At 71.7% G+C, this 57,671-nt stretch carries 45 protein-coding genes and 2 pseudogenes (1 of these 47 only partly in view); 12 read left to right on the top strand and 35 right to left on the bottom strand.

Translation table 11 applies throughout. The annotated features are described in order from the left end of the window. Window positions 1–174 (top strand): annotated as a pseudogene (locus tag LE548_RS25765) (ATP-binding protein); the annotation flags it as partial. Window positions 175–417: 243 nt separating this feature from the next. On the opposite strand, the gene LE548_RS25770 reads toward LE548_RS25765, so the two are convergent. The 3 genes from LE548_RS25770 to LE548_RS25780 all read right to left on the bottom strand — a co-directional run bounded on the left by LE548_RS25770 (window position 418) and on the right by LE548_RS25780 (window position 4,740). Continuing rightward, window positions 418–609, bottom strand: coding sequence for an acyl-CoA carboxylase subunit epsilon (locus LE548_RS25770; RefSeq protein ID WP_225099324.1), 192 nt, complete (start codon window positions 607–609; stop codon window positions 418–420). A gap of 56 nt (window positions 610–665) precedes the next feature. Further along, window positions 666–2,261 carry an acyl-CoA carboxylase subunit beta gene (locus LE548_RS25775; protein WP_225099325.1) on the bottom strand — a complete coding sequence of 532 codons (1,596 nt, stop codon included), beginning with the start codon at window positions 2,259–2,261 and terminating at the stop codon, window positions 666–668. Between the two features lie 154 nt (window positions 2,262–2,415). Beyond that, on the bottom strand, window positions 2,416–4,740 hold the full coding sequence (locus LE548_RS25780; RefSeq protein WP_225099326.1) for a polysaccharide lyase 8 family protein: 2,325 nt from the start codon (window positions 4,738–4,740) through the stop codon (window positions 2,416–2,418). 169 nt (window positions 4,741–4,909) lie between these two features. Here LE548_RS25780 and LE548_RS25785 point away from each other — a divergent pair, with 169 nt between their 5' ends. After that, the gene (locus LE548_RS25785; protein ID WP_225099327.1) at window positions 4,910–5,512 is read left to right on the top strand and encodes a YceI family protein; all 603 of its coding nucleotides are present in this window, start codon (window positions 4,910–4,912) and stop codon (window positions 5,510–5,512) included. A gap of 276 nt (window positions 5,513–5,788) precedes the next feature. Here the strand turns inward: LE548_RS25785 and LE548_RS25790 are convergent, their stop codons facing one another. The 3 genes from LE548_RS25790 to LE548_RS25800 form a co-directional block, all read right to left on the bottom strand. After that, complete coding sequence (locus LE548_RS25790; protein WP_225099328.1) at window positions 5,789–6,739, bottom strand: helix-turn-helix transcriptional regulator; 951 nt, start codon at window positions 6,737–6,739, stop codon at window positions 5,789–5,791. A gap of 101 nt (window positions 6,740–6,840) precedes the next feature. Continuing rightward, window positions 6,841–7,290, bottom strand: coding sequence for a hypothetical protein (locus tag LE548_RS25795; protein WP_225099329.1), 450 nt, complete (start codon window positions 7,288–7,290; stop codon window positions 6,841–6,843). A 178-nt stretch (window positions 7,291–7,468) separates the two neighbouring features. Further along, window positions 7,469–8,866: a hypothetical protein gene (locus LE548_RS25800; RefSeq protein WP_225099330.1), complete on the bottom strand. Its 1,398-nt coding sequence runs from the start codon at window positions 8,864–8,866 to the stop codon at window positions 7,469–7,471. 87 nt (window positions 8,867–8,953) lie between these two features. Between LE548_RS25800 and LE548_RS25805 the strand changes: the two genes are divergently transcribed. Next, a complete protein-coding gene (locus LE548_RS25805) occupies window positions 8,954–9,550 on the top strand; it encodes a GPP34 family phosphoprotein (RefSeq protein WP_225099331.1) in 597 nt (198 codons plus the stop codon). 261 nt (window positions 9,551–9,811) lie between these two features. Here LE548_RS25805 and cimA read toward each other — a convergent pair whose 3' ends face one another. From cimA to ureA, 7 genes are all read right to left on the bottom strand, one after another. Next, window positions 9,812–11,422, bottom strand: coding sequence for a citramalate synthase (cimA, locus tag LE548_RS25810; RefSeq protein ID WP_225099332.1), 1,611 nt, complete (start codon window positions 11,420–11,422; stop codon window positions 9,812–9,814). A gap of 287 nt (window positions 11,423–11,709) precedes the next feature. Continuing rightward, window positions 11,710–13,011: an MFS transporter gene (locus LE548_RS25815; protein WP_225099333.1), complete on the bottom strand. Its 1,302-nt coding sequence runs from the start codon at window positions 13,009–13,011 to the stop codon at window positions 11,710–11,712. 38 nt (window positions 13,012–13,049) lie between these two features. Further along, complete coding sequence (locus LE548_RS25820; protein WP_225099334.1) at window positions 13,050–14,165, bottom strand: hypothetical protein; 1,116 nt, start codon at window positions 14,163–14,165, stop codon at window positions 13,050–13,052. A gap of 114 nt (window positions 14,166–14,279) precedes the next feature. Next, the gene (locus tag LE548_RS25825) at window positions 14,280–14,891 is read right to left on the bottom strand and encodes a TetR/AcrR family transcriptional regulator (protein ID WP_225099335.1); all 612 of its coding nucleotides are present in this window, start codon (window positions 14,889–14,891) and stop codon (window positions 14,280–14,282) included. Window positions 14,892–14,910: 19 nt separating this feature from the next. Continuing rightward, complete coding sequence (locus LE548_RS25830) at window positions 14,911–15,948, bottom strand: agmatine/peptidylarginine deiminase (RefSeq protein ID WP_225099336.1); 1,038 nt, start codon at window positions 15,946–15,948, stop codon at window positions 14,911–14,913. Between the two features lie 17 nt (window positions 15,949–15,965). Then, on the bottom strand, window positions 15,966–17,690 hold the full coding sequence (locus LE548_RS25835) for an urease subunit alpha (RefSeq protein ID WP_225099337.1): 1,725 nt from the start codon (window positions 17,688–17,690) through the stop codon (window positions 15,966–15,968). Further along, window positions 17,687–18,388, bottom strand: coding sequence for an urease subunit gamma (gene ureA / locus LE548_RS25840; RefSeq protein WP_225099338.1), 702 nt, complete (start codon window positions 18,386–18,388; stop codon window positions 17,687–17,689). Before ureA ends, LE548_RS25835 begins: the two co-directional genes overlap by 4 nt. A gap of 144 nt (window positions 18,389–18,532) precedes the next feature. Between ureA and LE548_RS25845 the strand changes: the two genes are divergently transcribed. Beyond that, entirely contained in the window at window positions 18,533–19,966 is a 1,434-nt protein-coding gene (locus tag LE548_RS25845) for a cytosine permease (protein WP_225099339.1), read from the top strand. Between the two features lie 118 nt (window positions 19,967–20,084). Here the strand turns inward: LE548_RS25845 and LE548_RS25850 are convergent, their stop codons facing one another. The 4 genes from LE548_RS25850 to LE548_RS25860 all read right to left on the bottom strand — a co-directional run bounded on the left by LE548_RS25850 (window position 20,085) and on the right by LE548_RS25860 (window position 23,827). Then, entirely contained in the window at window positions 20,085–21,191 is a 1,107-nt protein-coding gene (locus tag LE548_RS25850; protein WP_225099340.1) for a branched-chain amino acid aminotransferase, read from the bottom strand. 247 nt (window positions 21,192–21,438) lie between these two features. Next, window positions 21,439–22,482: a 3-isopropylmalate dehydrogenase gene (locus tag LE548_RS25855; protein ID WP_225099341.1), complete on the bottom strand. Its 1,044-nt coding sequence runs from the start codon at window positions 22,480–22,482 to the stop codon at window positions 21,439–21,441. A gap of 80 nt (window positions 22,483–22,562) precedes the next feature. Then, a complete protein-coding gene (locus LE548_RS45565; RefSeq protein ID WP_263636571.1) occupies window positions 22,563–22,694 on the bottom strand; it encodes a hypothetical protein in 132 nt (43 codons plus the stop codon). Window positions 22,695–22,918: 224 nt separating this feature from the next. Next, window positions 22,919–23,827, bottom strand: coding sequence for a LysR family transcriptional regulator (locus LE548_RS25860; RefSeq protein ID WP_225099342.1), 909 nt, complete (start codon window positions 23,825–23,827; stop codon window positions 22,919–22,921). 104 nt (window positions 23,828–23,931) lie between these two features. Here LE548_RS25860 and LE548_RS25865 point away from each other — a divergent pair, with 104 nt between their 5' ends. The 3 genes from LE548_RS25865 to LE548_RS25875 all read left to right on the top strand — a co-directional run bounded on the left by LE548_RS25865 (window position 23,932) and on the right by LE548_RS25875 (window position 26,488). Further along, window positions 23,932–24,930 (top strand): NADP-dependent oxidoreductase, encoded by a 999-nt coding sequence (locus tag LE548_RS25865; RefSeq protein ID WP_225099343.1) that lies wholly within the window; start codon window positions 23,932–23,934, stop codon window positions 24,928–24,930. A 56-nt stretch (window positions 24,931–24,986) separates the two neighbouring features. Further along, the gene (locus LE548_RS25870; RefSeq protein ID WP_225099446.1) at window positions 24,987–25,862 is read left to right on the top strand and encodes an alpha/beta fold hydrolase; all 876 of its coding nucleotides are present in this window, start codon (window positions 24,987–24,989) and stop codon (window positions 25,860–25,862) included. 215 nt (window positions 25,863–26,077) lie between these two features. Further along, on the top strand, window positions 26,078–26,488 hold the full coding sequence (locus LE548_RS25875) for a hypothetical protein (RefSeq protein WP_225099344.1): 411 nt from the start codon (window positions 26,078–26,080) through the stop codon (window positions 26,486–26,488). Between the two features lie 67 nt (window positions 26,489–26,555). Here the strand turns inward: LE548_RS25875 and pruA are convergent, their stop codons facing one another. Both pruA and LE548_RS25885 read right to left on the bottom strand, forming a co-directional pair. Further along, complete coding sequence (pruA, locus tag LE548_RS25880; protein WP_225099345.1) at window positions 26,556–28,187, bottom strand: L-glutamate gamma-semialdehyde dehydrogenase; 1,632 nt, start codon at window positions 28,185–28,187, stop codon at window positions 26,556–26,558. Between the two features lie 49 nt (window positions 28,188–28,236). Further along, entirely contained in the window at window positions 28,237–29,163 is a 927-nt protein-coding gene (locus LE548_RS25885) for a proline dehydrogenase family protein (protein WP_225099346.1), read from the bottom strand. Between the two features lie 164 nt (window positions 29,164–29,327). On the opposite strand from LE548_RS25885, the gene LE548_RS25890 reads away from it, so the two are divergent. Beyond that, entirely contained in the window at window positions 29,328–30,803 is a 1,476-nt protein-coding gene (locus tag LE548_RS25890; RefSeq protein ID WP_225099347.1) for a CdaR family transcriptional regulator, read from the top strand. A 71-nt stretch (window positions 30,804–30,874) separates the two neighbouring features. Here LE548_RS25890 and LE548_RS25895 read toward each other — a convergent pair whose 3' ends face one another. Continuing rightward, window positions 30,875–32,278 carry a PLP-dependent aminotransferase family protein gene (locus tag LE548_RS25895; RefSeq protein WP_225099348.1) on the bottom strand — a complete coding sequence of 468 codons (1,404 nt, stop codon included), beginning with the start codon at window positions 32,276–32,278 and terminating at the stop codon, window positions 30,875–30,877. A gap of 47 nt (window positions 32,279–32,325) precedes the next feature. Between LE548_RS25895 and LE548_RS25900 the strand changes: the two genes are divergently transcribed. Beyond that, window positions 32,326–33,534, top strand: coding sequence for an MFS transporter (locus LE548_RS25900; protein ID WP_225099349.1), 1,209 nt, complete (start codon window positions 32,326–32,328; stop codon window positions 33,532–33,534). Here LE548_RS25900 and LE548_RS25905 read toward each other — a convergent pair. Further along, on the bottom strand, window positions 33,499–34,077 hold the full coding sequence (locus LE548_RS25905) for a TetR/AcrR family transcriptional regulator (protein WP_225099350.1): 579 nt from the start codon (window positions 34,075–34,077) through the stop codon (window positions 33,499–33,501). The two genes, LE548_RS25900 and LE548_RS25905, sit on opposite strands and share 36 nt — an antisense overlap. A 96-nt stretch (window positions 34,078–34,173) precedes the next feature. On the opposite strand from LE548_RS25905, the gene LE548_RS25910 reads away from it, so the two are divergent. Next, window positions 34,174–35,700 (top strand): MFS transporter, encoded by a 1,527-nt coding sequence (locus LE548_RS25910; protein WP_225099351.1) that lies wholly within the window; start codon window positions 34,174–34,176, stop codon window positions 35,698–35,700. An 83-nt stretch (window positions 35,701–35,783) separates the two neighbouring features. Here the strand turns inward: LE548_RS25910 and serA are convergent, their stop codons facing one another. From serA to LE548_RS25940, 6 genes and pseudogenes are all read right to left on the bottom strand, one after another. Further along, entirely contained in the window at window positions 35,784–37,373 is a 1,590-nt protein-coding gene (serA, locus tag LE548_RS25915) for a phosphoglycerate dehydrogenase (RefSeq protein WP_225099352.1), read from the bottom strand. Between the two features lie 245 nt (window positions 37,374–37,618). After that, window positions 37,619–38,617 carry a ketol-acid reductoisomerase gene (gene ilvC / locus LE548_RS25920; protein WP_225099353.1) on the bottom strand — a complete coding sequence of 333 codons (999 nt, stop codon included), beginning with the start codon at window positions 38,615–38,617 and terminating at the stop codon, window positions 37,619–37,621. A gap of 131 nt (window positions 38,618–38,748) precedes the next feature. Next, the gene (gene ilvN, locus LE548_RS25925; RefSeq protein WP_055708145.1) at window positions 38,749–39,273 is read right to left on the bottom strand and encodes an acetolactate synthase small subunit; all 525 of its coding nucleotides are present in this window, start codon (window positions 39,271–39,273) and stop codon (window positions 38,749–38,751) included. A 22-nt stretch (window positions 39,274–39,295) separates the two neighbouring features. Continuing rightward, window positions 39,296–41,143 carry an acetolactate synthase large subunit gene (locus tag LE548_RS25930; protein ID WP_225099354.1) on the bottom strand — a complete coding sequence of 616 codons (1,848 nt, stop codon included), beginning with the start codon at window positions 41,141–41,143 and terminating at the stop codon, window positions 39,296–39,298. Between the two features lie 243 nt (window positions 41,144–41,386). Next, a pseudogene (locus LE548_RS25935) lies at window positions 41,387–44,490 on the bottom strand (putative bifunctional diguanylate cyclase/phosphodiesterase). A gap of 385 nt (window positions 44,491–44,875) precedes the next feature. Beyond that, the gene (locus LE548_RS25940) at window positions 44,876–45,853 is read right to left on the bottom strand and encodes a 2-hydroxyacid dehydrogenase (protein WP_225099356.1); all 978 of its coding nucleotides are present in this window, start codon (window positions 45,851–45,853) and stop codon (window positions 44,876–44,878) included. Between the two features lie 159 nt (window positions 45,854–46,012). Here LE548_RS25940 and LE548_RS25945 point away from each other — a divergent pair, with 159 nt between their 5' ends. Next, complete coding sequence (locus LE548_RS25945) at window positions 46,013–47,011, top strand: aldo/keto reductase (RefSeq protein WP_225099357.1); 999 nt, start codon at window positions 46,013–46,015, stop codon at window positions 47,009–47,011. A gap of 151 nt (window positions 47,012–47,162) precedes the next feature. Next, on the top strand, window positions 47,163–48,305 hold the full coding sequence (locus LE548_RS25950; protein WP_225099358.1) for a sorbosone dehydrogenase family protein: 1,143 nt from the start codon (window positions 47,163–47,165) through the stop codon (window positions 48,303–48,305). Window positions 48,306–48,336: 31 nt separating this feature from the next. On the opposite strand, the gene LE548_RS25955 is transcribed toward LE548_RS25950, so the two are convergent. The 8 genes from LE548_RS25955 to gatB all read right to left on the bottom strand — a co-directional run. Then, window positions 48,337–48,534: a DUF6191 domain-containing protein gene (locus LE548_RS25955; protein ID WP_225099359.1), complete on the bottom strand. Its 198-nt coding sequence runs from the start codon at window positions 48,532–48,534 to the stop codon at window positions 48,337–48,339. 36 nt (window positions 48,535–48,570) lie between these two features. Then, window positions 48,571–51,618: a helix-turn-helix transcriptional regulator gene (locus LE548_RS25960; RefSeq protein WP_225099447.1), complete on the bottom strand. Its 3,048-nt coding sequence runs from the start codon at window positions 51,616–51,618 to the stop codon at window positions 48,571–48,573. 491 nt (window positions 51,619–52,109) lie between these two features. After that, window positions 52,110–52,301, bottom strand: a complete 192-nt coding sequence (locus tag LE548_RS25965) for a hypothetical protein (RefSeq protein WP_225099360.1) — start codon at window positions 52,299–52,301, stop codon at window positions 52,110–52,112. Between the two features lie 196 nt (window positions 52,302–52,497). After that, the gene (locus LE548_RS25970) at window positions 52,498–53,100 is read right to left on the bottom strand and encodes a hypothetical protein (protein WP_225099361.1); all 603 of its coding nucleotides are present in this window, start codon (window positions 53,098–53,100) and stop codon (window positions 52,498–52,500) included. A 35-nt stretch (window positions 53,101–53,135) separates the two neighbouring features. After that, the gene (locus LE548_RS25975; protein WP_225099448.1) at window positions 53,136–53,711 is read right to left on the bottom strand and encodes a GNAT family N-acetyltransferase; all 576 of its coding nucleotides are present in this window, start codon (window positions 53,709–53,711) and stop codon (window positions 53,136–53,138) included. Next, window positions 53,689–55,920 (bottom strand): MMPL family transporter, encoded by a 2,232-nt coding sequence (locus LE548_RS25980; RefSeq protein ID WP_225099362.1) that lies wholly within the window; start codon window positions 55,918–55,920, stop codon window positions 53,689–53,691. Before LE548_RS25980 ends, LE548_RS25975 begins: the two co-directional genes overlap by 23 nt. Before the next feature lie 204 nt (window positions 55,921–56,124). Then, entirely contained in the window at window positions 56,125–56,481 is a 357-nt protein-coding gene (locus tag LE548_RS25985) for a hypothetical protein (RefSeq protein ID WP_225099363.1), read from the bottom strand. A gap of 83 nt (window positions 56,482–56,564) precedes the next feature. Next, window positions 56,565–57,671, bottom strand: the 3' portion of a protein-coding gene (gatB, locus tag LE548_RS25990; RefSeq protein WP_225099364.1) for an Asp-tRNA(Asn)/Glu-tRNA(Gln) amidotransferase subunit GatB. It continues 408 nt past the right edge of the window; the window shows 1,107 of its 1,515 coding nt (coding positions 409–1,515); its start codon lies off the right edge, out of view; it ends in the stop codon at window positions 56,565–56,567.

Below are 57,671 nucleotides of genomic sequence, written 5' to 3' on the forward strand. Positions count from 1 at the left end.
ATCGCCCTCAACGGCTTCGACGGCAACCAGCCGTACAACCCCGAAGAGGTCCGCGAGGCCCTCCAGATCGGGCCCGACACCCCGATCATCACCACGGACGCCCGCCACCGCGCGGACGCCAAGTCGACGCTGATCACGCTGGTGGAGCATGCGCTGATGGCGCGGCTTCGGTAATCCACCGAGGATGTTGTACATCTGAGGGGCGGCACCTTTGAGGGTGCCGCCCCTCAGTGCTGGGGTGCCTGTACGGAAAGGGTAATTCGGGATCTCGCGTGCGGAGGCCGTGGCTGGCCCCCAAGCCCCCGCCGGCCGCCGGTTCCGGATTCTGGACCGTGCCGGACCCGTACACGGCGAGAGCCGCCGACTCCGGTCCACGGAGTCGGCGGCTCTCGCCGTTGTGCACAGGGTCCCAGGCGCTCAGTGCCAGCTGTGCGGCGCCCGGAAGCCGCCCTCGCGCTCAAGGCGGCGCCAGCCGGCCTTGGGGCGGGCGCGGCGGGTCGGGGTGATGGAGGTGCGGGCGGCCGCGCGGGCCAGGAGGACGGCCGTGATGGCGGCAACTTCCTCGGGCTCGGCGTGGCCCTTCTCGACGCGGATGTCGGGAGTGCTCATGAGTTCAGTCTCCGTGGGAAAGGGGTCCGCGGGGTTGCCGCGGCGGGTCCGCTCGGTTACTGCGGCGGGTTGCCGTGCTTGCGGGAGGGCAGGTCGGCGTGCTTGGACTGGAGCATCGCCAGCGACTTGACCAGGACCTCGCGGGTCTCGGCGGGGTCGATCACGTCGTCGACCAGGCCGCGCTCCGCCGCGTAGTACGGGTGCATCAGCTCGGACTTGTACTCCTTGACCATCCGCGCGCGCATCGCCTCGGGGTCCTCGGCCTCGGCGATCTGCCGGCGGAAGATGACGTTGGCCGCGCCTTCCGCGCCCATCACCGCGATCTCGTTGGTGGGCCAGGCATAGGTCAGGTCGGCACCGATCGACTGGGAGTCCATGACGATGTAGGCACCTCCGTACGCCTTGCGCAGGATGAGCGAAATCCTCGGCACGGTCGCGTTGCAGTAGGCGTACAGCAGCTTCGCGCCGTGACGGATGATTCCGCCGTGCTCCTGGTCCACACCGGGGAGGAACCCCGGCACGTCCAGGAAGGTGACGATCGGGACATTGAAAGCGTCACACATCTGGACAAAGCGCGCAGCTTTTTCCGACGCCTCGATGTCCAGGACACCCGCCAGCACCTGCGGCTGGTTGGCGATGATGCCGACCACCTGGCCGTCGAGGCGGGCCAGCGCGCAGATGATGTTGCGGGCCCAGCGCTCGTGGACCTCCAGAAACTCGCCGTCGTCGACGATCTCCTCGATGACCTTGGTCATGTCGTACGGCCGGTTGCCGTCCGCCGGGACCAGGTCCAGCAGCACGTCGCTGCGCCGGTCGACCGGGTCCGAGCTCTGCACCCGCGGGGGGTTCTCCCGGTTGTTCTGCGGGAGCAGCGAGATGAGGTAGCGGACCTCGGCGAGGCAGGTCTCCTCGTCGTCGTACGCGAAGTGGCAGACACCGGACGTCTCGGCGTGCACGTCGGCGCCGCCGAGCCCGTTCTGGGTGATCTCCTCGCCCGTGACCGCCTTGACCACGTCCGGGCCGGTGATGAACATCTGCGAGGTCTCACGGACCATGAAGACGAAGTCCGTCAGGGCCGGCGAGTAGGCCGCGCCGCCCGCGCAGGGGCCGAGCATCACGCTGATCTGCGGGATGACACCGCTCGCCCTGGTGTTGCGCTGGAAGATGCCGCCGTACCCGGCGAGGGCCGAGACGCCCTCCTGGATACGGGCGCCCGCACCGTCGTTCAGGGAGACCAGGGGCGCGCCGGCCGCGATGGCCATGTCCATGATCTTGTGGATCTTGGTGGCGTGGGCCTCGCCCAGCGCGCCGCCGAAGATCCGGAAGTCGTGCGCGTAGACGAAGACCGTACGGCCCTCGACCGTGCCCCAGCCGGTGATCACACCGTCGGTGTACGGCTTCTTCGCCTCCAGGCCGAAGCCGCTCGCCCGGTGCCGACGCAGCTGCTCGACCTCCTGGAAGGACCCCGGGTCCAGGAGCAGCTCGATCCGCTCCCGGGCCGTCAGCTTGCCCTTGGCGTGCTGCGCCGCCGTCGCCTTCTCACTCGGGCCGGCGACGGCCCTGGCACGGATCTCGTGCAGTTCGGCGACCCGTCCGCGCGCGTCCGCCGGCTCGCCGGTCGGTTCACCCGTCGTCTCATCCAAAACGGTCATGTAGCGACCTTACGAAGGACACCAAGAAAAGCGAGCCGTTGACTCCGTACAGTCTCCGGCCCGTTTTCCTGGTACGAGTGAACAGAACCGTGGACGCGTGCAGCCGTTCCGACTGCTCAGAGGGCACCGGGGTTGTGGAGAGGCCACAAAGCTGTCACCTGAGAGCCACCTCACATACGTGGTCCGCACATGCCATCCCCGGGGTGACGCGGAGACTCAGACGGCTGTCCGCCGACCGGACCTGCACCCCCTCACCGGCGCGGATCACCTCGCGCACCGGGCGGTCCCAGACGATCTCCAGCGGTACGCCCGTGCGCGGCGGCTCGCTGATGTGGAGGGTGGCCGTGCCGCCCCGGCGGACGACGAGGACGCTCGCCCCGGCCGAGACGGTGAGGTCCCCCACCGTACCGGCCCGCCAGAAGTTCGCCGCCCGCAGCCCCAGCCGGGGGACGGCGACGGCCTGCCGGAAGGTGTCGTTGGCGAGGACGCACAACCATGGGCGGTCGGCGGCCCGGGCGAGGGTCTCGGTGCGGGACGCGCCCGGCAGCAGGACGTAGACGTAACCGGCGTCCACGGGATCGGTGCCGTGGTCGAGCCACAGGGTCTGCCAGCGCCGGGTGCGCCGCTCGCCCGTGCTTCCCGTGTTGATGTCGGACCAGGCGCCGGTGCGGTCCTCGCGCAGGCTGCGCAGCTCGCCCCCGTGCGGCAGGAGCCAGCCGCCGTGCCCTTCGAGATGGGCCCAGTGCCGACCATGGACGACGTCCTGGGTGAAGGCCTGGGTGCCGCCCTCCCCCAGGTTGCGGTTGTCCACGACGGTCTCGACCGGGACGCCGTCGGCGCAGCTGATCCCGGCGCCGAGGCAGACCACCGCGTCGTCGAGGAAGAACCAGGACTTGCGGGCCTGAAGGGTGGAGCCGAGGCCCTTGAGGTGCTGGCCGACGGCCGCGTACGTGCCGTCCGTCGTCCCGCCGACCCAGCGCACGTCCGGCCGGGGCGCGCCCCACTCGCCGCCGGCGCGGTCGGCGAGGCGCTTGGTGGAAACGGTGGTGCCGGGCAGCCGGTACCAGTCGACGGTCGGCCAGAACCAGTCCGTGTACTGGTCCGAGCTGCCCTTCGGCCACCAGTAGAGCATTCCCGAACCGGTGTGCCAGCCGCGCGGGTTCTCGCCGTTGCCGCACTCGTAGTGGGCGATGCGGTCGCTGGCCATGGAGAGGGCGGCGGTGAACCGGGGGCCGCGGTGCACGGCGCGGTCCATGGCCGGGAAGAGGCGGTGGCCGAGGGGTTCGGCGAGCGGCGGGGCGGGCAAGGCGGCGACCGCGTGCAGCCGTGCGAGATCGGCGACATCCAACTGATCCGACGTCAGGACAGGCGTGACGGTGTCCCGTTGGATCCATCCCTTCACCAGGCCGTACCACCGCTCCCGTCGCTCCTCCCCCGCCCCGCCCGCGAGCAGTGCGACGGCGGCGATGAGCGCCTGTCCGTGGAAGTGGTCGCTGCGCATCAGGTGCAGGTCGTCGCCGGAGAGGTAACCCCGGCTGATGGCACGGCCGTTGACGCCGTCCATGACCAGCCCGTCGTGGATCAGGGGAGCGAAGGCGTGCTCCACGGCGTCCAGGACGTTCTGCCGGGCCGGGTCGGCGACCTCCCAGGGCGACCCGGCCAGCAGCGCGAACAGCCGCCCGAGGCCGTCGAGCAGGACCTGGCCGTACGTCCCCGAGTAGGCGACCCAGGTGTGCTGCACGAAGGAGCCGTCGGCATGGAGCCCGTCGCCCCGGGTGACGTACGGGAAGACGGGCGAGAGGGCGTCCCGGGCGAGGGAGATCTTCGCGTCGTCCCGGCCGAGGATGCCGCGCAGGAGGACGGAGCGGGCGAGGTCGACGCGGTTGGCGCCGGTGGAGGTGCCGGAGTAGTCGGTGAGCATCGCGTCCGGGATGAAGTGCTCCACGGCCGCACAGGCCGAGGCGACACGGACCGCGCCGAGGTGGTCGTACAGGGCGGCGGTGATGTCCATGAGCAGCCGGGGGCTGCCGATCTGCCATTCCCACCAGTTGCCGTAGCGGCTGGTCGAAGGGTTGTAGACGCGGGCGGAGAGATGGTCGAGGCCGCGCAGGACGGCGTCGAGGAGCGCGGGATCGCCGGTGCGGCCGGTGCCGGGCCGGCGGTGGGCCTGGGCCATGGTCCACAGCCGGCTGTAGCTGTAGGTGATGCCGGACGGCGGGTCGAAGGGGTGGCCGGGCCACAGGGAGTCCGGGGCGGGCGCCATGGTGCGGCTGAAGTCGGCTGCCAGGGAACCGAGTCGGGCGAGCCGGGAGGCGTACGGCTCGGCGTCCGGGTCGTAACCCGTACCGAGGGCGATGTCGAGCCAGCGGCGGCGCAGGGTGTCGTAGGTATCGCCGTCCGCGAAGGCAGGGGAGGCCAGGGCGGGGGTGAGGGCGGCGGCCAGCAGGAGAGCACGTCGGGTCGGTCCGGTCCTGCGCATGCCGGGGATGGTGCCCGAGTTCCACGCGGGCCGCCAGAGGGCACGCCCCATCACTGCGTGCGACGATGAAGACACGCTGCGCGTTATGTTGAAAACCGAACTGAATGGGTCTACCGTCGGAGACACCGAGTTCGTTTAACGTTCAACAGACATCTTCCTGGAGCAGGACATGGGCATCTTCGGCCGCAAGAGCAGCACCCCCGAGACCACCGCCGCCGACACGGGCGCCGACCTGACCGCGCTGACCGGTGAGTACACGATCGACCCGGCGCACACCACGATCGGTTTCACCGCCCGGCACGCCATGGTCACCAACGTCAAGGGAGCCTTCAACGACTTCACCGGCAGCCTGCACCTGGACGGCGCGGACCCCGGCAAGTCCACGGCCAGCCTCGACATTCAGATGGCGAGCGTGGACACCGGCAGCGCCGACCGTGACGGGCACCTGAAGTCGTCCGACTTTTTCAAGATCGACGAATTCCCGGTCATGACCTTCCGCTCCACCAAGGCGGAGGCCCTGGGCGGCGACGACTACCGCATCACCGGTGACCTCTCCATCCTCGGCACGACCAAGCCGATCACCATCGACCTGGAGTTCAACGGCGCCGCGAAGGACCCCTTCGGCAACGAGCGCGTCGGCTTCGAGGGCAAGGCCGAGATCCTGCGCTCGGAGTGGGGCCTGACCTGGAACGCGGCTCTGGAGACCGGCGGCGTCCTCGTCTCCGACAAGATCAAGCTGAACTTCGACATCTCGGCGATCAAGAAGGCGTGAGCCTCCGGCGGTTCGCCGACGCCCCGTGCGCACGCCCGCTCCCCGGAAAAGGGAGGGCGGGCGTTCGCGTGTCCTGCCAGGGAGGCAAGGGGAAGACATGCGCCACCCTCTCCCCAATCCCCCTTCCCTGTCCTTCGACTTCGCTACGGCCCCGTAGCCCACACCTTCCGATCCCTGCCTGGCGGGGCCGGTGGGACGAGCGTCGCTTCCCCACAGGTCAGTGCGGCGCGGCGGGGCAGCGCTGTGCGGAGGGGTGTTCCTGGCCCACGCCGTTGGTCAGGAGTGTGCCGTGAGCTCGTGTCGGACCGCGCGGCCGTTGCGCACCGTGCCGATCAGTCCCGCCTGGCGGAGCGCGGCGGTGTGCATGGAGGCCGCGCCGGGGCTGATGCCCAGCCGGCCGGCCAGCTCGCTGGTGCTCAGTGGCTCGGACAGCAGGCGCAGCGTGTGCGCTCGGGTACTGCCGAGGACCAGGGCGAGCGCGTCTTCGCCCGCGGCGCCGGGCACGATCGGTACGCCCCCACCAGCGGGGTAGACCACCAGGACCGGCTCCCCCTCGTTCTCGGTCTCGGCGTTCTCGGCGATCAAGGGGGCCATGGTCCAGTGGAAGGTGGGCAGCAGCACCAGGCCACGGCCGGCCGGCATCACGTGCCGCTGGTAGGGCGCGTCGAGCTCCCAGCAGCTGTCGACCAGCCGGGAGCCCGGGCACAGCATGGTCAGCGCGCCGACGACCCCGTGCTCGGCCGCGTTGAGGGCGTAACGAGCGAACTCGGCCTTGTGCTGGGCCGTTACGCGGGGCCAGGTCGCCCCGAGCACCGCGCGACAGGCGTCGTGAAGGCCTTGGCACAGCTGCTCCCGGGACGTGGCGTCACCTTGGGTCACATCGCTCAGCCATCCGGGCAGCGGGCCCGGCCGCCCTGCCCGGACCCGTTCGACGCCGTCCCGCACCAGGGTGACGGGGGCCGACCGGACCGCGTCCAGTCCGGTCGGCAGATCCACGCTCAGCGGATCCAGGAACGCCGGGCCGCGGGAGGACGAGAGCAGGTCCCACAGCGCCCGGGTGGTGACGGGCAGGCGTTGCCGTAACCCGCGCCGCCACCGTCCGAACGTCTGCTCCGAGTCCGGGCGCCGCAGCATCATCAGTGAGAGCTTGAGTTCGACGAGCGGTGCCGGCTGCGGTGCGAACTGGATCCGCGCAAGTTCCTGTGCCGACAACTCGATACGCAGCACGCCCGACTCCCCCGACGGCAGGCCGTTTGCTGAGAACCGAAAGCATGACCGAGGGCCTGTGGGCGCACCAGGCTGAGTTCACGCCATTCGACCCGGTGGCATCACGGGCAGCGGCCGATGGCGCCGCTCTGCCATTCGTTGTGCCAGTACCAGTAGTTGTCGACGTAGGCGCCGTAGACGAAGGCCTGGCCCAGGTATTCGTCCCAGCTGGAGGAGTACAAGTTGCCGTAGCTGGGGGAGTACGCGCCCTGCACCCGGTACCAGACGTCACCCTGACCGTTGATGTCGTCGCCCGTGGTCCAGCACTCGATCAGGATCTCGTCCTGGGAGCCCGAGACCGACGACAGATTGCCGGCGGGCTTCCAGCTGTTGGCGTGCGGCTGCGAGTAGACCCCCACCCCGTGGCCGCTCGCGTGGTAGGGGAAGCTGTACCAGTAGGCGTCAGCCGACGCGCTGCCCGCCGACAGACCGACTCCGCCGGCCGCCAGCGCCACCGCCGCCGCCGCAGTGGCGGCGCGTCGCCCGATCTTGCCGAGGATCCCCTTGGCCATGCCGATTCTCCCGTTCTGTCGAGCCGTTGCTCGCCTGCGCGGCGGTTGCCGCAGGGAGATGGTGACCGTCGGGATCAGTGGTGTGCGAGCTGTTCAGCCTGAACCAAATAGCTTGCGAAACCGCCCCAAAGCCGCACGGACCCCGCGTCCGGGTCGAGGGGATGGCCCGCGGCCCGTCTCAGAACCCCCCGCCGAAGTCCCCGCCGTTGTCTCCCCCTCCCCCGCCGAAGTCCCCGCCGTCGCCGAACCCGCCCCCGAAGTCCCCGGCGTCGAAGTCCGTGCCGGAGACATCACCGCCCTGGGAGCCGTCGTCGTAGCCGTAACCGGAACCGGGGCCGAAGTCTCCGTACCCGGTGCCGTAGTCGGCCGCGTAGGACGGGGTGGCCATCATGCTGCCGAGGAGGGTGCCGACGAGCAGGCCGGGCAGGATGCCGCCGCCGAAGTAGCCGCCCGCCCAGGGGCCGTAGGCGGGGCCCGCGTCCCAGTAGGGGCGGCGGCCGTAGTCGGTGTCGACCTCACGGATCACCGGGTCGCGGCCGTCCGCGAGCCGGGTGGCGTCGGCCGCGCACACCGGGACCTGGCGCGGGGCGCCGCCGGGCGGGGTCCAGTCGGAGTCGGTGACCGAGGGGCCGTGGCGCGGGTCGAAGAAGCAGGGCGGCCGGCGCTCGGGCAGCGGGCGGCCCTCGCGGCGGGCGGCGAGCTGCGAGAGGGAGAAACGGCCGTCCTCCAAAGCCTCCGTCACCGTGCGGACGTCCTCCGGGCGACGCGCCTCGGCCATGCGCTGCTTGGCGGTCTCGTAGGCGTCGAGCGCGCGCTCGTAGTCCGCGCGCATCGCGTCGTCGGCGCCGGTCTCCGCGGGATGGAAGTCGAGGCGGTCCAGCTCCTCGCCGAAGGCGGTGATGTCCTCGTCCACGACCACCCTCAGCCGGTCGAGAGCGGCCCGCTGCTCCTCCTCGCGGCGCCGTCGGCTGCGCCGGACCAGGGCGTACGCGCCCGCGCCGCCGGCCACGAGTACGGCACCCGTGACGAGCACCGCCGTACCGGACACCCCGCCGCCCGAGCCGGACGAACCGCCCCAGCTCCTCGGGGCATGCCCGCCGACCGTGGCCACCGCGCGGTCGGCGAAGTCGGTGAGCTGGGTCTTCACCGGCTCGCCCTGGACGCTGTTCACCAGGTTCTGCCGGGCCGTCGTGGACATGACGGAGGAGTCGGCGCGGGCGTCGAAGCGGTCGCCGAGGCGGATGCCGTACAGGCCGGTGATGCCGGTGGCCGCGCGCAGGTTCGAGAAGAGCCCGCTGGTCGGATAGCCGGCCGGGAGCACTGCGATGAACACCGGCTTGTTCGCGTCCCTGATCTGTTTCGCGAGCGCGTCGGCGTCCGCCTTCGACAGCTGGGACGCGGCCGCCGGGTCGACGTAGACGGGGCTCGCGCGCAGGCCACGGGCGATCACCGAGATGCTCGTGTCCGCGCTCGCCCGGGGTGCGAACGGGGTCGTCAGGACGAGGGCGAGGGCAGCCAGCAGCAGGGCCGCCGGCAGCGAGGCGAGCAGACTGCGGGTCCGCGGGACGGCCTTCATACTTCGAAGCTACCCGAATCGCCCTGAAATCTGACATATCGGAGAGTGGTGAGCGGGACCGTCGCTGCCATGGGGGACGATGACGGTATGACGACACCGCAGGATCTGTTCCTCGTCAGCCTGGACGTACCCGGTGAGCACCCCGTCGAGCAGGGCGATCTGTCGCTGGCGCTCGCGGGCGCCGAACTGGTCGACCTGCTCGGCACGCGGGCGCTCACCCTGGAGGGTGAGCGCATCGTGCCCGGTCCCGCGCTCACCACGGGCGACCGGATGCTGGACGAGGCCGGGGCGGCGCTGAAGCGGCAAGAGCCGCACGAGACCGTCGAGGACTGGCTGTGGCGCCGGGGGCAGGGGCTGGCCGCCGCCTACCGTGACGCGCTGGATCGCGCCGGACAGCTCACCGGGAAACGGCAGGGGCTGTTCCGGCGGGCCGGGCGGGATGCGGCTGCCGACACCCCGGCCCGGCAGCACGCCGCCGACCGGTGGTGGTCCCGTGAGCCGGTCCTCGCCGGCCTCGCCGCCACGCTGCGCATCGAGGCCGACCGGCCGGCGGAGCCTCCCGCCGACGAGGCCGTCGTCACCGTCCTGGCGGCGGTCGGCGACGCGGTGACCGAGCTCAACGCGGTCCGCGAACGCAGGCGCATCGAGAACGCGGCCTTCGACAACATCTGGCGTGCGCCGTAGCGACTGGAGGCGCTGCTCGCCGGGAGGTGCCTCCCCCACGCTCGGCTTCTCCCCCACGCTCGGCTTCTCCCCCACGCTCGGCTTCGCTCGCGCGGGAGGTGCCCCCATCGCGGGAGGGACCCCCATCGCGGGAGGGACCCCCATCGCGGGAGGGGCCCCATCGCGGGGGGACCCCTATCGCCCGCCCTCCCCCAGTCTCGGCTTCGCTCGACCGGGGGCACCCCCATCACCCCAGCGGCACGACTGCCCGCAGCTGCGCGGCTACTGCGCCGGCTCCACGCCCGCCCGCAGCAGCCCGTACGTGTACGCGTCCTCCAAGGCCTGCCAGGACGCGGCGATGACGTTGTCCGCCACGCCCACCGTGGACCACTCGCCGCCGCCGTCGGTCGTGGAGATCAGGACGCGGGTCGTCGACGAGGTGCCGTGCTTGCCCTCCAGGATGCGGACCTTGTAGTCGACCAGCTCCAGCGCGGCGAGCTGCGGGTAGATCTTCTCCAGGGCCACGCGCAGGGCGCGGTCGAGGGCGTTGACCGGGCCGTTGCCCTCGGCGGTGGCGACGATCCGCTCCTTCTTGGCCCACAGCTTCACCGTGGCCTCGTTGGCGTGCGTGCCGTCGGGGCGGTCCTCGACGATGGCCCGCCAGGACTCGACGTCGAAGTACTTCAGGGGCCGGCCCTCGACCTCGGCCCGCAGCAGGAGTTCGAAGCTCGCGTCCGCCGCCTCGTACGTGTAGCCCTTGAGCTCGCGCTCCTTGACCCGCTCGACCACCCGGCCGACCAGGGCGCGGTCGCCGCCGAGGTCGATGCCGAGCTCCTTGCCCTTCAGCTCGATGGAGGCGCGGCCCGCCATGTCGGAGACCAGCATGCGCATGGTGTTGCCGACCAGCTCGGGGTCGATGTGCTGGTACAGGTCCGGGTCGACCTTGATCGCGGAGGCGTGCAGGCCGGCCTTGTGGGCGAAGGCCGATACGCCGACGTACGGCTGGTGGGTGGAGGGGGTGAGGTTCACGACCTCGGCGATGGCGTGGGAGATCCGCGTCGTCTCGCGGAGCTTGCCCTCGGGCAGCACCTTCTTGCCGTACTTCAGCTCCAGGGCCGCGACGACCGGGAAGAGGTTGGCGTTGCCGACGCGCTCGCCGTAGCCGTTGGCCGTGCACTGCACGTGGGTCGCGCCGGCGTCGACGGCGGCGAGGGTGTTGGCGACCGCGCAGCCGGTGTCGTCCTGGGCATGGATGCCGAGCCGGGCACCGGTGTCGGCGAGGACCGTGGCGACGACGGCGTGGATCTGGGCGGGCAGCATGCCGCCGTTGGTGTCGCAGAGGATCACGACATCGGCGCCGGCCTCCGAGGCCGTACGGACGACCGCCTTCGCGTACTCGGGGTTGGCGCGGTAGCCGTCGAAGAAGTGCTCGCAGTCGACGAAGACGCGGCGGCCCTGTTCGCGCAGGTGCGAGACGGTGTCGCGGACCATCTCCAGGTTCTCGTCCAGGGTGGTGCGCAGGGCCAGTTCCACATGCCGGTCGTGTGACTTGGCGACCAGCGTGATCACCGGGGCGCCGGAGTCGAGCAGGGCCTTGACCTGGGGGTCCTCGGCGGCCTTGGCGCCGGCGCGGCGGGTGGCGCCGAAGGCGACCAGCTGGGCGTGCCGGAAGTCGATCTCGGCCTGGGCGCGGGCGAAGAACTCGGTGTCCCGGGGGTTCGCCCCCGGCCAGCCGCCCTCGATGAAGCCGACGCCGAAGTCGTCCAGGTGCCGTGCGATGGCGAGCTTGTCCGCGACGGTGAGGTTGATGCCCTCGCGCTGCGCGCCGTCGCGCAGCGTGGTGTCGAAGACGTGGAACGAGTCGTCGAGCTCGCTGGTTGCCGTCTCGGTCATGGTGTCAAGGCTCCTGTTGTGGATCTTCGGTCTTACCGGAATGACCGGCTCCACCGTCCCCCCAATGGTCCCTCGCGCTGACGTCCCCCGGCTGAAGGTGGGCCGGAAAACGAAAAAACCCCTCGCGGGTGCGAGAGGTCTGCGCGCGGGTCGAGGACGACGGTGGCCACCCGCACCTGGTCGTACGAGGTGGTCACTGCGGACCGGCGCGCCTGCTGCCAATAATCATGGCGAACGAGAGCACGGAGGCAGTCTGGCACAGCCCTGCCCCCGGCTCATCGTCCGTCTCAGGATGCGGTCGTCAGACTGGAATCCGTACGGTCCCTCACCCGGGCGAGGTCCAGGTCCTTGGTCTCACGCATGGTGACGTAGACCACCAGCGACACGGCGGCGCAGCCGGCCACGTACCAGAAGAAACCGGACTCGATCCCGGCGTTCTTGAACCACAGCGCGACGTACTCCGCCGTACCGCCGAAGAGGGCGTTGGCGATCGCGTAGGGCAGGGCCACGCCGAGGGCGCGGATGCCGGTCGGGAAGAGCTCGGCCTTCACACAGGCGTTGATCGAGGTGTAGCCGGTGACGACGATCAGCGCGAGCAGGGCGAGGCCGAGGGCGGACCAGTAGCCGTTGGCGTGCTTGAGGAGGGTCATGATCGGCACGGTGAGGAAGGTGGAGCCGACCGCGAAGGTGATCAGCAGCGGGCGCCGGCCGATCCGGTCGGACAGCCGGCCCGCGAGCGGCTGGAGGCAGGCGAAGACGATCAGCGCGGTGAAGGAGACGAGCGTCGCCGTCTGCTTGGACAGGCCGGCCGAGTTGGACAGGTACTTGGTCAGGTAGGTGGTGTACGTGTAGTACGCCACGGTGCCGCCCATGGTGAGGGCGACGACCAGGAACGCCTCCCGCTTGTGCTGCCACAGCGCGCGCAGCGTGCCGCGCTCCTCGGCGTGCGAGGTGTCCTCCTCGTACACCTCGGTCTCCAGCATGCTGCGGCGCAGATAGAAGATGATCGCCGCGCCGAGCGCGCCCACGACGAACGGGATGCGCCAGCCGTAGCTGTGCAGCGCGGAGTCGGACATGGTGTGTTGCAGGACGATCTGGATCCCCAGGCCGACGATCTGGCCGGCGGTCATGGACACGTACTGGAAGCTGGAGGCGAAGCCGCGGCTGCGCGGGTCCGAGGCCTCCGTCAGATAGGTGGCGCTGGCCGCGTACTCGCCGCCCACCGACAGTCCTTGCAGCAGGCGGGCGACGAGCAGGACGAGCGCGCCGCCGTAGCCGGCGACCGCGTAGGTCGGGGCGACGGCGATGAGGACCGCCGACGCCGACATCAGAGTGACGGTCAGCGTGAGCGCCGCCTTACGGCCCTTGCGGTCGCCGACCCGGCCGAGCAGCCAGCCGCCCACGGGGCGCATGAAGAAGCCGACGGCGAAGATGCCTGCGGTGTTCATGAGTTGGGCGGTGGGATTGCCGCTCGGGAAGAACGCGCCGGCGAAGTAGGTGGCGAAGCTCGCGTACACGAACCAGTCGAACCACTCGACCATGTTGCCCGCCGAGCCGACCCAGATCTTCTTCCAGTGTTGTCGTTCCATGGGCCGTTACTTGCCCGGCGCCGGAGCAAACGATTCCTTTACCCGATCCTGCGTGCGAAGACGTCCGATACGCCGTTCGTGTCGCCCGGGACCAGGGCGGCGGCGGAGGCGAAGACGACGGTACGGCCGGAGCGGGTGAGGGCGCCGGGTCCGGCGGTGGCGGCCGAGCTCGCGGCGGCCACCGTGTGCTGCCGTCCGGTGCGGGGGTCCAGCAGGCGGAGGGCGCCGGTGGGGTCCTTCAGCAGGGTGTACCGGCCGGTGGGGTCGAGGGCGAGGGCCGTGGCTCCCTCGGGTCCGACGGGTTCGGCGCGGCCGGTGCGGGTGTCGGCGAGGTAGGTCCGGGTGGTCGTCCCCGGGTAGGAGGCGGCGAACTGGAACAGGACGTGGCGTCCGTCGGCCGAGATGTCGATGACCGAGGAGCCGCCGCCGGCGGGGATGTGGATGCTCCGGGTCCTGCCGGTCCTGCGCTCCTTGACGTAGAGGGCGGCGGCGTCGCTGTCCAGCGCGCTGTAGGCGACGTACCGGCCGTCGGCGCTGAGCCGGCCGCCGACGAGGTGACTGAGGTGGCCGGGCTGATCCACCACCTCGTCGGTGCCGGTGGTCAGGTCCCGGACCATGAGGTGGGCGGTGAAGGCGTTGCCGTCGCGGTTGCCGATGGTGTAGGCGGCGTAGCGGCCGTCGGCACTCAGGCCTGTGAGGTCGGAGCGCTCGTACCAGTTGTCCTTCGGCGGGTCGGCGGGCCACAGGGTCTGGAGTGTGCCGGTGCGGCGGTCGTAGACCTTGGCGCGGAAGAAGTGGTAAGTGCCGCTGGTGTAGCCGACTTTGGAGCCGTCGCCGCTGATCATCGGGTCGTACGCCTCGACGCCGGTGCCCGGGACCTTGACGGTCCTGCCGGTGCGCAGGTCCTTGACGAGCACGCACCACCCGTATGCGGTCGGGCAGCCTTCGCCGCCGGGGCCATCGGTGCCGTAGACGGCGTAGCGGCCGTCGGCGCTGATGGTGCCTCCGGCCGAGGCGGTGGCGGACTGGGCACCGGCCACCGTGGTGCTGATGCGCGTGGTGCCGTGCCGCGGCGCCGCGACGGCCTGCGGCGCGACCGCCAGGCCGAGCACCGCGGCCACCGCCACCAGCCCCGCTCTGCTGCTCTTCCCCATGCTGTACCCCCCGGGACGCGTATCCCCCGGCCCGGCGCCGAGGGCCCATGGCGATGCAATCCCAGGGGTCGAGCCGGGTCAATCGGACAGAACGCGTACAACCCGGGCGGGGGTTCAGAGGTCGGGGACGAGCAGCGCGTCCTCGATGAACTCCCGTACATGTGCCAGCACTTGGTCCCGGTCGGTCCCCCGCAACCCGATGGCCACATGGATGGAGAACCCGTCCAGCAGTGCCCGCAGTCTCGCTGCGAAGCGGTCCGCGTCCACCCTGCGGAACTCGCCCCGGGACACCCCCTCGGCGATCAGCGCGACCAGGTCGCGATGCCACGCGCCCTCGATCGCGGCCTGGCGGGCGCGCGCGTCCTCGTCGGCGTTCTGCGAGCGGTTCCAGACCTCCAGCCACAGGGTCCAGTGGGGGTCGCGGTGGCCGTCGGGGACGTACAGGTCGACGTAGGCGGACAGGCGCTCGCGGGCCGTACCGGGACGGGTGAGCAGGCGGCCGCGCTCCGCGCCGAGGCGGCCCTCGCTCCACTCCAGGGCCTGGAGCAGCAGCTCGTCCTTGGAGTGGAAGTAGTAGAGGAGATGGCCGCTGCTCATCCCGACCTCACGGCCGAGCGCCGCCATGGTGAGCTTCTCCAGACCGCGCTCGGCGATCATGCCCATGGCGGCGGCGAGTACCTCCTCGCGCGGCGGCGCGTTCTTCCGCGTCCGTGCCGCACCGGCCATCTGCGACTCTCCTACATGATCAGACCTTCGGCTGCTGCTGGGTGATGCAGTGGATGCCGCCGCCACCCGCAAAGATCGTACGCGCGTCCACGAGAGTCACCGTCCGCTCCGGGAAGAGGCGGCGGAAGATCCCGGCGGCGAGCTCGTCGCGCGGGTCGTCGAAGCCGCACAGCACGACGCCGCCGTTGCAGAGGTAGTGGTTGATGTAGGAGTAGTCGGCCCAGTGTCCGTCGGCCTCCAGGACGGTCGGCGCGGGCACCTCCACGACCTCCAGGGCGCGGCCCCGGGCGTCCGTCTGGGAGCGCAGGATGCCGATGACCTCCTTGGTGACCTCGTGGTCGGGGTGGGCCGGGTCCGGCTGGGAGTGCGCCACCACGACGCCCGGCCGGGCGAAGGCGGCCACGATGTCCACGTGCCCGAGGGTGCCGAAGCCGTAGGGCGGGTAGTCGCCGGTGAGGCCGCGCGGCAGCCAGATCGCCTTGCTGGTGCCGAGCTGGGCGTGGATCTCGGCCTCCACCTGCTCCTTCGTCCAGTGCGGGTTGCGCTCGGGGCCCAGCTGCACCGTCTCCGTCAGCAGGACCGTGCCCTCGCCGTCGACGTGGATCGCGCCGCCCTCGTTGACCAGCTTCGAGGCGTACGTCTTCGCGCCCGCGAGGTCGCAGACATACGCGGCGATCTTGGAGTCGTGCTCCCAGCGGGCCCAGCCCTGGGCGCCCCAGCCGTTGAACGTCCAGTCCACGGCGGCCAGTTCGCCCTTGCCGTTGGTGAGGAAGGTCGGGCCGATGTCCCGCATCCAGGCGTCGTCCAGCTCACGCTCGACGGTGTCGACGCCGGGGCCGAGCAGCGCCCGCGCCTCGGCGGACTGGCCGGGGCCGCAGACCACGGTCACGGGCTCGAAGCGCCGGATCGTCCGGGCCACGGACGCCCAGGCGGCGCGGGAGGCGGCGAGGTCGTCCGGGGCGTCGAAGGTGGGGTTGGGGCCCGGCCACGCCATCCAGGTGCGCTCGTGCGGGGTCCACTCGGCAGGCATGCGGAAGCCGTCGGCGGCAGCAGACATCGTGATCCTTAGAGGAATTAGAGGAAGTAGAGGCGGTTGAGGGAGACCGAGTCGGCGGGTTCCGAGCTGAGCGGGGTGCCGTCGAGGGTGACCAGTCCGGTGCGCTGGTCGACGTCGACCGCTCCGACCCGGGCGTTCAGCCGCAGGTCGGCCGGGCCGATGCCGCGCGTGCCGCGCACGGCGACCCTGCGGCGGCGGGTGGGCATCGCGTCGTTGCCCTGGTCGAGGGCCGCCTGGGCGACGAACGCCACGGAGATGTCGGCGGCCGTGGCGCCGTACGCGCCGAACTGCGGCCCCAGCACGAGGGGTTCGCAGGTGTCGGTGGCGGCGTTCGGGTCGCCGACGACGCCGTACGCCGGGAAGCCGGACTTGAGGACGAGCTGCGGCTTGGCGCCGAAGTACTCCGGGCGCCACAGCACGAGGTCGGCGAGCTTGCCGACCTCGATCGAGCCGACCTCGTGGGAAAGGCCGTGTGCGATGGCCGGGTTGATGGTCAGCTTGGCCATGTAGCGCAGGACGCGGGCGTTGTCGTCGCCCTCGCCGTCGCCCTCCAGGGGGCCGAGCTCGGCCTTCATCTTGCCGGCCATGGCGAACGTACGGCGCACGGTCTCACCGGCCCGGCCCATGCCCTGGGCGTCGGAGGAGGTGATGCCGATCGCGCCCAGGTCGTGCAGCACGTCCTCGGCGCCCATCGTGCCGGCCCGGATCCGGTCGCGGGCCATGGCAGCGTCGCCGGGCAGGTCGGGCTTGAGGTCGTGGACGGAGACGATCATGCCGTAGTGCTCGGCGACCGCGTCCCGGCCGAAGGGCAGGGTGGGGTTGGTGGAGGAGCCGATGACGTTCGGGACACCGGCCATCTTCAGCACGTTGGGCACGTGTCCGCCGCCGCAGCCCTCGATGTGGAAGGCGTGGATCGTGCGGCCTTCGAGGACGCGAAGGGTGTCCTCGACGGACAGGCATTCGTTCAACCCGTCGCTGTGCAGCGCAACTTGGACGTCATGCTCCTCGGCGACGCGCAGGGCGGTGTCCAACGCCCGCGTGTGGGCGCCCATGTCCTCGTGCACCTTGAAGCCGGACGCCCCGCCTTCCGCCAGCGCCTCGACCAGAGGGGCGCTGTGGGAGGACGAACCCCGGCCCAGGAAACCGATGTTGACCGGCCAGGCGTCGAAGGCGTTGAAGGCGTGCCGGAGCGCCCAGGGGGAGTTGACGCCGACGCCCCACACCGGGCCGAACTCCTGCCCGATGATCGTGGTGACGCCGGAGGCGAGGGAGGCCTCCATGATGCGCGGCGACAGCAGATGGACGTGCGTGTCGACGGCGCCGGCGGTGGCGATGAGCCCCTCACCGGAGACGATGGACGTACCGGTGCCGACGACGACGTCCACGCCGTCGAGGGTGTCCGGGTTGCCCGCCCGCCCGATGGCGCAGATCCGGCCTTCCCGGATGCCGATGGACACCTTGCGGATGCCCTGAACGGCGTCGATCACGACCACGTTGCTGATGACGACGTCGCAGGTCTCGCGGACCGCGGCGGCCTTCAGGTGCAGTCCGTCGCGGGCGGTCTTGCCGAAGCCGGCCAGGAACTCGTCGCCGTAGCGCTGGGAGTCGGACTCCACGCGGACGGTGAGCCCGGAGTCGCCGAGGCGGATGCGGTCGCCGGCCCGGGGGCCGTGGGTGGCGGCGTAGGCGTACGGGTCGATGTGGACCGACCGGCTCACCTCGCGTCCCTTCGAGCGGCTCATCGCTCCTCGTCTCCTTCCGTGTCGGCACCCAGGTATCCGCAGGCGGCGGCCCGGCGCAGGGCCTCTTCCTTCGCGCCGGGCGCGTCCAGCGGCCCGTCGACCAGTCCGGCGAAGCCGATCGCGATCCGCTCTCCGCCGATCGGCACCAGTCCCACCTCGGCACTCTCACCGGGGCCGAAGCGCACCGAGGAGCCCGCGGGGACGGCGAGGCGCATCCCGTAGGTCTTCTCCCGTACGAAGTCCAGCCGCGGGTTGGCCTCGAAGAAGTGGAAGTGGGAGGTGACCGAGACCGGCACGGTCGCCGTGTTGGTGACCGCCAGCCGTACGACCGCCTCCGGGTCGGCATGCTCGGGCCCCGGGAGCAGTGCGCCCGGACCCCGGTCCCCCAGCCCGCCGCCCCCGATGGGGTCCGGGACCACCGCGAGACGTGAGCCGTCGTCGAAGACGGCCTCGACCATCACCTCGGTGACGACGTCCGCGACGCCCGGCAGCACGTCCTCAGGGCCGAGGACGGACCGGGCCGCCTCGATGGCCTCGGCGAGCCGCCTTCCGTCGCGGGCCGCCTCGCAGACCGTGTCCGCGATCAGCGCGGTCGCCTCCGGCACGTTCAGCCTGAGGCCGCGCGCCCGGCGGGCCCGGGCCAGCTCGGCGGCGCCGAAGAGCAGCAGCCGGTCACGCTCCGTAGGGGTCAGTCTCACGTCCCGACGCCTCCTTGCCTTCCTACGCTTAGAACGTCACTCTAAACCTTAAATTCAGGGATGGGAATCATTGACATCAACAAACGCGTCACCCACATTGAACGTCGCTCTAACTCTCTAGGTGGCCGTCGAAGGAGACCAGCCATGCCGATAGAACAGCGCGGAGTCGACACCATCCCGGACGAGGAGCGGACCAGTGGTCCGCGCGATCTCGTCTCGATACTGCTCGGCTCCAACCTCTGCCTCGGAGTGATCATCTTCGGCTGGCTGCCGCCGTCCTTCGGGCTCGGCTGGTGGCCGTCGGTGAGCGCGATCGCGGCGGGCACGGTCGTCGGTACGGCCGTGACGGCCCCGCTGGCCCTGATCTCCCTGCGCACCGCGACCAACCTGTCCACCTCCTCAGGCGCCCAGTTCGGCGTACGGGGCCGGCTGGTCGGCTCGGTGGTCGGCCTGCTGCTGGCCCTCGGCTACACCGCGCTGACCGTGTGGATCGGCGGGGACGTGATGATCGGCGTGCTCGGCCGGATGTTCGGGCTGCCGGCGGACGGGGTGTCGTACGCCGTGGTCTACGCGGTGCTCGCGGCGGCGACCGTGGCGGGCGCGGTCTACGGCTACCGGGTGCTGCTGAGCATGTCCAAGGTGCTGTCCATCGGCATGACGGCCCTGCTGGCCCTCGGGATCTTCGCCTACGCCCCGCATTTCACCACCGGGGCGCTGCCGGGTGCGGGCGGTTATCTGCTGGGCTCGTTCTGGCCGACCTGGTTCCTGGCGGCCGTGGCGGCCGGCCTGTCCGGCCCCATCGCCTTCATCACGCTCCTCGGCGACTACACCCGCTACATCTCGCCGTCCCGCCACTCCAACCGCCGTGTGCTGCACGCCACCTGGCTGGGGCTGATCCTGGGTCTGCTGGTGCCGCAGCTGTTCGGCACCTTCACGGCCTACGCGGCGAAGGCGGCCACCGACTACGCGGGCCCCCTCGTCGCGGCCTCCCCCACCTGGTACCTGATCCCGCTGCTGCTGTCCGCCTCCGCGGGCTCGGTCGGCAACGCGGGCCTGATGCTGTACTCGATGGGCCTGGACCTGGACGCGATCCTGCCCAGGGCGTCCCGGGCGCGGGCCACTCACACGGTCGCCGTCGTCGCCACGGCCTGCGTGTTCATCGGCCACTACGCCTGGAACGCGCAGTCCGCGATGACGTCCTTCGTGCTGCTGCTCACCGCGATCGGCACCCCGTGGGCCGTCATCACCCTCATCGGCTTCGCCCGCTGCCGCGGGGTGTACGACGCCGACGCCCTGCAGGTCTTCAACCGCCGCTCGCGGGGCGGGATCTACTGGTACCGGGCGGGCTGGAACGTGCGGGCCACCGCCTCCTGGGCGCTGGGCGCCGGTGTGGGTCTGCTGGCGGTGTCCCTGCCGTCGTACCAGGGCCCGCTGCTGCGGCTGACCGGGGGCGTGGACTGCAGCTTCCTGCTGTCGGGGGCGGTGGGCGGGGTGGTGTACCTGCTGCTGACGTTCCGTACGGAACACACAAGGGCCGCCACGGACGTCGACGAGTCCGAGGCGGCCCTGAGCATGTAGCGCCCGAAGGGGCGCGGGGAACTGCGCGACCAGCCACAGCGGTGCCGCAGACGAACGACGGCACCTCGCGGCAATGCCAAGCGGAGCGCTCAGCGGCCCTGAGCGTGTCCGGTGACCGCTAGCCGATCTTGTGCATCCAGCCGTGCTTGTCCTCCGCCGTCCCCCGCTGGAGGTCGAGCAGAGCCTGACGCAGGCGGAGGGTCACCTCGCCCGGCTCCCCGCCGCTCTGCTTCCACTCGGCAGAGGCACGCTTGACCGTGCCGACCGGGGTGATCACGGCCGCGGTGCCGCAGGCGAAGACCTCGGTGAGGGTGCCGTTCTCGGAGTCGCGCTGCCACTGCTCGACCGAGACGCGGCCCTCCTCGGACTCGTAGCCGAGGTCGCGGGCGACGGCCAGCAGGGAGTCACGGGTGACGCCCTCCAGGATGGAGCCGGTCAGGGTCGGGGTGATGATCACCGGCTTTTCATTGGACGCAGCGCCGTACACGAAGTACAGGTTCATGCCGCCGAGTTCCTCGACCCACTGGTGCTCGACCGCGTCGAGGTAGCAGACCTGGTCGCAGCCCTTCGCGGCGGCCTCGGCCTGGGCCAGCAGGGACGCGGCGTAGTTTCCGCCGGTCTTGGCGTCGCCCATGCCGCCGGGGACCGCGCGGACGCGGTCCTCGGAGACCCAGATCGAGACCGGCTTCACGCCGCCCGGGAAGTACGCGCCGGCCGGCGAGGCGATGACGATGAAGAGGTACTCGTTGGCCGGCTTGACGCCCAGGCCGACCTCGGTGGCGATCATGAACGGGCGCAGGTAGAGGGACTCCTCGCCACCGTGCGCGGGCACCCAGTCGATGTCCTGCTGGACCAGCGCGTCACAGGCCTCGATGAACGTCTCGACCGGCAGCTCGGGCATGGCGAGCCGCTTGGCGGAACGCTGGAAGCGCTTGGCGTTCTGGTCCGGGCGGAACATGGCGACCGTGCCGTCGGGCTGGCGGTAGGCCTTCAGGCCCTCGAAGATCTCCTGGGCGTAGTGCAGGACGTTGGTCGCCGGGTCGAGCGGGATCGGCGCGTACGGAACGAGCTGCCCGTCGTGCCAGCCGCGGCCCTCCGTCCACTTGATCGTCACCATGTGGTCGGTGAAGTGGCGGCCGAACCCCGGGCTGGCCAGGATGGCCTCGCGCTCGGCGGCGGCAAGGGGGCTGGCGGAGGGCTTGAGCTCGATCGTGGGCGTCGTCATGAGTGGGTGTCCTTCACCGGTTGTAGTGACCGGGCCGCGCTCACGCCCGTACCGGCTTCTCAGTCGGTGCTAGGACGTCCGAGCTTTCCCTCATACCGCGGCTCCGCGTTCGATTATCGCGCGGGGGCTGCGGCGGACGGAATCGGGGTGAAAGCGGCCCAGTGGTTGATGGTGGCACCCGGCGGGGACATGCGGAAGCCGCCGGGTGGTCGTCCGACCCGGCGGCCTCTCGTGGTGGAGCGCCGGGTCAGCCGGCTACTCGCGCGGCGAGCGCGTCGCCGATCTGGGACGTCGAGCGGGCGGGCTTGCCCGCGCGCTCGGTGAGGTCCGCGGTGACGGCGGCGTCGATGCGGTCGGCCTCGGCGTCGTAGCCGAGGTGGCGCAGCAGCAGGGCGACGGACAGGACCGTGGCGGTGGGGTCGGCCTTGCCCTGACCGGCGATGTCCGGCGCGGAACCGTGGACCGGCTCGAACATCGAGGGGAACTCGCGGGAGGGGTTGATGTTCCCGCTCGCGGCCACGCCGATGCCGCCGGAGACGGCCGCGGCGAGGTCGGTGATGATGTCGCCGAAGAGGTTGTCGGTGACGATGACGTCGAACCGGGCCGGGTCGGTGACCAGGTAGATCATCGCCGCGTCGACGTGGATGTAGTCGGTGGTGACCTCGGGGAACTCCGCCGCCACCTTGTTGAAGATGTTCGTCCAGAGGTGACCGGCGAAGGTCAGCACGTTGTTCTTGTGGACCAGCGTGAGCTTCTTGCGCGGGCGGGCCTGGGCGCGGGCGAAGGCGTCGCGGACCACGCGCTCGACACCGAATGCGGTGTTGACGGAGACCTCGGTGGCGACCTCGTGCTCGGTGCCCTTGCGGATGGTGCCGCCGTTGCCGGTGTACGGGCCCTCGGTGCCCTCGCGGACGACGACGAAGTCGATCTCCGGCTGGCCGGCGAGCGGGGTCGCCACGCCGGGGAGCAGCTTGCTCGGCCGCAGGTTGACGTGGTGGTCGAAGGCGAAGCGGAGCTTGAGCAGGAAGCCGCGCTCCAGGACGCCGGACGGGACGCTCGGGTCGCCGATGGCGCCGAGCAGGATCGCGTCGTGCTGCTTGAGGGCGGCGAGGTCGGCGTCGGTGAGGGTCTCACCGGTGGCGTGGTACCGCTTGGCGCCGAAGTCGTACTCCTTCGTCTCCAGCTTCACATCCTGCGGGAGCACGGCGGAGAGGACCTTCAGACCCTCGGACACGACCTCCTGGCCGATTCCGTCACCGGGGATCACTGCGAGATTGATGCTGCGAGACATGCGGGCACCCTACTCCTCGTCCCAGGTGATGACATGCGGTGTCCGCGATGCGGACACCGTGTCGGCGTTCCCGGCGGGTCTCAGTGGCCGGTCTCGCCGCCGTTGTCGCGGCGGTCGAGGGCGCGCTGGAGGGCGGCGGCGGCGTTCTTGCGGTCGGCCTCGTTCGTGCGGGACACGTGGCGGACGCGGCGGCGGACGGTCGTCTCGGCCATGGGAATCGACTCCTTCGGCAACCATGGAGCACGCAAAGGGGGGTTACGAGACGCCGGAGGGGCGGGGAGCCGAAGGGCCGCAGGGGTTACCTGCACGATGCCCGGCTCACGACCGCCATTCGCTGGATCGAGCGATGCGTTCGGCTTCTACAAAGCTAAGGGAGCGACCCGCTTCTGTCTGCACAATTACTCGGACTTCCTACTATCTGAGACGGCGAACCATGTCACACCGCCCTGAGCTGGGCTTTCGTGCGTTCGGGGGACGGCAGGGAGAGGGAACGCAGGGCGCGGATCAGGGCCCGTACGGCGTCGGTGGCGGCCAGTTCCGGGGTGGTGACGTACCCGACGGAGCGGTACGGCCGTCCCGGCCCGAGGTCGGTGATGCCGACGGCGGGGGGCGCACTGGTGAGGGACAGCGCCGGCATGATCGCCATCCCCAGCCCGCTGCCCACCATCGACAGCACGGCCCCGTCGTCCTCGGCGCTGACGGTCGCGGCCGGGATCCAGTCCTGGGCGGCCCACCAGGCACGCGTGTAGGAGCCGCAGTTCTCGGCCCAGTCGACGAGCGGCAGGGCGCGCGGGTCGGGGTGGCCCGCCGGGTGCACCAGGGAGTACGGCTCCTGAAGCAGTTCCCCGCCGACCAGTCCGGCCGGCGGCGGTCCGCTCAGGGTGGCGATGCCGAGGTCGGCCCGCCCGGCGGCGACCTCGCCCGCGGTGCCGGCGCCCAGTTCGCGTACGACGGTGACACTCACCTCGATGCCGGGATGCTGCTCGGCGAGCCGCGCCAGGGCGGCCGGCAGCAGATGCAGGGCCGCGCTGCGGAAGGCGGCGATGCGCAGGGGCCCGACGATCTCGCCGGTGCCGGCGCCGCGGGCGTCGGCGGCCAGGGCCTGGAGCATGCGCAGCACCCGGCGCGCATGGGCGGCGGCCCGTTCCCCGGCGGCCGTGGGCCGGGCCCCGAAGCGGCCGCGCTCGAACAGTACGACCCCCAGCTTCCGCTCGATCCCGCGCACGGCGTGCGAGACGGCGGACTGGGTGGTCCCCAGCCGGGCGGCCGCGGTGGAGAACCCGCCCTCGTCGGCCACGGCGACCAGGATCCTCAGCTCCTGCGGGGCAAGGTCGACTGCTGTCACTCAGGGGCTCCCACCTGCGCGTATGAGACCGGTTCATGGATCGGTGCGTTCCATGAGCCCAACCCCCTGCACCCGCGCGGCATTCCTGCCTACGGTCCCGTCCCATGACCGAGACCGCGCTCACCGTGCAGCAGACCGCCCGCCCCACCGGCTTCCCCACCGCGGACCACTTCCGCTTCGCCGAGTCCCCGGTGCCCGAACCGGCACCCGGCACCGCCCTGGTGGAGAACGTGCTGTGGTCCGTGGACCCGTACCACCGCGAAATGATGGACGGGGGCTTCGCGTTGAACGCCCCGCTGGAGGGCCGGACCCTGGGGCGGGTCATCGCCTCCCGCAGCCCGGAGCTGCCCGAGGGCGAGATCGTCTTCCACCGTCAGGGCTGGCGCACGCACGCCGTGGTCCGCCCCGAGGAGGTACGGCGCCTGCCCCACCACCCCGGCGTGCCGCTGACGGCTTACCTGAGCGTGCTGGGCGGCACGGGTCTGACGGCGTACGTCGCCCTGACCCGGATCGCCCGGCTGCGCGCCGGCGAGGACGTGTTCGTGTCCGGCGCGGCGGGCGGGGTCGGCACGGCGGCCGGCCGCTTCGCCCGGCTCCTCGGCGGAGGCCGGGTGATCGGCAGCGCGGGCACTCCGGAGAAGGTGAAGTACCTGACGGAGCAGGCGGGTTACGACGCGGCCTTCGACTACCGCACGGGTGCGGTGGCCGGCCTGCTGGCCGAGGCGGCGCCGTCCGGCATCGACGTCTTCGTGGACAACGTCGGCGGCGACCACCTGGGTGCGGCGATCGGCGCGCTGCGCGAGCGGGGCCGGGTGGTGCGGGTCGGCACGATCAGCCAGTACAACACCCCGGACGCCCCGCCCGTCCTCTTCAACCACTCCGACGTCGTGGAGAAGAGCCTGCGCATCGAGGGCTTCCTGGTGAAGCACCACCTGGACGCGCAGGAGGAACTGTACGACTTCGCCGTACCGCATCTGCGCAGCGGGGCACTGGCGGCGGACGAGACGATGGTGGACGGCTTCGCGCGGATCGTGGAGGCGTTCCTGCTGATGCTGCGCGGCGGCAACACGGGAAAGATCCTGGTCCGGGCGGCGACCCCCTAACCGCTAAAATCTACTTGACTGGTTAGACGGGGAGGTGCTGCACTGCTCCCATGCTGATGACGCACCAGGTCCACCACCGCACCGTCACCGTCCGCGGCCTCGACGTGTCCTACCGGGAGGCCGGACCGGCCGACGCCCCGGTGCTGCTGCTCCTGCACGGCTTCCCGAGCAGCTCGCACATGTTCCGCGAGCTGATCCCGCTGCTCGCGGACCGGTACCGGGTGATCGCCCCGGACCACATCGGCTTCGGCCGCTCGGCGACCCCGGGCGTCACGGAGTTCCCGTACACCTTCGCCGAACTCGCGGCCGTCACCGGCGAGTTCACCGAGCTGCTGGGCCTGGCGCGGTACGCCCTCTACGTCCAGGACTACGGCGCCCCGATCGGGCTGCGGCTCGCCCTCGCGCACCCCGAGCGGGTGACCGCGATCGTCACGCAGAACGGCAACGCCTACGAGGAAGGGCTCGGCGCCGAGGCCTGGGCGCCCGTGCTGGCGCTGATCGAGCAGCGCACGCCTGAAACCGAGGCACCGGTGCGGGAGATCTACACCCTCGACGGCGTCAAGTGGCAGTACCTGCACGGGGTTTCCGACCCGACGCTGGTCAGCCCGGACGCCTACGAGCACGACGCCGCCGGCCTGGCCCGCCCCGGCCTGCCGGAGATCCAGCTGGCCCTGATCTCCGACTACGGCTCCAACTTCGCCCTCTACCCCGCCTTCCACGCCTACTTCCGCGAGAGCGGGGTCCCGCTGCTCGCGGTGTGGGGCGCCCACGACGAGATCTTCGTGCCGGAGGGCGCGCTGGCCTTCCGGCGGGATCTGCCGGAGGCCGAGATCCACCTGCTGCCGACGGGCCACTTCGCCCTGGAAACCCACGTGGACCAGATCGCCGCGCTCATGCGGGACTTTCTCGGCCGCCGGGTGGCGACCACCTGATCAGCAGGGTCTGCGCTTGCAGGCCGGGAGACCCTGTAGCAACGTTGTCAGAGAACGGATGGGGCTGCCGGTGCTGCTGTGACGGCGGCAGTGACGTACCGGCCGACGCACGGCCGACCCCGCCGCAATCTCTCACCAGCCGGGCGCCGCACTCAGGCGCGGCGCGCTCGCGCGGTCCCATCGGACACCCGCACGCTATCCAGGCAGGTGGTGACATGCCCACGAACACATCGCGCGTCTCCCGCAGGTCCCGCACTCTCGCGGTCCTCGCCGTGGCCACCCTCGGCGGCGGCCTGCTGGTCTCGGGACCGGCCCACTCGGCGCCGAGCACGGGAACGGTGACCTACTCCGGGACGGTGGACTGCGGGACGAGGTTCCCGAACACCGTCCCCACCGAGGTGACACTGAGCGCCGGGAACGGACCCGTCGCGGACTCCGTGGACAACGGCGGCCAGGCGAGCGGAAGTTACGGCCCTGTCGACCTCACCGCGCCGGTGGGCAAGAAGTTCACCCTCCGGGTCACCGTGAACTGCGAGTCCCCGGGCGGGAACACCAGCACGTTCCACCCCAACAAGGCGCAGAGCGGCCGACACGACGGTGACAACGTCACTCTGAACTTCTCCTGAATGGGAACGGGCCGGCAAGCCTGATCAGACGTCAGGCTCGCCGGCCCGTGTTCACGGGGGCGGAGGGTCAGCCCATGTGCGGGTACGTGTAGTCGGTCGGCGCGACCAGCGTCTCCTTGATGGCGCGGGTCAGGGTCCAGCGCAGCAGGTTCTGCGGGGCACCGGCCTTGTCGTTGGTGCCGGAGGCGCGGCCTCCGCCGAAGGGCTGCTGGCCGACGACGGCGCCGGTCGACTTGTCGTTGATGTAGAAGTTGCCGGCCGCGTAGCGCAGCTTCTCCATCGTGTACGCCGCCGCCGCGCGGTCGTTCGCGATGACCGAACCGGTGAGGGCGTAGTCCGACACCGACTCCATCTGCTCCAGCATCTCGTCGTACTGGTCGTCCTCGTAGACGTAGACGCCGAGGACCGGGCCGAAGTACTCGGTGCGGAAGATCTCGTTCTCCGGGTCGGTGGAGACGATGACCGTCGGGCGGACGAAGTAGCCGACCGAGTCGTCGTAGCTGCCGCCCGCGACGATCTCGCAGGTCGGGTCGGACTTCGCGCGGTCGATCGCGGCCTTGTTCTTGGCGAAGGCACGGTCGTCGATCACGGCGCCGATGAAGTTCGACAGGTCGGTGACGTCACCCATGGTGAGGTAGTCGACCTCGGCGGCGAAATCCTCCTTGAAGCCCGAGTTCCAGATGGAGGCCGGGATGTAGGCGCGGGAGGTGGCGGAGCACTTCTGGCCCTGGTATTCGAAGGCACCACGAGTCAGGGCCGTCTTCAGCACGGCGCGGTCGGCGCTCGGGTGGGCGACCAGGAAGTCCTTGCCGCCGGTCTCGCCGACCAGACGCGGGTAGGAGCGGTACTTCTCGATGTTGGTGCCGACCGTCTTCCACAGGTACTGGAAGGTCTTGGTCGAGCCCGTGAAGTGGATGCCCGCCAGGTCCCGGTGCTCCAGGGCGACCTTGGACACCTCGATGCCGTCGCCGGTGACGAGGTTGATGACGCCCTTGGGCAGGCCCGCCTCCTCCAGCAGCTGCATGAGCAGCACGGCGGCGTGGGTCTGGGTGGGGGACGGCTTCCACACGACCACGTTGCCCATGAGAGCCGGAGCCGTCGGCAGGTTGCCCGCGATGGCCGAGAAGTTGAACGGCGTGATCGCGTAGACGAAGCCCTCCAGCGGGCGGTGGTCCAGGCGGTTCCAGACGCCCGGGGAGTTCGCCGGGGGCTGCTCGGCGATGATCTGGCGGGCGTAGTGGACGTTGAAGCGCCAGAAGTCGACCAGCTCACAGGGGGTGTCGATCTCGGCCTGCTGGGCGGTCTTGGACTGGCCCAGCATCGTGGACGCGGCGATCGTCTCGCGCCACGGGCCGGCCAGCAGCTCGGCGGCGCGCAGGATGATCGCGGCGCGGTCGTCGAAGGACATCGCGCGCCAGGCCGGCGCGGCGGCGAGGGCCGCGTCGATGGCGTCCCGCGCGTCCTGCTGGGTGGCGTGCCGGCCGGTGCCGATGACGGCCTTGTGGTTGTGCGGCTGGACCACCTGGAAGGTCTCGCCGCCGCCCAGCCGCTTCTCGCCGCCGATGGTCATCGGCAGCTCGATCGGGTTCTCGGCCAGTTCCTTGAGCCTGGCCTCCAGCCGGGCACGCTCGGGTGAGCCGGGGGCGTAGCCGTGCACCGGCTCGTTGACGGGGGTGGGGACCTGGGTCACAGCGTCCATGAGATCCGAACTCCTTGTACGTGAGCGGGTGTTGGGGCGGTTGGGGGGCTCAGCCCTTGCTGACCATCGAGCGAAGGAAGAACCGCAGGTTGGCGGGCTTCTCCGCGAGACGGCGCATGAAGTAGCCGTACCAGTCGGTGCCGTAGGCGGTGTAGACGCGCATGCGGTGGCCCTCGGCGGCCAGCCGCAGGTGCTCGTCGCCGCGGATGCCGTACAGCATCTGGAACTCGTACTCGTTCAGCTTGCGGCCGGCCTGGTGGGCCAGCTCCTGGGCGATGGCGATCAGGCGGGGGTCGTGGGACCCGATCATCGGGTACCCTTCGCCCTCCATCAGGATGCGCAGGATGCGCACGTAGGCCTTGTCGATCTCGTGCTTCTGCTGGTACGCGACCTCGGCGGGCTCCTTGTAGGCGCCCTTCACGAGGCGGACGCGGCTGCCGGCGGCGGCGAGCCGGCGGGCGTCGGTCTCGGTGCGGAAGAGGTAGGCCTGGATGACGCAGCCGGTCTGCGGGAAGTCCTTCCGCAGCTCCTCGTGGATGGCGAACATCGAGTCGAGGGTGGTGTGGTCCTCGGCGTCCAGCGTCACGGTCGTACCGATGGCGGCGGCGGCCTCGACGACCGGGCGGACGTTGGCGAGCGCCAGCTCGTGCCCGCCGGGGAGGGCTTGTCCGAACATGGACAGCTTGACCGACATCTCGACCTTCTCGCCCAGCTCCAGCTCGCGCAGCCGGTCGATCAGCAGCAGGTAGGCGTCCCGGGCGGCGGTGGCCTGCTCGGGGGTGGTGATGTCCTCGCCGACGACGTCCATCGTCAGCTCCAGACCCCTGGCGGTCAGGTCCTTGATGATCGGCACGATGTCGTCGACGGTCTCGCCCGGGATGAAGCGGTCGACGACCTGCTTGGTCACCGGGGCCGCCGAGATCAGGCGTCGCATCCGGTCGCTGCGCGACGCGGCGAGAATCACGGGACCCAGCACGGGGCACCTCCACAGACAAGCATCAAATGGGCCATTACCCAGCGATTCGGGTACGGCACGGAGAACCACCGTGAAACCTAAGGATCTCTCCGATCGTGGGCCATCGACAGCTGTCACGCATCCGTGCACTGGATCTCAGACAGATGTATGAAGGCGGGCTGAAAATGAGGGAGAATGCCCGTGTGGCGGCGGATTTCAAGGCTTTCAAGGGCGACTACCAGGAGCTCGTGGACGAGATCTCGGAGCTGCTGGGCGTCCCGGCGACGCTGGAGAACCGCGACTTCGAGCTGATCGCCTTCGGCGCGTACGACAGCGACGACGAGCTGGATCCCTCCGCGCTGGACCCCGTGCGCACCCGCTCGATCCTGACCCGGCGCTCCACGGCGGCGGTCCGGTCCTGGTTCGAGGGCTTCGGCATCACCCGGGCGACCGGCCCGGTGCGGATCCCGCCGACCCCGGAGGCCGGGGTGTACCGCGGCCGGATCTGCCTTCCGGTACGGCATCGGGGGGTGGTCCTCGGCTACGTCTGGCTGCTGGACGGCGACCCCGGGCCGACGGACGCCCAGCTGGCCGCCGCGATGCAGGTGGCGGGGCGGATCGGCGCGCTGCTCGCGGACGAGGCGCAGGCCGGGGCCGGGCTGAGCCGGGAGCTGCGGGCGGTGCTCACCGCGGAGCCCGGCTGGCAGCAGGACATGGCGGTGGCGGAACTCCGTACGGCTCTCGGCCCCCGCGCCGACGGCCCCCTCACGCTGGTCTGCGTCGCCCCCTGGCCCTCGGCCGACCCGGACGACGCGCCGGCCACCCGTACGATCCCGCACGCTCTCGCCCTGTGCACCCTCCCCTGGGGCACGGCGGGCCAGAGCCTCGCGGTCCTGGTCCGCCTCCGCACCCCGGACCAGCCGGCCCCGGCCACGACGGCCGCCACCCGCCTTCTGAAGGAGGCCGAGGGAGCGCGGGGGACGGCGCCTCAAGGCGCTTCGGCGCCGGGAGCGGCGGCACAGACGGCAGCGGCCGCGAGCACTGGCCGGGACGGCGGGACGGCGGGGGCCGCCGGGACCGGCGGACAGACCGCCGGGACCTCCGGACTCCCCACCGGCGCCGGTGGATTCCCCGCCGGCGCCACAGGCTCGCCCACCGGAGCCGGCGGGAGCGCCGGGACAGGCCGGGCCACAGGACCCGGCGTCGGCGGAGCAGCCTCCCGCACCACCGGATTCCCCGCCGGGACCGGTGGATTCGCCGCCGGGGTCGGGCGGGCGCGAAGTGGGCTCGGCGAGTTGGGGGCGGTGTGGGAGGAGGCGGTCGCCGCCGCGCGAGCCGCGCTGGCCGAGCCGCGCTTCGGGCCGGTCGCGCAGTGGGCGGACATCGGGCCGTACCGCCTCCTGACGGCGCTGCCGCCCAAGGCCGCACACGATCCCGTGGTCGGCCCCCTGCTCTCCCCCGCCCACCGCGAACTGGCCCGCACCGCCGAGGCCTACCTCGACTGCGCGGGCCAGGCCGGCCGCACGGCCGCCGCGCTGGGCATTCACCGGCAGACGCTGTACTACCGGCTGTCCCGGGTGGAACAGCTCACCGGCCTGGACCTGGACGACGGCGAGGACCGGCTGCTGCTGCACATGGCGTTGAAGCGAGCGCGGATCTGAGTGCGTTGAAGCGGGCGCGGATCTGAGGCGCGCGGCGGAGGCGGACGCGGCCGGGGGCTCCTCGTGGTCGCTCAGCCCAGCAGGTCGGCCACCGCCGCGATGCCCTCCGTGATCGCGCGTTCCGGTACGTCGCCGAAGCCCAGGACCAGTTGGGGCGGGCCGGGCGCCGGTGCGGCCCGGCAAGCGCTCATGCCGTACAGGCCGACACGGCGGGACAGGGCCTCGGTGAGCACCCGTTCCTCCTCGGTCCCGTCCGGCAGGTGGGCCACCGCGTGGAAGCCGGCGGCCAGCCCCGTCAGCCGTACGCGCGGCGCGTGTGCAGCGAGGGCCGCGACCAGCGCGGTGCGGCGGGCCGCGTACATGGTGCGCATGCGGCGCAGATGGCGGTCGTAGCGGCCGGACTCGATGAGCAGGGCGAGGGCCAGCTGGTCGAGGGTGGGGGTGCCCCGGTCGGCGATCCGTTTCAGTGCGGTGAGCGGTGCGGTGAGCGCGGGCGGGCACAGCAGCCAGCCGATGCGCAGGGCGGGCGCGAGGGACTTGCTGACCGTGCCGATCGAGATCACCCGGTCGGCCGCGAGGCCCTGGAGTGCGCCGACCGGCTCCTTGTCGTAGCGGAACTCGGCGTCGTAGTCGTCCTCGATGACGTAGGCGTCGTGCCGCCGTGCCCAGGCGAGGAGTGCGTGGCGGCGTTCCGGTGTGAGGACGACACCGGTCGGCCACTGGTGGGCGGGCGTGACGATCACCGCGCGCGCACCGGTCGCCTCCAGGGCCCGTACGTCGATGCCGTGCGCGTCGACCGGGACCGGGACCGGGGTGAGGCCGGCCGCGCGTGCGGAGGCCGTCGCGGTGCCGGGGCTGCCGGGGTCCTCGTGGGCGACGGCGCGGACACCGGTACGGGCCAGGGCCTGGAGGGTGAGGCCGAGGCCCTGCGCAAAGCCGGAGCAGACGAGGGTGTGGCCGGGGTCGGCGGCGGCCGCGCGGACTCGGCGGAGATAGGCGGCGACGACCGTACGCAGAGCCTGGCTGCCGCGCGGGTCGCCGTAGTCGAGGTCGGCCGTCGGCATGCGGCGGGCCGCCTCCCTGAGCGCCCACAGCCAGTCGGCGCGCGGGAAGGAGGCCAGGTCGGGCACGCCGTGCCGGAAGTCGGCGATGAGGCGCGGGAGTTCGGCGACCGGAGCGGAGCCGGCCGGGGCGGGGGGCTGTGCGCAGGGGGCCACGCGGGTGGCCGAGCCGACGCGGGTCACCAGGTAACCCTCGGCCTGGAGTTGGGCGTAACAGTCCTGGACGAGGCCGCGGGACAGGCCCAGGGTGCGGGCCAGTTCGCGGGAGGAGGGCAGACGTTCGCCCTCCCGCAGCCGTCCGGAGCGGATCGCGTCCCGCACCTGCCGCTCCAGCTGGGCGCGCAGCTGTTCGCCGCTGCTCCGGTCGACGGTCAGCAGCAGCTCCGGGGACAGACCGGCCCACTGCACAGGCATGGAATCGGAGCTTACCCGGGGGCCGGTCGCCGCCTAGCGTCGGCCGCATGACGAACTCCCTTTCCCAGGCGGCGGCTTCGGCCGAGCGGCCCCCGCTGCTGACCCGTCCCCTGCTGCTGCGGTTCGTGAGCATGGTCGGCGCCACGGTGAGCTTCTTCCTGCTGCTGTCGGCGGTACCGGCGCACGCCGGCCGCGGCGGGGCGGGCCTCGTCACCGGCGCGCTGATGCTGTCCACGGTGCTCGGCGAGCTGGCCGGGCCCTGGATCGTGGCCCGGTGGGGCAACCGGGGGCCGCTGACGGCCGGGCTGCTCCTGCTGGGCGCGCCCGCAGCGGCACTGCCCGTCTCCGGCGGACTGGGCTGGACCGTGGCGGTGTGCCTGGTGCGCGGTCTGGGGTTCGCGCTCACGCTCGTCGCGGGCGGCGCCCTGACCGCCGCGCTGATCCCGGCGCAGCGCCGGGGTGAGGGGCTCGCCCTCGTCGGCCTGGTCGGGGGCGTTCCGTCGCTGGTCGCCCTGCCGCTGGGCGTGTGGCTGGCCGGGAACGTCGGGTACGGGCCGGTCACCGTGGCCGCGGGCGTGGCGGCACTGGCGGCCATCCCCTCCGTGCCGGGGCTGCGGGAGGGCCCACGGACGCCGGGCGCCGGCCCGAAGTCCCTCGGCACGGCGGGGGCCGTGCGCCTCGCCGGGCTGCGGCGTCCCGCGCAGGTCTTCGCCACCACCGCGCTCGCCGCCGGGATCCTGGTCACGTTCCTGCCGCTGGCCGTGGAGCGCGCGCCGGCCGGTGTGGCGACGGCGGCGCTGCTGGTGCAGAGCGCCACCGCGACAGCGGCCCGCTGGGCGGCGGGGCGGTACGGCGACCGGCACGGCTCCGGGCGGCTGGTCGTGCCGGGGCTGCTGCTGTCGGCCGCCGGGATGGCGGTCATGGCGGCGGTGTCCGGTCCGGTCGCCGTGCTCGTGGGGGCGGTGGTCTTCGGAACCGGTTTCGGCACCGCCCAGAACGCGACCCTCGCGCTCATGTACAGCCGCGTCTCCCGCGCCTCGTACGGCACGGTCTCCGCGCTCTGGAACCTCGCCTACGACGGCGGTATGGGCGTGGGCGCCGCCGGCTTCGGCCTCGTCGCGGGGCACACGGGATACGCGTGGGCGTTCCTGCTGACCGCGCTGCTGATGCTGGGCGCGCTGGCCCCGGCGGTGCGGGACCGGCTGGGCCGGCCGGCGGGATCAGCTCTTCCCGGCCGCCTCGACGATCTGCCGTAGTCCCTCCGTGAGCGCGTCCCCGTCGGGTGCGGTCCTGGCGTCGAACGTCCACTGCGCGATGAGCCCGGTCATCAGGGTCATGTAGAAGCGGCCGAGGGTGTCGGCCGTCTCGTCGGACACCTCCTCCTCCGGCACACCCTGGAGGAGGGACACGAGCCCGCGCCCGCCCTCGCGCTGGGCGCGGGCCAGATGGTCGCGCACCTCGGGCATGTCGATGGTCATGACCTCCATGCTCAGGCGCCACATCGAGTTCGGCTCCCGCATGGTGCCGACGATGTTCGACCACACGTGCCGGAAGCGCTCCAGCGAACCGGGCGCGCCCTCGATCACGGTGCCGTCGGCGCCGTCGAAGGCGTCGGACAGATTCTCCACCAGCCCGATGTAGGCCTGCGCGAGAAGCGCGTCCTTCGAGCCGTAGTGGTAGCCGATCGAGGCCAGGTTGGTCCCCGAGGCCTTGACGATGTCGCGCGCGGTGGTGCGCGCGAACCCCTTCTCCAGCAGGCAGCGCTTGGCGCCTTCGAGCAGATCCTCACGGTGTCCCATGCGCCTCACCCTACCCCGATCCATACAACCGTCCTATACGCATGACCTATACATCCGTTCTAGACAAGCGTTTAAGACGCTCGTATATTTCTCGGCATGACGAACCTGACGGGCACCACCCCCACCGCCGGCGCCGAGGGCGCCCGCGCCGGACGCCGTGAGTGGACCGCTCTCGGCGTGCTGATGCTGCCGCTGCTGCTGGTCTCGATGGACGTCTCCGTCCTGTACTTCGCGACCCCCGCGATCAGCGCCGACCTGCACCCGAGCGGCACCCAGCAGCTGTGGATCTACGACATCTACGCCTTCGTCCTGGCCGGCCTGCTGATGACGATGGGCTCCCTCGGCGACCGCATCGGCCGCCGCAAGCTGCTCCTCACGGGCGCCCTCGCCTTCGGCGGAGCCTCGCTCCTCGCGGCCTACGCCGGCAGTGCCGGGACCCTGATCGCGGCCCGCGCGATCCTCGGCGTCGGCGGCGCGACCCTGATGCCGTCCACGATGGCGCTGCTGCGCACGATGTTCACCGACCCCGCCCAGCGGGCGAAGGCGATCGGTCTGTGGTCCGGCGTGATGACCGGCGGTATCGCGCTCGGCTCGGTGATGAGCGGCATCCTCGTCGAGCACTTCTGGTGGGGCTCGGTCTTCCTGGTCAACCTGCCCGCGATGGCGCTGCTGCTGGTCCTCGGCCCGGTGCTGCTGCCGGAGTCCAGGGACCCGAACCCGGGCCGCTTCGACTGGCCGAGCGTCCCGCTGTCGATGGCCGCCGTGCTCCCCGTGATCTACGGCCTGAAGGAGATCCCGTCCGAGGGCTGGCACCCGCTCTACGTCGTCTCGATCGCCGTCGGCCTGCTCTTCACGGCCCTGTTCGTGCACCGCCAGCGCACCGCGGCCTCCCCGCTCATCCCGCCGGCCCTGCTCAAGGGCCACGGCTTCACCCCGGCCCTGGTGCTGAACCTCGTCGCCGCCCTCGCGATGATGGGCTCGGCCATCTTCACCACGCAGTACCTGCAGTCGGTCCTCGGCTTCAGCCCGCTGTCGGCGGCCCTGTGGAGCCTGCTGCCCTCGGTGTTCATCGGCTTCGCCGGTCCGATCACCGCAGCGCTCGTCCAGCGGGGCGTCAACCGGGGGTACGTCGTCGCCGGCGGCTTCGGCGCCATGGCGGCCGGTTACGCGATGCTCACCCTCCTCGGCACCGACTCGCTGTGGCTGGTGCTGGCCGGGGCCGGCGTGCTCGCCTGCGGGATGGTCGCGATCTCGTCCCAGCTGGTGGACCTGGCCATGAGCAGCGCCCCGGTGGAGCGGGCGGGCACGGCGTCCTCGCTGCTGGAGACCGGCACCGAGTTCGGCGGCGCGCTCGGCATGGCGGTGCTCGGCTCCATCGGTACGGCGGTCTACCGCCACCAGATGCCGGCCACGGCCCCCGCCGAGGCCCGCGAGACCCTGGGCGGCGCCCTCGCCACGGCCGCCCACCTGCCCGGCCGGGCCGGCGAGTCCCTCCTCGCCACGGCCCGGGAGGCCTTCACCGACGGTATGCGGGGCGCCGCGATCGCCGGGGTGGTGCTTCTGGTGCTGGCGGCGGTGGGGGCGGCGGTGTCGCTGCGGAGGATCGAGGTCAGGGAGAAGTAGGGCGGAGAAGCAGGGCAACGACAAGCGCCGGACGGGCTGATGAGAATCAGCCCGTCCGGCGCTTCAGGACGTACGTCTCAGTCTCAGGCGAGGTTCACCGAGCGGGCGGACGTGGCCCCGATCTCCGCGGCGACCTCGGCCAGCACACCGGCGGCCACCGTGTCGTCGACCGTCAGGACGGCCAGCGCCTCGCCGCCCGCCGCCGCACGCGCGACCTGCATACCGGCGATGTTGATGCCCGCCTCGCCGAGGATGCGGCCGACGGTGCCGACGACACCGGGACGGTCCTCGTAGCGCAGGACGACCATGTGGTCGGCGAGCGCGAGGTCGACGTCGTACTCGCCGACGGCGACGATCTTCTGCAGGTGCTTCGGACCGGCCAGCGTGCCGGAGACCGAGACCTCCTCGCCGCTCGCCAGCGTGCCGCGCACGGTGACGACGTTGCGGTGGTCGCTCGACTCGGAGCTGGTGGTCAGCCGGACCTCGACACCGCGCTCCTGCGCGAACAGCGGGGCGTTGACGTACGACACCGTCTCGGCGACGACGTCCTCGAAGACGCCCTTGAGCGCGGACAGCTCCAGCACCTTCACGTCGTGCTGGGTGATCTCGCCGTAGACCTCGACGTCGAGGCGGTGGGCCACCTCGCCGGCGAGCGCGGTGAAGATGCGGCCGAGGCGCTCGGCGAGCGGCAGACCGGGCTTGACGTCCTCGGCGATGACACCGCCCTGGACGTTCACCGCGTCCGGGACCAGCTCACCGGCGAGGGCGAGGCGCACGGACCTGGCGACCGCGATGCCCGCCTTCTCCTGGGCCTCGTCGGTGGAGGCGCCGAGGTGCGGGGTGCACACGACCTGGTCCAGCTCGAACAGCGGGGAGTCGGTGCAGGGCTCCTTGGCGTACACGTCGAGGCCGGCGCCGGCGACCCGGCCCTCCTTCAGCGCCGCGTACAGCGCCGCCTCGTCGACGATGCCGCCGCGCGCGGCGTTGACGATGCGCACGTTCGGCTTGACCTTGCGCAGCGCCTCGTCGCCGATGAGGCCGAGGGTCTCGGGGGTCTTCGGCAGGTGGACGGTGATGAAGTCGGAGACTTCGAGGAGCTCGTCCAGGGAGAGGACCTTCACGCCCATCTGCGCGGCCCGCGCGGGCTGGACGTAGGGGTCGTAGGCGACGACCTTCATGCCGAAGGCGGACATGCGCTGCGCGACCAGGGCGCCGATGCGGCCGAGGCCGACGACACCGAGGGTCTTCTCCGCGAGCTCGACACCCGTGTACTTGCTGCGCTTCCACTCGCCGTTCTTCAGCGCGGCGTTGGCCTGCGGGATGTTGCGGGCGGTGGCGAGGATCAGACCGCAGGCCAGCTCGGCGGCGGTCACGATGTTGGAGGTCGGGGCGTTGACGACCATCACGCCGGCCTTGGTGGCGGCGGAGACGTCGACGTTGTCCAGGCCGACGCCGGCGCGGGCGACGACCTTGAGCTTCTTCGCGGCGGCGATGGCCTCGGCGTCGACCTTGGTCGCGGAACGGATCAGGATCGCGTCGACGTCGGCGATGGCGGGGAGCAGTTCGGCTCGGTCGGCTCCGTTGGTGTGCCGGATCTCGAAGTCCGGACCGAGTGCGTCCACGGTCGCGGGCGACAGCTCTTCAGCGATGAGTACGACAGGTTTCGAGCTCACGTGAGGTCCTCACTAGTCCAAAGCATGCGGACGGCCGTCCCGACGGCCGCAGGCGGAGGAGGGGGCTAGCCGCGGAAGACGCACGACGCTGTGGGCCTGACGCGTATGTAGTACGGCAGTGTAGTGGCGTGACGGGGGTCGTCCTGCGCCTCTGCGGAAGGATCACCCGTCCGGGGCTGGACGGGGTGGACAACAGATGGACGCAGGGGGCCGGAGCAGCCTGCCCCGACCCCCTGACGTGAGGCTTACGCCTCCTCGTTCACCCAGCTCATCAGCTTGCGCAGCTGCTTGCCGGTGGTCTCCAGCAGGTGCTCGGAGTCCTGCTGCTTGTACTCGTTGTACTTCTTCAGACCGCCGTGGTACTCGTCCATCCAGTTCTGGGCGAACGTGCCGTCCTGGATCTCGGCGAGGACCTTCTTCATCTCGGCCTTGGTGGCGTCCGTGATGATCCGCGGGCCGGTGACGTAGTCGCCCCACTCGGCGGTCTCGGAGATCGACCAGCGCATCTTCTCCAGGCCGCCCTCGTACATGAGGTCCACGATCAGCTTCAGCTCGTGCAGGCACTCGAAGTAGGCGATCTCCGGCTGGTAACCGGCCTCGGTCAGGGTCTCGAAGCCCGCCTTGACCAGCGCCGCCGTACCACCGCACAGGACGGCCTGCTCACCGAACAGGTCGGTCTCGGTCTCCTCGGTGAAGGTCGTCTTGATGACGCCGGCGCGGGTGCCGCCGATGCCCTTGGCGTACGACAGGGCCAGCGCGAAGGCGTTGCCGGAGGCGTCCTGCTCGACGGCCGCGATGCACGGAACGCCGCGGCCCTCCTCGTACTGACGGCGCACCAGGTGACCCGGGCCCTTCGGGGCGACCATGCAGACGTCCACGCCGGCCGGGGGCTTGATGAAGCCGAAGCGGATGTTGAAGCCATGCCCGAAGAACAGCGCGTCGCCGTCCTTCAGGTTCGGGGCGATGGACTCCTCGTAGACCTGGGCCTGGATCGGGTCCGGGACGAGGATCATGATGACGTCGGCCTCGGCGGCGGCCTCCGACGGCGTCACCACGCGCAGGCCCTGCTCCTCGGCCTTGGCCTTGGACTTGGAGCCCTCGTGCAGACCGACGCGGACGTCGACACCGGAGTCACGCAGCGACAGCGCGTGGGCGTGGCCCTGGCTGCCGTAGCCGATGACCGCGACCTTGCGGCCCTGGATGATGGACAGGTCGGCGTCAGCGTCGTAGAACAGCTCGGCCACTTTGGGTTCTCTCCTTGGTGTGCAGGTTGTGCGTCCCACCGTATGACGGTGGGTGGGAAGGAAGTTTCGGGGTCTCGGCATACGGGCGGGCGACGACGCGCCGACCGCCCGTTTTCAGCCGTACTTCAGCTTTACGCGGATCGGTCCAGAGCGCGCAGCGAGCGGTCCGTGATCGAACGGGCGCCACGGCCGATCGCGATCGTGCCGGACTGGACCAGCTCCTTGATGCCGAACGGCTCCAGCATCTTGAGCATGGCGGACAGCTTCTCGCTGGATCCGGTGGCTTCGATGGTCACGGCCTCCGGGGAGACGTCGACCGTCTTGGCGCGGAACAGCTGGACGATCTCCACGATCTGGGAGCGGGTCTCGTTGTCGGCGCGCACCTTCACCAGAACGAGTTCGCGCTGAACGGCCTGACCGGGTTCCAGTTCGACGATCTTCAGCACGTTGACGAGCTTGTTGAGCTGCTTGGTGACCTGCTCCAGCGGCAGGTCCTCGACGCCCACCACGATGGTGATGCGGGAGATGTCGGGGTGCTCGGTGACACCGACCGCGAGCGAGTCGATGTTGAAGCCGCGGCGGGAGAACAGGGCGGCGATCCGGGCCAGGATGCCCGGGGTGTTCTCCACCAGGACGGAGAGCGTGTGCTTGGACATGGTCTTTTTACGTCTCTCTCGCTCAGTCGTCTTCGTTGTCGCCGAAGTCGGGGCGGACGTCCCGGGCGGCCATGATCTCGTCGTTGGAGGTGCCGGCGGCGACCATCGGCCAGACCATCGCGTCCTCGTGGACGATGAAGTCGATGACGACCGGGCGGTCGTTGATGGAGTTCGCCTCCTCGATGACCTTGTCCAGGTCCTCGGGGCGCTCGCAGCGCAGGCCCACGCAGCCCATCGCCTCGGACAGCTTCACGAAGTCCGGCACGCGGGTGCCCCGGGCCTCCGGGTTGATGTCGTCGGGGCCGCTGTGCAGGACGGTGTTGGAGTAGCGCTGGTTGTAGAACAGGGTCTGCCACTGGCGGACCATGCCGAGGGCGCCGTTGTTGATGATGGCGACCTTGATCGGGATGTTGTTCAGGGCGCAGGTGGTCAGTTCCTGGTTGGTCATCTGGAAGCAGCCGTCGCCGTCGATCGCCCAGACCGTGCGGTCCGGCTGTCCGGCCTTGGCGCCCATGGCGGCCGGGACCGCGTAGCCCATGGTTCCGGCGCCGCCGGAGTTCAGCCAGGTGGCGGGCTTCTCGTACTGGATGAAGTGCGCGGACCACATCTGGTGCTGGCCGACGCCCGCGGCGAAGATCGTGCCCTCGGGCGCGAGCTGTCCGATGCGCTCGATGACCGCTTGCGGGGAGAGCGAGCCGTCCTCGGGCTGGTCGTAGCCGAGCGGGTAGGTGTCGCGCCAGCGGTTGAGGTCGCTCCACCAGGCGGTGTAGTCGCCCTTGTGGCCCTCGCTGTGCTCCTTCTGCACGGCCTGGACCAGGTCGGCGATGACCTCGCGGGCGTCCCCGACGATCGGCACGTCGGCGGCGCGGTTCTTGCCGATCTCGGCGGGGTCGATGTCGGCGTGGACGATCTTGGCGTACGGGGCGAAGCTGTCCAGCTTGCCGGTGACGCGGTCGTCGAAGCGGGCGCCGAGGGCGACGATCAGGTCGGCCTTCTGCAGCGCGGTGACGGCGGTGACCGCACCGTGCATGCCCGGCATTCCCACGTGCAGCGGGTGGCTGTCGGGGAACGCGCCGAGCGCCATCAGGGTGGTGGTGACGGGCGCTCCGGTGAGTTCAGCGAGGACCTTCAGCTCGGCGGTGGCCTGCGCCTTGATGACGCCGCCGCCGACGTAGAGGACGGGCCGCCGGGCGGAGGTGATCAGCTTGGCGGCCTCGCGGATCTGCTTGGCGTGCGGCTTGGTCACCGGGCGGTAGCCGGGCAGGTCCATGGTGGGCGGCCAGGAGAAGGTGGTCTTCGCCTGGAGGGCGTCCTTGGCGATGTCGACCAGAACCGGGCCCGGGCGGCCGGTGGAGGCGATGTGGAACGCCTGCGCGATGACCCGGGGGATGTCCTCGGCCTTGGTGACGAGGAAGTTGTGCTTGGTGATCGGCATGGTGATGCCGACGATGTCCGCCTCCTGGAAGGCGTCGGTGCCGATCGACTTCGAGGCGACCTGGCCGGTGATCGCGACCAGCGGCACGGAGTCCATGTGGGCGTCGGCGATCGGCGTGACCAGGTTGGTGGCGCCCGGCCCGGAGGTGGCCATGCAGACACCGACCTTGCCGGTGGCCTGCGCGTAGCCGGTGGCCGCGTGGCCGGCGCCCTGCTCGTGGCGGACCAGGACGTGGCGCACCCGCGTCGAGTCCATCAGCGGGTCGTACGCCGGCAGGATCGCGCCGCCGGGAATGCCGAATACCGTGTCCGCGCCGACCTCCTCAAGGGAGCGGATGAGGGACTGCGCACCCGTGACGTGCTCGACGGGGGCGGACTGCTGTCCTCCGGATCGGGGCCGCGGCTGCGGATGGGCCCCGGTGGCCTGCTCGGTCATCGGCATTCTCTTCTCGATGCTGAGGGTTTTTGCGAGGTTTGTGCGGAGTTCAAGCGCTGCACGATCGGTGCTCGTGCAACAAAAAACCCCTCGTGCCGAAAGGCAAGCGAGGGGAGCGCGCCGGTGTGGTCGCTGGGGATTCCGGATCGTCCTCCGGTGGGTCCCAGCTCAGCCGACGCGCTTGCCAAGTACGAGAATTCGGGTGCGCATGGCACTGACCCTCTCCCCGGCGCACACCACGTGTCAAGTGGGTGGGACGGGAGTCTCAGCATGTGAGCGATGGGCACGGTCGCCTCCGGAGACAGGGACCCTGCTGCCCTGCGGCGGACAGCGGGGACACTCCCTGTCTACACCCCCGCGCCCCTCTCCTCCATGGCTCGCTCGCCGCCGGGCCGCACCGGCCGGTGCGGCTCGCGCACACTGCCCGCGAACGCCGGTTCCGCCGGTGGATGCGGCACGGGGTAGTGGCCGGATCCGAGCGCCCGGCGCAGCCGGTACTCGTCCACGGGACCGGTGAACGCCATGCCCTGCCCGTGGGTGCAGCCCATCGCGCGCAGCGCGACCACCTGCTCCGGCAGGTCCACGCCCTCGGCCACGGACTGCAGTCCGAGGTCCCCGGCGATCCGCAGCAGACCGCTGGTGATCTTGTGCAGCCGCGCGGACTCCACGACGCCCTCGACCAGGCTGCGGTCGAGCTTGAGGATGTCCACCGGGAGCCTGCGCAGGGCCGTGATGGCCGCGTAGCCGCTGCCGAAGCCGTCCAGCGCGATCCGCACCCCGAGCCGGCTGAGCGCGGTCAGTCTGCGCTCCAGCTCGTCCAGGGAGACCCGCGGATCGGTGTCGGACAGCTCCAGCACCAGGGCGCCGGGCGGCAGCCCGTGCCGGGTCAGCAGTGCCTCCACCGGGCCGAGCGGCATGGAGCGGTCCAGCAGCCGCCGGGCGCTGATCCGGACGGCCACCGGCACGACGAGCCCGGTCGCGGCCCGCTCGGCGGCCTGCTCGACGGCCTCCTCCAGGATCCAGCGGTCCAGCTCGGCGGCCTTGTCGCCGTCCTCGGTCACCCGCAGGAACTCCGCCGGGGTGAACAGCACCCCCTGCGAGGAGCGCCAGCGTGCCTGTGCGGAGACCGCGGTGATCCGGCCGTTCTCCAGGCACACCACCGGCTGGTGCAGCAGCGCGAACTCGCCGTCGTGCAGCGCGGCACGCAGCCGCGTGGCCAGCTCCGCCTTGCGTACGACGTCCTGCTGCATCTGTGGTTTGTACAGCTCGACGCGGCCCTTTCCGGCCGCCTTCGCGCGGTACATCGCCAGGTCGGCGTTGCGCAGCAACTCGCCCGCGCCGAGGCCCGGTTCGGCGAAAGCGACGCCGATGGACGCGTTGACCCGGACGTCGTTGCCGTCGATGGCGTAGGGCTGGGAGAGGGTCATCCTGAGGCGGTCGGCGAGCTCCAGGATGTTCCGCTCCCGGGCGGCACGGTCACGGGTGCCGTCCCCGACGATCAGGGCCGCGAACTCGTCGCCGCCGAGCCGGGAGGCGGTGTCCCCCTGCCGTACGGCGTCCTGGAGTCTGCGGGCGGCCTGGACGAGCAGCTCGTCCCCGGCCTGGTGCCCGATCGTGTCGTTGACGGCCTTGAAGCCGTCCAGGTCGATGAAGAGCACCGCCGTGTTGCGCAGGGCGGTGCCCCGGTCGGTGGCGCGGCGGCCGGACAGGGCCTGCTGGACACGCCGGGTGAACAGCGCGCGGTTGGGCAGGTCGGTCAGCGGGTCGTGCTCGGCGTTGTGCTGCAGCTGTGCCTGCAGGCGGACGCGCTCGGTCACGTCCCGGCTGTTGAAGATCAGCCCGCCGTGGTGGCGGTTGACCGTCGACTCGACGTTGAGCCAGCCGCCGTCGCCGGAGCGGAAGCGGCACTCGATGCGGGTGGTGGGCTCCTGCAGCGGGCTGGCGACCAGGAAGCGCCGTACCTCGTGCACCACGCAGCCCAGGTCCTCGGGGTGGATGAGGGCGGCCAGCTCGGTGCCCACCAGCTCCTCGGCGGGCCGGCCGTAGACCCCGGCGGCGGCCGGGGAGACGTACCGGAGGGTGCCGTTGGGTGCGGCGATCATGATGACGTCGCTGGAACCCTGGACCAGGGAGCGGAAGTGGTTCTCCTGCTGCGCCAGTTCCTGGGTGAGGGTGATGTTGTCCAGCAGCATGATGCCCTGCCGGATCACGAGCGCGAGCACGACCATGCCCGCCGTGATCAGCACGACGTGGTCGGGCCGGCGGCCGTCGAGGACGTTGTACAGGATGCCCAGGGTGCACACGGCGGCGGCGAGGTAAGGGGTGAGCGCGGCGAGGGAACCGGTGAGCGGACGGTCGGCCGGATAGCGGCTGTGGTCGCCGCCCGGGGCGGGCGCGGGCATGGGGTGGTGGCCCGTACCGCGCTGACCGGGCTGTCCGGGCACGTGCTCGTGAACGACGCGCGTGTGCCTGTCCGGTACGTGCGCCTCCTGCGCCCCTCTGCGGCGGGGGGCGGCCCAGGGAGCGTAGGCGAGCAGCAGCGAACCGGCGAACCAGCCGGCGTCCAGCAGCTGTCCTGAGCGGTAGCTGTTGTGCAGCAGCGGGGAGGTGAACAGCGCGTCGCACATCACGGTCAGTCCGAGCGCGCCGATCGCGGTGTTCACCGCCGTACGGCTGCCCGGGGCGCGCCGGAAGTGCAGCGCGAGCACCATGCTGACCAGCGCGATGTCGAACAGCGGGTAGGCCAGCGACAGCGCGGTGTGCGCCACGCTCGGTCCGTCGAAGCGGGCCGCCTGGGCGAGCGCGAGGCTCCACGACAGGGTCAGCAGCGAGCCGCCGATCAGCCAGGCGTCCAGCCCCAGGCAGATCCAGCCGGCCTTGGTCACCGGCCGTTTCGCCAGCACCAGCAGGCCCACGATGGCGGGCGGCGCGAAGCACAGGAAGAACAGGTCGGCGCAGCTGGGCGTGGGCACGGGACGGTCGAGGACGACCTCGTACCACCCCCAGACCCCGTTGCCCAGGCACGCCATCATCGACGACAGGGCGAACAGCAGCCAGGCGGACCGGAAGCGGACGCGTGGACTGCGGCCGTACAGGAAGCAGGAGACGGCGGCGGCGCCCGCCGCCGCGCTCAGCCCGAAGTCGCCCATGATCAACGCCACTTCGTGCGCACCCCAGTCGAACGCGGCCCCGACGGCGTAGGCCGCGCAGACCAGGGCGAGGACGAGTTGCTCCGTCACGCGCGCGCCCTCACCGGCGGCCGGCCGACGGGGCGGCGGTGCCTGCTGCGGATGCGGTGCGCGCACCGCTTCTTCGAGCGCGGTCGTCACAGAGAGCGGCGCCGTCACCGGGGCCTCCCGGTCCGCGCCGCTCCCGCGTCCCGCATCTCCCGGTGCGCTGGATGCGCGTGCCGCCTGCGGCCGTTGTGCTTGCGCTGGTGGTGGCTGTGGTGGCCGGTGTGATGACCGCGTCTGCGCGCGGCCGTGCGCCAGGGTCGCCGTCGGCGGCTCCGCCGCGTCGGATCGTTCGCCCATAGGCCGTGCATCGCCCGTCGCCCCCCTCACAAATCTGAAATGTCCATCCCCGGCGCCGAAAAGGTGAGTGGCGCGCCCCTGTCGGGACGATACACCAGGATCGTCACTCAGGGACATAGCTTCTCTACGCTCCGTGACGACCAGCGGCGATGCGGGCACGGGCCGCGTCCGGAAGGTTGCGGAGGGTGCCGGGCGAGGGTCAGCGCCCGCCTTCGCCCGCCGTGCCGGCGTCCGTCGTCAGGATCACGTTGCGCAGCGGCTCCTGGTTCACGAAGCGGGTCAGCTGATCCACGAGCAGCCGTCTGGCGCGGGGCAGGAAGGCCGAGGACGGGCCGCCCACATGGGGGCTGATCAGCACACCTGGCGCCTGCCAGAGGGGGTGGCCGGGCGGCAGCGGCTCGGGGTCGGTGACGTCCAGGGCGGCGGTGATCCGGCCGCTCTTCAGCTCGGCGAGCAGCGCCTCGGTGTCCACGACGGGCCCGCGGGCGACGTTGACGAGCAGCGCCCCGTCCTTCATCCGCGCGAGGAACTCCGCGTCGACGAGACGGTGTGTGGCCCGAGTGAGCGGAGTGGACAGGATGACGACATCGGCTTCCGGAAGCAGAGAGAGCACATCGGTGATCGGATGCACAAGACCGCGCGCCGTAGTGCGCTCCGAGCGCGCGATGCGCGCCACTCGCGCGACCTCGAAGGGCGTGAGCCGGTCCTCGATGGCCTCGCCGATGGGGCCGTACCCGACGATGAGGACGTTCTTGTCGGCGAGCGCGGGCCGGAATCCGCCCTCCCAGCGCTCCTGTTGCTGGGCGCGGACGAAGTCGGGGATGCCTCGCAGGGCGGCGAGGGTGAGGGTGAGGGCGAGTTCGGCGGTGCTCGTCTCGTGCACCCCGCGCGCGTTGCACAGCGCGACGCCCGGCACGATGGAACCGAGCTGCGCGGTGATGTCGTCGACGCCCGCGGTGAGTGTCTGGATGAGCCGCACGTGCGTCAGGTGCCGGAGCGGCCGGATCCGCACGGACACCGGCTTCATGTACGGCACGACGTACACGGCACAGTCCGCGGGATCGCCGGGATACTCCTGCTCACCGTCCGCGCCGCCGTCCCAGAACAGGTACCGGGGCCCCTCGGGAAGCCCCTCGATCTCCTCCGGCGGGATGGGAAGCCACACGTCTGCAGTCATGCCAGGGAGGCTAGGGCCTGCCCGGCGGGTCCGGCCAAGGGGGCCGACGGCAACTCATCGGCGCGCGTCTTCGGCAGGTCCCGCCGGGGAGGCCCTAGGTCAGGGGTGCGCGGGCGCAGAGGTTAGGTTGGGGACCAGGAGAGGGAGGGTCACGAGCAGGTGGAGCGCAGGACGATCGGCGCGGGGGCACTCGCGGTGGGGGCCGTCGGACTCGGGTGCATGCCGATGAGCTGGGCCTACAGCACCTCGCGGCAGCGGGGCGAGGAATCGCTGAGATGCGTGCACCAGGCGCTGGACCTGGGCACGACGCTCCTGGACACGGCGGACATGTACGGCCCGTTCACCAACGAACTGCTGCTGGGCCGGGTGCTGAAGGAGCGCCGCGAGGAGGCTTTCGTCTCCACCAAGGTGGGTCTACTGGTGGGCGAGCAGCACATCGTGGCCAACGGCCGCCCCGGCTACGTCAGACGGGCCTGCGACGCCTCGCTGCGCCGTCTCCAGACGGACGTGATCGACCTCTACCAGCTGCACCGCGCCGACCCCGAGGTCCCCATCGAGGAGACCTGGGGCGCGATGGCCGAGCTGGTGCGGGCGGGCAAGGTACGGGCGCTCGGCCTGTGCGCGGTGGGGGCACGGGCCGGCCGGCGCTCGGGGAGCGCACTGCACGACACGACCCTGGAGCAGTTGCGGCGGGTGCAGCAGGTGTTCCCGGTGGCTGCGGTGCAGGCGGAGCTGTCGGTGTGGTCGCCGGAGGCGCTGGACGGGCTGCTGCCGTGGTGCGAGGCGCGGGGGGTGGGTCTCCTCGCGGCGATGCCGCTGGGCAACGGCTTCCTGACCGGCACGCTGCGGCCCGGCGAGGGCTTCGAACCGGACGACCCGCGCGCCCGCCACCCCCGCTTCACCGCGGAGATGATGGCGGCCAACCAGCCGATCGTCGCGGGCCTGCGCCGCATCGCCCGCCGCCACGGCGACGACGTCACCCCGGCCCAGGTGGCCCTGGCCTGGGTCCTCGCCCAGGGCCGCCATGTGATCGCCCTGCCGGGCACGAAACAGGAACGCTGGGCCACGGAGAACGCGCTCGCGCCCGGACTACGGCTCACCGACCAGGACATGGCGGAGGTGTCCCGGTTGCCGGGGGCACAGGGGTCGTGGGACTGAGGGGTGGTGACGCCGGCGGGGCGGTGAGGGGCGGGTCCGCTGGGGGCCGGGGTGCGGGATCGGGACCCGTGAGCACCGGGGCTGTGAGAGGTTGAGGGGGCCGAAAGCGTCGTCGGCCGGAGGGACATCGATCGTGCGACACCACCGTGCTGTGACCGCCCTGTCGGCCGCCGCCCTGCTGCTGACGGCCGGATGCTCCGCGGGCAGCGCGGGCTCACCGGGCGACAGGGCTTCGGCGCCTGGCGGTACGGCGCCCGGTCCCTCCGCCGCCGCGCCCGCCACCGATCCGGTCCCGCCGGCCAAGGGCTCGGTGAAGGTGCTGCGGACCGTGGCCGAGGGGCTGAAGACGCCCTGGGGCCTGGCTCCGCTGCCCGACGGGGGGCTGCTCGTCTCCTCGCGCGACGACGGGACGATCGTCCGGGTCGACGAGAAGACCGGCCGGAAGACCGAGCTGGGTGCCGTCTCCGGGGTGTCCCCCGCCGGGGAGGGTGGTCTGCTGGGCATCGCCCTGTCCCCCGGTTTCGCCTCGGACCACATGATCTACGCCTACTTCACCTCCGTCTCCGACAACCGCATCGTGCGCGTGCTGTACGACGACAAGAAACCGGCCGGTGAGCAACTGGGCGCTCCGGACACGGTGTTCAAGGGCATCCCCAAGGGCACCGTCCACAACGGCGGCCGGATCGCCTTCGGCCCGGACGGCATGCTGTACGCGGGCACCGGCGAGGGCGGCGAGCGCGGACCGGCCCAGGACAGGAAGTCCCTCGGCGGCAAGATCCTGCGCCTGACCCCGGAGGGCGAACCGGCGCCGGGCAACCCCTTCCCCGGCTCCCCGGTGTACTCGTACGGCCACCGGAACGTGCAGGGCCTGGCCTGGGACGACCGGCAGCGCCTGTTCGCCTCGGAGTTCGGGCAGGACACCTGGGACGAGCTGAACGCGATCAAGCCCGGCGGCGACTACGGCTGGCCGGCCGCCGAGGGCAGGTCCTCCGACCCCGCGTACCAGAACCCGATCGCCCAGTGGCACACCGCCGATGCCTCCCCCAGCGGCATCGCCTATGTGAACGGCGTGATCTGGATGGCGGGCCTGAAGGGACAGCGGCTGTGGCGCATCCCGCTGAAGGGCACGGAGGCGGCGGCCACCCCACAGGCCTTCCTCACCGGTACGTACGGCCGGCTGCGCACGGTGGCCTGGGCCGGCGGCGACAGGCTCTGGCTGCTGACGAGCAACACCGACGGCCGGGGCAGGCCCCGGCCGGGCGACGACCGGGTGCTGGAGGTGCGGGTGAGCTGAGGGGCACCGCTGGTCGTCGTCCGGTCGTCGGCTAGTCGTCGTCCGTGGTCTCCGCTTCGGCGGGCGGCCGCTCGGGCAGGCGTACGACGACCTTGCCCGAGGCGAGGTCTATGGGCCCCCGCCCCGGGTCGGCGTCGCCGACGTCCTCCCGGGTCAGCTCCAGGCGGTTCTGCTCGTCGTGGGTGTGTTTACGGCCGGGCGCGAACAGTTCCTCGAAGGCGTTGAACACGGCCCCTCCCCTCACCGGTTTCCTCCAGCGTACGAGTCAGCCCGCCGACGGCGCAGGGGCCGGCTCGGCCGGGAACAGGCCCATGCGGTGGGCCAGCGCCGCCGCCTCCCCTCTGCCCGAGACGCCGAGTTTGCTCAGGATGTTGGAGACGTGGACGCTCGCCGTCTTCGGGGAGATGAACAGCTCCCCCGCTATCTGGCGGTTGGTGCGGCCGGCCGAGACCAGGCGCAGGACATCCCGCTCCCGGCTGGTGAGACCGAGGGCCGCGGCCGGGTCGGCGGGGGTCAGAGCCTGGCTCGGGACGCGGGTGAGGGTGAGGCGTGCGCGCTGGGCGAGCCGGGTGACCTCGTCGGCCAGGGGCCGGGCGCCGAGGTGGGCGGCGACCGCTCCGGACAGCCGGAGCAGTTCCACCGCGCGGTCGCGCGCGCCGTCGTCGCCGTCGGCTTCGGCGAGGAGGGCCGCGGCGAGGCGGCGGCGGACCCGGGCGAGGTCGTAGGGGCGGTCCAGGCACTCGAAGGCGGTGACCACCGGTGACCAGATCTCGGCGGTGTCCCGGTCCTGGGCGCGGAGCAGCTCGGCGCGCGTCCACTGGTCGTACGCCTGCCACAGCGGGGCATCCGTGGTGAGCTTGCGGACGGTCTCGAAGAGCCGGTCGAGGAGCTCCGCGCGGCCTGGCCGGGCCGCGGGCAGTGTGCGGGTGTCGGCCTCGGCGCCGGCGGCGGCCAGCAGCAGCGGCCAGCCGTAGCGGTGGGTGCCGGGCGGGAACCCGGCGTCCAGGGCCTGGAGCAGCACGGCGCGGGCGTCGGCGACGCGGCCCTCCTCGGCGGCGATGCCCAGGGTGACGCGGGCCAGCGGCAGGAAGTGCTGGGGCATGGGGTCGTGGGTGCCGAAGTGGGCGCGGGCGGCGGTGAGATGCCGGCCGGCCTCGGCGAGGTCGCCGCGGGCGAGGGCGAGGTCCGCCAGGTGCAGGGCGCCCGCGCCCCGCGGCTGGGCACTGTGGCCGCCCCGGGCCGCGTGCGCGGCTGCGTCGGCCGCCTCGGGCCACTGGCCGAGCGCGAGGTGTGCCTCGGACAGGTTGCACCACATCCGGGCCTCGGAGTCCAGCAGCCCGTGGGCGCGGGCGAAGGCGATGCCCTCGCGCAGCAGGGGCGCGGCCTCCCGGTCGAGGCCGACGGACTGCAGCTCGGACGGCAGGTTCACATACGCGCGGCCCGCCATCTGGCGCAGGCCCTCCGCGAGGGTGTCCTGGAGCACCTGCCGCATCTGTGCGAGGCCGGTGTCCGGGTCGCCGGAGTCCACCGTGAGACAGCCGAGCGTGAGCCGAGCGTGCAGCTCGATCTCGCGGGCGCCCACCATGCGCGCGTACTCCACGGCCCGCTCGGCGGCGGCCAGGGCTTCGGGGCCGGGCCGATGCAGCATGGACCAGTTGGCGGCGCGGGCCAGCACCTCGGCGTGCACCTCCGAGGGTGGCAGACCGCGCACCAGGTCCTGGGCGGTGGCCAGTTCGTGCCAGCCGTCGCCGCGGCCCAGGGCCTGGACGAGGCGGGAGCGCTGGATCCAGAACCAGGCGGCGCGCTGGGGGTCCGGCTCGTCCTCCAGCAACCGCAGCGCCCGCTTGGTGATCTTCAGCGCCCGTTCCCGCTCGCCGCCGAAGCGGCCCGCGACGGCGGCCTCGGCCATCAGGTCGAGCAGGCGCAGCGGAGTGGTGGCCGGGTCGCAGCCGCATGGGGGGTAGACCTCGGTGTAGTCGACCGGGCGCAGGGCGGAGCGGACCTCCTCGGGCACGCTGTCCCACAGCTCCATCGCCCGCTCCAGCAGCCCCAGTTGCTCGGTGTAGGCGTGCCGGCGGCGGGCCACGACCGAGGCGTCCAGGACGGCGGGCAGGGCCTTGGCCGCGTCGTGCGCGTGGTACCAGTAACTGGCCAGGCGCATCACGCGCGCGTCGGCCGGGACGAGCGTGGGGTCGGCCTCCACGGCTTCGGCGTAGCGGCGGTTGAGCCGGGAGCGCTCGCCGGGCAGCAGGTCGTCGGAGACGGCCTCGCGGACCAGGGAGTGCCGGAAGCGGTAGCCGTCGCCGGCCGGGGTGACGGTCAGGATGTTGGCGCCGACGGCGGCCCGCAGCGCCTCGATGAGGTCGTCCTCGCCGAGCCCTGTCACGGCGGCGATCAGCCGGTACTCCACGGTGGAGCCGCCCTCGGCGACGATCCGGGCGACCCGCTGGGCGCTCTCGGGCAGTGCCTCGACCCGGACAAGGAGCAGATCGCGCAGGGAGTCGGTGAGGCCGGCGCAGCGTCCGTCGCAGCCGGCGACGGCCAGTTCCTCGACGAAGAAGGCGTTGCCGTCGGAGCGTTCGAAGATCTCGTCCACGCGGGCGGGGTCGGGTTCGGCGGCGAGGATGCCGGCGATCTGGCGGGCGACCTCCTCGCGGGTGAAACGGGCGAGTTCGATCCGGCGGACCGTGCGCAACCGGTCCAGCTCGGCGAGCAGGGGGCGCAGCGGATGGCGGCGGTGGATGTCGTCGGAGCGGTAGCTGGCGAGGACGAGGAGCCGGCCGGCGCGCAGGGTGCGGAAGAGGTAGGCGAGGAGGTGGCGGGTGGAGGCGTCGGCCCAGTGGAGGTCCTCCAGGACGAACACGACCGGCTGCTCGGCGGCGACCCGCTCCAGCAGCCGGGCGGTCAGCTCGAACAGGCGGGCCATGCCCTGCTCGTCGTGCCGCCCGGCACCGGCCTCGCCCAGGTCGGGCAGGAGCCGGGCGAGCTCTTCGACCTGTCCGCTCGCGGCGGCGGCGAACCGCTCGGGCAGGGCGTCGCGCAGGGCGCGCAGCGCGGTGGAGAAGGGTGCGAACGGCAGCCCGTCCGCGCCGATCTCGACGCAGCCGCCGACGGCCACCACCGCGTGCCGGGCGGCCGCCGCGGCGAACTCCTCGACGAGGCGGGTCTTGCCGACGCCGGCCTCCCCGCCGAGCAGCAGCGCCTGCGGCTCGCCGGCGCGGGCGCGGGCGAGCGCGTCGTTCAGCGTGTCCAACTCGTCGGTGCGGCCGACGAACACGGGACTGACGGACCTGGTCTCCACGGGCCCGAGCATCGCACGAGGCCGGGGCGACGGGTCACCGGTTTTCCACAGGCCCGGTGCGATGGTCGTACTGGCGGCCGGGAGGGCCGTGGTGGCCGCGGCGGTCCGGGCGGTGGTGGCGGTCCGGGCAGCCCGGGCGGTCGCGGCAGCCCGGGCAGTCGTGGCGGCCCCGGCGGTCATGGCGGCCCGGGCAGTCACGGCGAGCCCAGAAGTCGTGGCGGTCCCAACGACCGTGGCCGCCCCGGCAGTCGTGGCGGTCCCAACGACCGTGGCCGCCCCGGGAGTCGTGGCGAGCGCGGCGGCCGTGGCCGTCCCGGCCGTCTTGGCGAGCGCGGCGGTCTTGGCCGCCCCGGCCGTCTTGGCGAGCGCGGCGGTCGTGGCGGAGGGCGGAAGAGGGCCGACCCCCGTACGGCCCCCTTCCGCCCGGTCCTGGTCCGCCGCCCCGCCCCGGACCGCCGCAGCTTCCCTTTCCGCCGGCCCTCCCCTTTCCGCCGGCCCGGTGCTCATGCGGTGCGCGGGAGCCGCTGCCGGCGGGGCCGGTCGGTATGGGAGTCGGCGCCCGCGCCGGCGGAGCCGGCAGGCTCCGCGCGGCGGGCGGCGCGGCGGCCCCGGGTGACCGTGCGGGCCAGCCGCTCCTGCTCGGCCTCGCGGAGCAGCTGGGCGGTGTGCATCTTCTGGTACTCGATCTCGATCACGGCGTTTCCCTCGAAGAGAGTCGGTGTGGTGCGTCGCGTTCTGCGATGCCTCCACCTTCGTCCAGGAGGGGGGTGCGCCACATCGGGAGAGTTCCGCATCTTCGTGCCGCCCGCGGGCCGCACGCGCGCGTAAGGGGCCTTAGGGCATCCATAAGGTGCGCATGGATTCCCTAAGGCCCCTGGGACCTGCGGTTTTTCAGCCGGCCGAAGGCAGGCCGAGCAGGGCGTCGGAGTACTTCAGGACCGCCAGGAGGAGGCCGATGACACCGAGCGAGACACCCGCCCAGGCGACCGACCTGATCCAGTGCGCCTGCGGGCGGCCGGGGGTGCCGAACGCGGGCCGGGCGAGCACGACCACGCCGGTGAGCAGCGCGGCCAGCGCGAACAGGCCGGCCCACAGGGCGGTGCTGTGCCAGGCGTTGCCGTAGACCGCCTTGATCTGCGTGGCGACGCTCGCCGTGGAGGAGGTGCGCAGCTGGCCGACGAGCTGTTCGCGGGCGCCCGCGACCGTGCCGATCCAGCCACCGCTGAGCGAGACCAGGCCCAGCGCCACGGAGACGACGGCACCGGCACCCTGCCCGACCCCGGACGGCACCTTGGCCTCCGGCTCGGCGCCGTCCTCGTCGACGCCGTCCTCATCGACGGCCTTCTCCTCGCCGGACTCCTCCTGCTCGGCGTCCTCCTGCTGGGCGTCCTCCTCAAGCGCCTCCGCCCGCGCGGCCTCGCCCTCGGTGACGGCCTCCACCGCCGTCTCGTCGTCCTTGCGCGCCTCGGCGCCTGCCTCTGTCTTCGTTCCCATGCCCGGCACCGTACGGACGCTGTCTGAGAAGTCTCTTAATGATCGTTCTGCCCGCTACGCGCGCGTGCCGCCCGCCACTCCGGGGCGAGCACCGACCAGACCTCGGTGTCGTGGCGGACGCCGTGGTGCAGGTGGTTCTGGCGGAGCACCCCGTCGCGGGACATGCCGAGCCGCCGGGCGACGGCGATGCTCGGCTGGTTGCCGGAGGCCGCATGCCACTCCACGCGGTGGATGCCCCGCTCCTCGACGGCCCAGTCGATGAGGATCCGCATCGCACGGGTGATCAGTCCGCGCCCGGTCGCGGCGGGTTCCAGCCAGCAGCCGACCTCGCAGTTGCCACGCTCGGCGTCGAAGTTCAGCGTCAGCACGCCACCCACGAGCTTCCCGTCCAGCCAGATGCCGTGGTAGGAGGCGCTGTCGGCGGCGCGCAGATCGGCGTACCGCTGGAGCGTGGCCTTTGCGGAGTCCACGTCCGTGGCCTGCGAGCCGAACGGGATGAACTGCCCGATGAACTCCCTGCCGCGGTCCAGGTGGGCGAGGAACTCCTCGGCGTGCCAGACCTCCAGGGGCCGCAGTTCGGCGCCGTCGTCACCCAGGGATATCGCGTACATCATGTTCCTGTTCCTCCCCCAGTTCGGCCATCGAGACGGTCCCGAGCCTCTCATGGGCGGTGCGGCATTCGGGCGGCTCGATGCTGAGGCGGGGCAGGCGGCGCTCCAGCCAGGCGGGCAGCCACCAGTTGGCGGGGCCCAGCAGATGCATCAGCGCGGGCACGAGCAGCGTGCGCAGCACGAAGGCGTCGAGGGCGACGGCGGAGGCGAGGGCGATACCGAACATGGCGATGACCCGGTCACCGCTGAGCACGAAGGCGAGGAACACCGAGATCATGATGACTGCGGCGGAGTTGATGACCCGGCTGGTCTCGGCGAGGCCCACGCGGACGGCGCGCCGGTTGTCGCCGGTCTCCAGCCACTCCTCGTACATCCGGCTGACCAGGAAGACCTGGTAGTCCATGGAGAGGCCGAAGAGCACCGAGACCATGATCACCGGCAGGAACGGCTCGATGGGGCCGGCCCGGCCGAGGCCGAGCAGTTCGCTGCCCCAGCCCCACTGGAAGACGGCGACGACGATGCCGAACGCGGCGGCGACCGCGGCGACGTTCATCGCGGCGGCCTTCGCCGGGATGCCGAGCGAGCGGAAGGCGACCAGCAGCAGGAGACAGCCCAGCCCGACGACCGCGCCGACGAACAGCGGGAGTTTGGCGACGATCACACCCGCGAAGTCGTCGTAGCCTGCGGTCACCCCGCCGACCTGGACGTGGAGGGAGGTGCCGGTCTCCGCGCGGGGCAGCACGTGGGTGCGCAGCCGGTCCACGAGGTCGCTGGTGGCCTGCGACTGGGGCGCCGAGTCGGGTACGACCGTGAGGTAGGCGATGCCGCCGCCGGTGTCGTAGGCGGCCGGGGTGACGGAGGCGACGCCCCGGGTGGCGCGCAGGGTGGTGTCGAGGTTGTCCAGGGCGAGCTTGTCGGCGGCTCCGTCCACCCGGATCACCAGGGTGAGCGGCCCGTTCACGCCCGGCCCGAAGCCCTCGGCGAGCAGGTCGTAGGCCTTGCGGGTGGTGGAGGTGCGCGGGTCGTTGCCCTGGTCGGAGGTGCCGAGGTGCAGGGAGAGGGTGGGCAGGGCGAGGACGGCGATGACGGCGACGGCGAGCGCGCCGAGCAGCTTGGGGTGGCGTTCGACCAGGGCCGACCAGCGGGCGGCGAGGCCCGTGGGCAGCTCCGGCCGCGGCCCGTGCTCGGCGAGCCGGCGCCGCTCGCGGCGGCTGAGGGCGCGCGGTCCGATGTACGACAGCAGGGCGGGCAGCAGGGTGACCGAGGCGGCGACGGTGAGCACGACCGTCAGCGAGGCCGCGACGGCGACCCCGTTGAGGAAGCTCAGCCGCAGTATCAGCATTCCCAGCAGGGCGATGCACACCGTCGCACCCGCGAACACGACGGCACGTCCGGTGGTGGCGACGGCGCTCACGGCGGCCTCGGTGACGCTCAGGCCGCGTTTCAGTCCGCGCCGGTGTCTGGTCACTATGAACAGCGCGTAGTCGATGCCGACGCCGAGCCCGATCAGCATGCCCAGCATGGGTGCGAAGTCGGCGACGGTCATGGCGTGTCCGAGCAGCCCGATGCCGGCGTACGCGGTGCCGACGCCGACCAGCGCGGTGGCGATCGGCAGCAGGGAGGCGGCGAGCGAGCCGAACGCGAGGAACAGCACGACGGCTGCGACGAGCACGCCGACCAGCTCGGCGGTGTGTTCGCGCGGGGACGCGGTGAGCCCGATCGCGCTGCCGCCCAGCTCCACCTGGAGCCCGTCGCCCTGGGCGGCCTTGGCGGTGCGCACCACGGCCTGGGCCTCGGACTTGCCGATCGCGTCCGACTGCTGGGTGAAGGTGACGGTGGCGTACGCCGTACGACCGTCGGCGCTGATCCGCTGCGCGCCCTGGGTGCCGTACGGGCCGGACACCGAGGCCACGCCGGGCAGTGCGGCGATCCGGTCCAGGGTGCGGGTCATGGTCTGCTCGACGTCGGCGGCCCGGACGCTGCCGCCGGTGGTGTGCCAGACGACGGTGTCACTGTCCCCGCCCTGACCGGGGAAGCCCTGCTGGAGCAGCTGGGCCGCCCGGCCGGACTCGGTGCCCGGAACCTCGTAGTCGTTCGAGTACGACGTACCGGCGACGGCGGCGGCCGCGCTCACCCCGCCGAAGGCGAGAAGCCACAGCAGCACGGTGATCAGCCGGTGCCGGACACACCAACGGGCGAGGTCTGCCACGGACGTGCTCCCAGGATGACGATTTGTGGATCTTTGGCCGGGAACGATCGTCCATAAACTGAACTGCCCGCAAAGAACGAATGTGCAATCGCAGGACACTCTTGCAGGCGAAAATGATCGTTTGCCGTGTTCGTGGGCTTCTTCACACGAGTGGGAGGGACGTCACAGGACACTTCGGCGAACTCTGTCGTGCCTCCGGACACTTCAGCCGGGCTGGTCCCCCAGCGCCATGATCATCGTCCCGGCGATCAGCAGCCACAGGGCCATACGGGTACGGCCCCGGGCGCCGAGCAGCGCAGCGAGGGCGCAGACGGCGGCGCCGAGGGCGTAGGCGGCGGGGACGCGGGCGGGGGCGGCGGCGGTGAGCTTGAGCAGGGCGGCGGCGAGACCGGCGAGGGTCAGCAGCACACCGGTGCCGGCGGCGAGCCAGCGGGCCCGGCGGGCACCCTCGACGTGGTCCGCCGCTTCTTCGTCGCTGTCTCCCGCGATGTCGCTGTCTTCCGCGACGCCCTCGAAGTCGGCTATCGCGGGTCGGGGGTCGGAATCGGTGCGTGCCCTCATGGCGGGCGAGCGTAGTGCCTTGAGGTCCGGAGCATGAGAACGGCCCCGGAGGACGTGCCTCCGGGGCCGTTCAGAGTACGGGCTCAGCCCTCGCTGACGCCCAGCTTCTCCAGGATCAGCTCCTTGACGCGGGCCGCGTCGGCCTGGCCCCGGGTGGCCTTCATGACCGCGCCGACCAGGGCGCCGGCCGCGGCCACCTTGCCGCCGCGGATCTTGTCCGCGACGCCCGGGTTGCCGGCGATGGCCTCGTCGACGGCCGTGCCGAGGGCCGAGTCGTCGGAGACGACCTTCAGGCCGCGCTTGTCGACGACCTCGTCCGGGGTGCCCTCGCCCGCGAGGACGCCCTCGATGACCTGCCGGGCCAGCTTGTCGTTCAGGTCGCCCTTCGCGACGAGCTCGGTGACCCGGGCGACCTGCTGCGGCGTGATGGCCAGCTCGTCCAGCGCCTTGCCGGACTCGTTGGCGCTGCGCGCCAGTTCGCCCATCCACCACTTGCGGGCGGAGGCCGCGTCGGCACCGGCGTCGATCGTGGCGACGATCGGGTCCAGCGCACCGGCGTTGAGGATCGCCTGCATGTCGGTGGCCGAGATGCCCCACTCGGCGAGCAGCCGGGTACGGCGGACCAGCGGCAGCTCCGGCAGGGCCGCGCGGATCTCCTCGACCCACTCCCGGGAGGGGGCCACCGGCACCAGGTCCGGCTCGGGGAAGTACCGGTAGTCCTCGGCCTCCTCCTTCACCCGGCCCGAGGTCGTGGACCCGGTGTCCTCGTGGAAGTGGCGGGTCTCCTGGACGACCGTGCCGCCGTCGTTCAGTACGGCGGCGTGCCGCATGATCTCGAAGCGGGCCGCGCGCTCCACGGAGCGCAGCGAGTTGACGTTCTTCGTCTCGGAGCGCGTGCCGAACGTCGAGCTGCCCTTCGGCATCAGCGACAGGTTCACGTCGCAGCGCATCTGGCCCATCTCCATGCGGGCCTCGGACACGCCGAGGGCACGGATGACCTCGCGCAGCTCACGGACGTACGCCTTGGCCACCTCGGGGGCGCGCTCGCCGGCGCCGACGATGGGCTTGGTGACGATCTCGATGAGCGGGATGCCCGCGCGGTTGTAGTCCAGGAGCGAGTGCTGCGCGCCGTGGATACGGCCGGTCGCGCCACCCACGTGGGTGGACTTGCCGGTGTCCTCCTCCATGTG

Origin of the sequence: Streptomyces sp. CoH27, from assembly GCF_020181035.1 — a bacterium.
In the GTDB taxonomy this organism is placed as follows: Bacteria; Actinomycetota; Actinomycetes; order Streptomycetales; family Streptomycetaceae; genus Streptomyces; species Streptomyces camelliae.

What these genes read in the sequence shown, in the direction of transcription:
- LE548_RS25985 (WP_225099363.1), bottom strand. Translation starts at nt 56,481, where the DNA reads ATGAGGGCACGCACCGATTCCGACCCCCGACCCGCGATAGCCGACTTC.
- LE548_RS25865 (WP_225099343.1), top strand. Translation starts at nt 23,932, where the DNA reads ATGACCGAGACCGCGCTCACCGTGCAGCAGACCGCCCGCCCCACCGGC.
- ilvN (WP_055708145.1), bottom strand. Translation starts at nt 39,273, where the DNA reads ATGTCCAAGCACACGCTCTCCGTCCTGGTGGAGAACACCCCGGGCATC.
- LE548_RS25825 (WP_225099335.1), bottom strand. Translation starts at nt 14,891, where the DNA reads ATGGCCGGTGCGGCACGGACGCGGAAGAACGCGCCGCCGCGCGAGGAG.
- LE548_RS25820 (WP_225099334.1), bottom strand. Translation starts at nt 14,165, where the DNA reads ATGGGGAAGAGCAGCAGAGCGGGGCTGGTGGCGGTGGCCGCGGTGCTC.
- LE548_RS25940 (WP_225099356.1), bottom strand. Translation starts at nt 45,853, where the DNA reads ATGACTGCAGACGTGTGGCTTCCCATCCCGCCGGAGGAGATCGAGGGG.
- LE548_RS25870 (WP_225099446.1), top strand. Translation starts at nt 24,987, where the DNA reads ATGACGCACCAGGTCCACCACCGCACCGTCACCGTCCGCGGCCTCGAC.
- pruA (WP_225099345.1), bottom strand. Translation starts at nt 28,187, where the DNA reads ATGGACGCTGTGACCCAGGTCCCCACCCCCGTCAACGAGCCGGTGCAC.
- LE548_RS25970 (WP_225099361.1), bottom strand. Translation starts at nt 53,100, where the DNA reads ATGGGAACGAAGACAGAGGCAGGCGCCGAGGCGCGCAAGGACGACGAG.
- LE548_RS25905 (WP_225099350.1), bottom strand. Translation starts at nt 34,077, where the DNA reads ATGGGACACCGTGAGGATCTGCTCGAAGGCGCCAAGCGCTGCCTGCTG.
- LE548_RS25770 (WP_225099324.1), bottom strand. Translation starts at nt 609, where the DNA reads ATGAGCACTCCCGACATCCGCGTCGAGAAGGGCCACGCCGAGCCCGAG.
- cimA (WP_225099332.1), bottom strand. Translation starts at nt 11,422, where the DNA reads ATGACCGAGACGGCAACCAGCGAGCTCGACGACTCGTTCCACGTCTTC.
- LE548_RS25895 (WP_225099348.1), bottom strand. Translation starts at nt 32,278, where the DNA reads ATGCCTGTGCAGTGGGCCGGTCTGTCCCCGGAGCTGCTGCTGACCGTC.
- LE548_RS45565 (WP_263636571.1), bottom strand. Translation starts at nt 22,694, where the DNA reads ATGGCCGAGACGACCGTCCGCCGCCGCGTCCGCCACGTGTCCCGCACG.
- LE548_RS25800 (WP_225099330.1), bottom strand. Translation starts at nt 8,866, where the DNA reads ATGAAGGCCGTCCCGCGGACCCGCAGTCTGCTCGCCTCGCTGCCGGCG.
- LE548_RS25835 (WP_225099337.1), bottom strand. Translation starts at nt 17,690, where the DNA reads ATGAGCCGCTCGAAGGGACGCGAGGTGAGCCGGTCGGTCCACATCGAC.
- LE548_RS25875 (WP_225099344.1), top strand. Translation starts at nt 26,078, where the DNA reads ATGCCCACGAACACATCGCGCGTCTCCCGCAGGTCCCGCACTCTCGCG.
- LE548_RS25785 (WP_225099327.1), top strand. Translation starts at nt 4,910, where the DNA reads ATGGGCATCTTCGGCCGCAAGAGCAGCACCCCCGAGACCACCGCCGCC.
- LE548_RS25850 (WP_225099340.1), bottom strand. Translation starts at nt 21,191, where the DNA reads ATGACGACGCCCACGATCGAGCTCAAGCCCTCCGCCAGCCCCCTTGCC.
- LE548_RS25960 (WP_225099447.1), bottom strand. Translation starts at nt 51,618, where the DNA reads ATGCTCGGGCCCGTGGAGACCAGGTCCGTCAGTCCCGTGTTCGTCGGC.
- LE548_RS25775 (WP_225099325.1), bottom strand. Translation starts at nt 2,261, where the DNA reads ATGACCGTTTTGGATGAGACGACGGGTGAACCGACCGGCGAGCCGGCG.
- LE548_RS25890 (WP_225099347.1), top strand. Translation starts at nt 29,328, where the DNA reads ATGAGGGAGAATGCCCGTGTGGCGGCGGATTTCAAGGCTTTCAAGGGC.
- LE548_RS25930 (WP_225099354.1), bottom strand. Translation starts at nt 41,143, where the DNA reads ATGACCGAGCAGGCCACCGGGGCCCATCCGCAGCCGCGGCCCCGATCC.
- LE548_RS25815 (WP_225099333.1), bottom strand. Translation starts at nt 13,011, where the DNA reads ATGGAACGACAACACTGGAAGAAGATCTGGGTCGGCTCGGCGGGCAAC.
- LE548_RS25845 (WP_225099339.1), top strand. Translation starts at nt 18,533, where the DNA reads ATGCCGATAGAACAGCGCGGAGTCGACACCATCCCGGACGAGGAGCGG.
- LE548_RS25910 (WP_225099351.1), top strand. Translation starts at nt 34,174, where the DNA reads ATGACGAACCTGACGGGCACCACCCCCACCGCCGGCGCCGAGGGCGCC.
- LE548_RS25780 (WP_225099326.1), bottom strand. Translation starts at nt 4,740, where the DNA reads ATGCGCAGGACCGGACCGACCCGACGTGCTCTCCTGCTGGCCGCCGCC.
- LE548_RS25900 (WP_225099349.1), top strand. Translation starts at nt 32,326, where the DNA reads ATGACGAACTCCCTTTCCCAGGCGGCGGCTTCGGCCGAGCGGCCCCCG.
- LE548_RS25855 (WP_225099341.1), bottom strand. Translation starts at nt 22,482, where the DNA reads ATGTCTCGCAGCATCAATCTCGCAGTGATCCCCGGTGACGGAATCGGC.
- LE548_RS25975 (WP_225099448.1), bottom strand. Translation starts at nt 53,711, where the DNA reads ATGTACGCGATATCCCTGGGTGACGACGGCGCCGAACTGCGGCCCCTG.
- LE548_RS25805 (WP_225099331.1), top strand. Translation starts at nt 8,954, where the DNA reads ATGACGACACCGCAGGATCTGTTCCTCGTCAGCCTGGACGTACCCGGT.
- LE548_RS25795 (WP_225099329.1), bottom strand. Translation starts at nt 7,290, where the DNA reads ATGGCCAAGGGGATCCTCGGCAAGATCGGGCGACGCGCCGCCACTGCG.
- LE548_RS25830 (WP_225099336.1), bottom strand. Translation starts at nt 15,948, where the DNA reads ATGTCTGCTGCCGCCGACGGCTTCCGCATGCCTGCCGAGTGGACCCCG.